This window comes from Leptospira langatensis (assembly GCF_004770615.1).
Lineage (GTDB): Bacteria > Spirochaetota > Leptospiria > Leptospirales > Leptospiraceae > Leptospira_B > Leptospira_B langatensis.
Window position 1 is genome coordinate 57,672 of sequence record NZ_RQER01000011.1, and the last position, 57,110, is coordinate 114,781.

Annotated in this window: 57 protein-coding genes and 1 pseudogene (2 of these 58 cut by a window edge); 31 read left to right on the top strand and 27 right to left on the bottom strand. The window is 45.3% G+C overall.

Going from position 1 to position 57,110, the window contains the following annotated elements; all coding sequences use genetic code 11:
* The 3 genes in view from EHO57_RS16360 to EHO57_RS16370 are tightly spaced (at most 56 nt apart) and all read right to left on the bottom strand, a layout consistent with a single transcriptional unit that may run on beyond the window.
* A protein-coding gene (locus EHO57_RS16360) for a SpoIID/LytB domain-containing protein (protein WP_135641864.1) crosses the window boundary here: on the bottom strand, positions 1-712 show its 5' portion. The gene continues 410 nt to the left of window position 1, outside the view; the window shows 712 of its 1,122 coding nt (coding positions 1-712); it begins with the start codon at positions 710-712; its stop codon lies beyond the left edge, outside the window.
* A 56-nt stretch (positions 713-768) separates the two neighbouring features.
* On the bottom strand, positions 769-2,112 hold the full coding sequence (gene rlmD / locus EHO57_RS16365; protein WP_135641865.1) for a 23S rRNA (uracil(1939)-C(5))-methyltransferase RlmD: 1,344 nt from the start codon (positions 2,110-2,112) through the stop codon (positions 769-771).
* Between the two features lie 9 nt (positions 2,113-2,121).
* The gene (locus EHO57_RS16370; protein ID WP_135641867.1) at positions 2,122-2,565 is read right to left on the bottom strand and encodes a hypothetical protein; all 444 of its coding nucleotides are present in this window, start codon (positions 2,563-2,565) and stop codon (positions 2,122-2,124) included.
* Positions 2,566-2,698: 133 nt separating this feature from the next.
* On the opposite strand from EHO57_RS16370, the gene EHO57_RS16375 reads away from it, so the two are divergent.
* On the top strand, positions 2,699-3,097 hold the full coding sequence (locus EHO57_RS16375; protein WP_246050758.1) for a hypothetical protein: 399 nt from the start codon (positions 2,699-2,701) through the stop codon (positions 3,095-3,097).
* Here EHO57_RS16375 and EHO57_RS16380 read toward each other — a convergent pair.
* The 4 genes from EHO57_RS16380 to EHO57_RS16395 form a co-directional block, all read right to left on the bottom strand.
* Complete coding sequence (locus EHO57_RS16380; protein WP_135641870.1) at positions 3,069-3,944, bottom strand: alpha/beta hydrolase; 876 nt, start codon at positions 3,942-3,944, stop codon at positions 3,069-3,071. The genes EHO57_RS16375 and EHO57_RS16380 overlap by 29 nt on opposite strands.
* The gene (locus tag EHO57_RS16385; protein WP_135641871.1) at positions 3,910-5,934 is read right to left on the bottom strand and encodes an Lnb N-terminal periplasmic domain-containing protein; all 2,025 of its coding nucleotides are present in this window, start codon (positions 5,932-5,934) and stop codon (positions 3,910-3,912) included. The genes EHO57_RS16380 and EHO57_RS16385 overlap by 35 nt, the downstream gene beginning before the upstream one ends.
* A 78-nt stretch (positions 5,935-6,012) precedes the next feature.
* Positions 6,013-6,495 (bottom strand): DUF3015 family protein, encoded by a 483-nt coding sequence (locus EHO57_RS16390; protein WP_135641872.1) that lies wholly within the window; start codon positions 6,493-6,495, stop codon positions 6,013-6,015.
* Between the two features lie 11 nt (positions 6,496-6,506).
* The gene (locus EHO57_RS16395; protein WP_135641874.1) at positions 6,507-6,995 is read right to left on the bottom strand and encodes a DUF3015 domain-containing protein; all 489 of its coding nucleotides are present in this window, start codon (positions 6,993-6,995) and stop codon (positions 6,507-6,509) included.
* 359 nt (positions 6,996-7,354) lie between these two features.
* Here EHO57_RS16395 and EHO57_RS16400 point away from each other — a divergent pair, with 359 nt between their 5' ends.
* Positions 7,355-7,681, top strand: a complete 327-nt coding sequence (locus EHO57_RS16400) for a TRL domain-containing protein (protein ID WP_135641875.1) — start codon at positions 7,355-7,357, stop codon at positions 7,679-7,681.
* A 157-nt stretch (positions 7,682-7,838) separates the two neighbouring features.
* Positions 7,839-8,966 carry a hypothetical protein gene (locus EHO57_RS16405; RefSeq protein ID WP_135641877.1) on the top strand — a complete coding sequence of 376 codons (1,128 nt, stop codon included), beginning with the start codon at positions 7,839-7,841 and terminating at the stop codon, positions 8,964-8,966.
* Positions 8,967-8,968: 2 nt separating this feature from the next.
* Here EHO57_RS16405 and EHO57_RS16410 read toward each other — a convergent pair whose 3' ends face one another.
* The 4 genes from EHO57_RS16410 to lsa14 all read right to left on the bottom strand — a co-directional run bounded on the left by EHO57_RS16410 (position 8,969) and on the right by lsa14 (position 10,877).
* Positions 8,969-9,517 (bottom strand): LIC12231 family lipoprotein, encoded by a 549-nt coding sequence (locus EHO57_RS16410; RefSeq protein ID WP_135641879.1) that lies wholly within the window; start codon positions 9,515-9,517, stop codon positions 8,969-8,971.
* A gap of 194 nt (positions 9,518-9,711) precedes the next feature.
* On the bottom strand, positions 9,712-10,050 hold the full coding sequence (locus EHO57_RS16415; protein WP_135641880.1) for a TRL domain-containing protein: 339 nt from the start codon (positions 10,048-10,050) through the stop codon (positions 9,712-9,714).
* Positions 10,051-10,055: 5 nt separating this feature from the next.
* Positions 10,056-10,367, bottom strand: coding sequence for a TRL-like family protein (locus tag EHO57_RS16420; RefSeq protein WP_425460800.1), 312 nt, complete (start codon positions 10,365-10,367; stop codon positions 10,056-10,058).
* Positions 10,368-10,400: 33 nt separating this feature from the next.
* Positions 10,401-10,877, bottom strand: coding sequence for an adhesin Lsa14 (lsa14, locus tag EHO57_RS16425; RefSeq protein WP_135641883.1), 477 nt, complete (start codon positions 10,875-10,877; stop codon positions 10,401-10,403).
* A gap of 258 nt (positions 10,878-11,135) precedes the next feature.
* Between lsa14 and EHO57_RS16430 the strand changes: the two genes are divergently transcribed.
* The gene (locus EHO57_RS16430; RefSeq protein ID WP_167882223.1) at positions 11,136-11,729 is read left to right on the top strand and encodes a Tll0287-like domain-containing protein; all 594 of its coding nucleotides are present in this window, start codon (positions 11,136-11,138) and stop codon (positions 11,727-11,729) included.
* 76 nt (positions 11,730-11,805) lie between these two features.
* Here the strand turns inward: EHO57_RS16430 and EHO57_RS16435 are convergent, their stop codons facing one another.
* Complete coding sequence (locus tag EHO57_RS16435; RefSeq protein ID WP_135643217.1) at positions 11,806-12,975, bottom strand: hypothetical protein; 1,170 nt, start codon at positions 12,973-12,975, stop codon at positions 11,806-11,808.
* 71 nt (positions 12,976-13,046) lie between these two features.
* Between EHO57_RS16435 and EHO57_RS16440 the strand changes: the two genes are divergently transcribed.
* The gene (locus EHO57_RS16440; RefSeq protein ID WP_135641886.1) at positions 13,047-15,161 is read left to right on the top strand and encodes a sodium-translocating pyrophosphatase; all 2,115 of its coding nucleotides are present in this window, start codon (positions 13,047-13,049) and stop codon (positions 15,159-15,161) included.
* Between the two features lie 312 nt (positions 15,162-15,473).
* On the opposite strand, the gene EHO57_RS16445 is transcribed toward EHO57_RS16440, so the two are convergent.
* Positions 15,474-15,956: a GNAT family N-acetyltransferase gene (locus EHO57_RS16445; RefSeq protein ID WP_135641888.1), complete on the bottom strand. Its 483-nt coding sequence runs from the start codon at positions 15,954-15,956 to the stop codon at positions 15,474-15,476.
* Positions 15,957-16,086: 130 nt separating this feature from the next.
* Here EHO57_RS16445 and EHO57_RS16450 point away from each other — a divergent pair, with 130 nt between their 5' ends.
* Positions 16,087-16,911 carry a zinc metalloprotease gene (locus tag EHO57_RS16450; RefSeq protein WP_135641890.1) on the top strand — a complete coding sequence of 275 codons (825 nt, stop codon included), beginning with the start codon at positions 16,087-16,089 and terminating at the stop codon, positions 16,909-16,911.
* Between the two features lie 9 nt (positions 16,912-16,920).
* Here EHO57_RS16450 and EHO57_RS16455 read toward each other — a convergent pair whose 3' ends face one another.
* Entirely contained in the window at positions 16,921-18,318 is a 1,398-nt protein-coding gene (locus tag EHO57_RS16455) for a glycine--tRNA ligase (RefSeq protein WP_135641892.1), read from the bottom strand.
* A 105-nt stretch (positions 18,319-18,423) separates the two neighbouring features.
* On the opposite strand from EHO57_RS16455, the gene EHO57_RS16460 reads away from it, so the two are divergent.
* From EHO57_RS16460 to EHO57_RS16475, 4 genes are read left to right on the top strand one after another with little or no spacing between them, the layout of a single operon-like run.
* Entirely contained in the window at positions 18,424-20,109 is a 1,686-nt protein-coding gene (locus EHO57_RS16460) for an energy transducer TonB family protein (protein WP_135643219.1), read from the top strand.
* Positions 20,106-20,867 (top strand): PrsW family glutamic-type intramembrane protease, encoded by a 762-nt coding sequence (locus tag EHO57_RS16465; protein WP_135641894.1) that lies wholly within the window; start codon positions 20,106-20,108, stop codon positions 20,865-20,867. The genes EHO57_RS16460 and EHO57_RS16465 overlap by 4 nt, the downstream gene beginning before the upstream one ends.
* Positions 20,864-21,769, top strand: a complete 906-nt coding sequence (locus EHO57_RS16470) for a 50S ribosomal protein L11 methyltransferase (RefSeq protein ID WP_135641896.1) — start codon at positions 20,864-20,866, stop codon at positions 21,767-21,769. Before EHO57_RS16465 ends, EHO57_RS16470 begins: the two co-directional genes overlap by 4 nt.
* A gap of 45 nt (positions 21,770-21,814) precedes the next feature.
* Complete coding sequence (locus EHO57_RS16475) at positions 21,815-22,807, top strand: adenosine kinase (protein WP_135641898.1); 993 nt, start codon at positions 21,815-21,817, stop codon at positions 22,805-22,807.
* Positions 22,808-22,887: 80 nt separating this feature from the next.
* Here EHO57_RS16475 and EHO57_RS16480 read toward each other — a convergent pair whose 3' ends face one another.
* The 4 genes and pseudogenes from EHO57_RS16480 to EHO57_RS16495 form a co-directional block, all read right to left on the bottom strand.
* Positions 22,888-24,153: an LIC11270 family surface protein gene (locus tag EHO57_RS16480; protein WP_135641900.1), complete on the bottom strand. Its 1,266-nt coding sequence runs from the start codon at positions 24,151-24,153 to the stop codon at positions 22,888-22,890.
* Positions 24,150-24,701, bottom strand: a pseudogene (locus EHO57_RS16485) (hypothetical protein); the annotation flags it as partial. The pseudogene EHO57_RS16485 and the gene EHO57_RS16480, both read right to left, overlap by 4 nt.
* A 272-nt stretch (positions 24,702-24,973) precedes the next feature.
* Positions 24,974-25,801 carry a tRNA pseudouridine(38-40) synthase TruA gene (gene truA, locus EHO57_RS16490; RefSeq protein WP_135641904.1) on the bottom strand — a complete coding sequence of 276 codons (828 nt, stop codon included), beginning with the start codon at positions 25,799-25,801 and terminating at the stop codon, positions 24,974-24,976.
* Between the two features lie 77 nt (positions 25,802-25,878).
* On the bottom strand, positions 25,879-26,760 hold the full coding sequence (locus tag EHO57_RS16495; protein ID WP_135641906.1) for a DUF2225 domain-containing protein: 882 nt from the start codon (positions 26,758-26,760) through the stop codon (positions 25,879-25,881).
* A gap of 134 nt (positions 26,761-26,894) precedes the next feature.
* On the opposite strand from EHO57_RS16495, the gene EHO57_RS16500 reads away from it, so the two are divergent.
* The 8 genes from EHO57_RS16500 to lsa25 (EHO57_RS16535) all read left to right on the top strand — a co-directional run bounded on the left by EHO57_RS16500 (position 26,895) and on the right by lsa25 (EHO57_RS16535) (position 36,083).
* Positions 26,895-28,016 carry an LIC11274 family protein gene (locus EHO57_RS16500; RefSeq protein WP_135641908.1) on the top strand — a complete coding sequence of 374 codons (1,122 nt, stop codon included), beginning with the start codon at positions 26,895-26,897 and terminating at the stop codon, positions 28,014-28,016.
* Positions 28,017-28,166: 150 nt separating this feature from the next.
* Positions 28,167-28,964, top strand: a complete 798-nt coding sequence (locus EHO57_RS16505) for a lysophospholipid acyltransferase family protein (RefSeq protein WP_135641910.1) — start codon at positions 28,167-28,169, stop codon at positions 28,962-28,964.
* A complete protein-coding gene (locus EHO57_RS16510) occupies positions 28,961-30,436 on the top strand; it encodes an acetyl-CoA carboxylase biotin carboxylase subunit (RefSeq protein WP_135641912.1) in 1,476 nt (491 codons plus the stop codon). Before EHO57_RS16505 ends, EHO57_RS16510 begins: the two co-directional genes overlap by 4 nt.
* Entirely contained in the window at positions 30,433-30,909 is a 477-nt protein-coding gene (locus tag EHO57_RS16515; RefSeq protein WP_135641914.1) for an acyl-CoA carboxylase biotin carboxyl carrier protein subunit, read from the top strand. The genes EHO57_RS16510 and EHO57_RS16515 overlap by 4 nt, the downstream gene beginning before the upstream one ends.
* Positions 30,910-31,144: 235 nt before the next feature.
* Positions 31,145-32,671 carry an Omp85 family outer membrane protein gene (gene omp85, locus EHO57_RS16520; RefSeq protein WP_135641916.1) on the top strand — a complete coding sequence of 509 codons (1,527 nt, stop codon included), beginning with the start codon at positions 31,145-31,147 and terminating at the stop codon, positions 32,669-32,671.
* Positions 32,672-32,681: 10 nt separating this feature from the next.
* Positions 32,682-33,350 carry a surface adhesin Lsa25 gene (lsa25, locus tag EHO57_RS16525; RefSeq protein WP_135641918.1) on the top strand — a complete coding sequence of 223 codons (669 nt, stop codon included), beginning with the start codon at positions 32,682-32,684 and terminating at the stop codon, positions 33,348-33,350.
* A 530-nt stretch (positions 33,351-33,880) separates the two neighbouring features.
* Entirely contained in the window at positions 33,881-35,404 is a 1,524-nt protein-coding gene (gene omp85, locus EHO57_RS16530; protein WP_135641920.1) for an Omp85 family outer membrane protein, read from the top strand.
* Positions 35,405-35,414: 10 nt separating this feature from the next.
* Positions 35,415-36,083 (top strand): surface adhesin Lsa25, encoded by a 669-nt coding sequence (gene lsa25, locus EHO57_RS16535; RefSeq protein WP_135641922.1) that lies wholly within the window; start codon positions 35,415-35,417, stop codon positions 36,081-36,083.
* A gap of 110 nt (positions 36,084-36,193) precedes the next feature.
* Here the strand turns inward: lsa25 (EHO57_RS16535) and nadB are convergent, their stop codons facing one another.
* Positions 36,194-37,810, bottom strand: coding sequence for an L-aspartate oxidase (gene nadB, locus EHO57_RS16540; protein WP_135641924.1), 1,617 nt, complete (start codon positions 37,808-37,810; stop codon positions 36,194-36,196).
* A 42-nt stretch (positions 37,811-37,852) separates the two neighbouring features.
* On the bottom strand, positions 37,853-39,658 hold the full coding sequence (locus EHO57_RS16545) for a S41 family peptidase (RefSeq protein ID WP_210409992.1): 1,806 nt from the start codon (positions 39,656-39,658) through the stop codon (positions 37,853-37,855).
* A 100-nt stretch (positions 39,659-39,758) separates the two neighbouring features.
* Between EHO57_RS16545 and EHO57_RS16550 the strand changes: the two genes are divergently transcribed.
* Positions 39,759-40,715, top strand: a complete 957-nt coding sequence (locus EHO57_RS16550; RefSeq protein ID WP_246050759.1) for a hypothetical protein — start codon at positions 39,759-39,761, stop codon at positions 40,713-40,715.
* A gap of 51 nt (positions 40,716-40,766) precedes the next feature.
* Here the strand turns inward: EHO57_RS16550 and EHO57_RS16555 are convergent, their stop codons facing one another.
* Positions 40,767-41,522 (bottom strand): pyridoxine 5'-phosphate synthase, encoded by a 756-nt coding sequence (locus EHO57_RS16555; protein ID WP_135641928.1) that lies wholly within the window; start codon positions 41,520-41,522, stop codon positions 40,767-40,769.
* Between the two features lie 135 nt (positions 41,523-41,657).
* Between EHO57_RS16555 and EHO57_RS16560 the strand changes: the two genes are divergently transcribed.
* From EHO57_RS16560 to EHO57_RS16595, 8 genes are all read left to right on the top strand, one after another.
* Complete coding sequence (locus EHO57_RS16560; RefSeq protein WP_135641930.1) at positions 41,658-42,092, top strand: TIGR02300 family protein; 435 nt, start codon at positions 41,658-41,660, stop codon at positions 42,090-42,092.
* A complete protein-coding gene (gene miaA, locus EHO57_RS16565; RefSeq protein WP_167882240.1) occupies positions 42,092-42,988 on the top strand; it encodes a tRNA (adenosine(37)-N6)-dimethylallyltransferase MiaA in 897 nt (298 codons plus the stop codon). The genes EHO57_RS16560 and miaA overlap by 1 nt, the downstream gene beginning before the upstream one ends.
* 14 nt (positions 42,989-43,002) lie before the next feature.
* Positions 43,003-43,254 carry an RNA chaperone Hfq gene (hfq, locus tag EHO57_RS16570; protein WP_008592014.1) on the top strand — a complete coding sequence of 84 codons (252 nt, stop codon included), beginning with the start codon at positions 43,003-43,005 and terminating at the stop codon, positions 43,252-43,254.
* Positions 43,255-44,133, top strand: a complete 879-nt coding sequence (locus EHO57_RS16575) for a hypothetical protein (protein WP_135641934.1) — start codon at positions 43,255-43,257, stop codon at positions 44,131-44,133.
* A gap of 3 nt (positions 44,134-44,136) precedes the next feature.
* On the top strand, positions 44,137-45,198 hold the full coding sequence (locus EHO57_RS16580; RefSeq protein WP_135641936.1) for a mannose-1-phosphate guanylyltransferase: 1,062 nt from the start codon (positions 44,137-44,139) through the stop codon (positions 45,196-45,198).
* Between the two features lie 279 nt (positions 45,199-45,477).
* On the top strand, positions 45,478-46,209 hold the full coding sequence (locus EHO57_RS16585; protein ID WP_135641938.1) for a hypothetical protein: 732 nt from the start codon (positions 45,478-45,480) through the stop codon (positions 46,207-46,209).
* A gap of 9 nt (positions 46,210-46,218) precedes the next feature.
* Positions 46,219-46,683, top strand: a complete 465-nt coding sequence (locus EHO57_RS16590; protein ID WP_135641940.1) for a chemotaxis protein CheW — start codon at positions 46,219-46,221, stop codon at positions 46,681-46,683.
* A complete protein-coding gene (locus EHO57_RS16595; RefSeq protein WP_135641942.1) occupies positions 46,680-48,611 on the top strand; it encodes a tetratricopeptide repeat protein in 1,932 nt (643 codons plus the stop codon). Before EHO57_RS16590 ends, EHO57_RS16595 begins: the two co-directional genes overlap by 4 nt.
* A gap of 3 nt (positions 48,612-48,614) precedes the next feature.
* Here the strand turns inward: EHO57_RS16595 and EHO57_RS16600 are convergent, their stop codons facing one another.
* The 3 genes from EHO57_RS16600 to EHO57_RS16610 form a co-directional block, all read right to left on the bottom strand.
* Entirely contained in the window at positions 48,615-49,112 is a 498-nt protein-coding gene (locus EHO57_RS16600; protein ID WP_135641944.1) for an LIC_12238 family plasminogen-binding lipoprotein, read from the bottom strand.
* Positions 49,109-49,294, bottom strand: a complete 186-nt coding sequence (locus EHO57_RS16605; protein WP_135641946.1) for a hypothetical protein — start codon at positions 49,292-49,294, stop codon at positions 49,109-49,111. Before EHO57_RS16605 ends, EHO57_RS16600 begins: the two co-directional genes overlap by 4 nt.
* A gap of 293 nt (positions 49,295-49,587) precedes the next feature.
* On the bottom strand, positions 49,588-50,028 hold the full coding sequence (locus EHO57_RS16610; protein WP_135643223.1) for a CBS domain-containing protein: 441 nt from the start codon (positions 50,026-50,028) through the stop codon (positions 49,588-49,590).
* A gap of 340 nt (positions 50,029-50,368) precedes the next feature.
* Between EHO57_RS16610 and EHO57_RS16615 the strand changes: the two genes are divergently transcribed.
* The 3 genes from EHO57_RS16615 (at position 50,369) to EHO57_RS16625 (ending at position 54,151) form a co-directional block, all read left to right on the top strand.
* Positions 50,369-51,865, top strand: a complete 1,497-nt coding sequence (locus EHO57_RS16615; protein WP_135641948.1) for an ATP-binding response regulator — start codon at positions 50,369-50,371, stop codon at positions 51,863-51,865.
* A 102-nt stretch (positions 51,866-51,967) separates the two neighbouring features.
* The gene (locus EHO57_RS16620) at positions 51,968-53,023 is read left to right on the top strand and encodes a class I fructose-bisphosphate aldolase (protein WP_135641950.1); all 1,056 of its coding nucleotides are present in this window, start codon (positions 51,968-51,970) and stop codon (positions 53,021-53,023) included.
* A 147-nt stretch (positions 53,024-53,170) separates the two neighbouring features.
* Positions 53,171-54,151 carry a cysteine synthase A gene (locus EHO57_RS16625; RefSeq protein WP_135641952.1) on the top strand — a complete coding sequence of 327 codons (981 nt, stop codon included), beginning with the start codon at positions 53,171-53,173 and terminating at the stop codon, positions 54,149-54,151.
* Here the strand turns inward: EHO57_RS16625 and EHO57_RS16630 are convergent.
* Positions 54,148-55,143, bottom strand: coding sequence for an LA_0442/LA_0875 N-terminal domain-containing protein (locus EHO57_RS16630; protein WP_167882224.1), 996 nt, complete (start codon positions 55,141-55,143; stop codon positions 54,148-54,150). The genes EHO57_RS16625 and EHO57_RS16630 overlap by 4 nt on opposite strands.
* A gap of 152 nt (positions 55,144-55,295) precedes the next feature.
* Here EHO57_RS16630 and EHO57_RS16635 point away from each other — a divergent pair, with 152 nt between their 5' ends.
* On the top strand, positions 55,296-55,577 hold the full coding sequence (locus tag EHO57_RS16635) for an LIC_11321 family protein (protein ID WP_135641956.1): 282 nt from the start codon (positions 55,296-55,298) through the stop codon (positions 55,575-55,577).
* A gap of 139 nt (positions 55,578-55,716) precedes the next feature.
* Here the strand turns inward: EHO57_RS16635 and EHO57_RS16640 are convergent, their stop codons facing one another.
* Positions 55,717-56,721, bottom strand: coding sequence for an LIC11086 family outer membrane transporter (locus tag EHO57_RS16640; protein ID WP_135641958.1), 1,005 nt, complete (start codon positions 56,719-56,721; stop codon positions 55,717-55,719).
* On the bottom strand, positions 56,712-57,110 hold the 3' portion of the coding sequence (locus EHO57_RS16645; protein WP_246050760.1) for a hypothetical protein. The gene runs 459 nt beyond the window's last position; only the last 399 of its 858 coding nucleotides appear in the window; the start codon falls outside the window, past its right edge — the gene reads right to left on this strand; the stop codon is at positions 56,712-56,714. Before EHO57_RS16645 ends, EHO57_RS16640 begins: the two co-directional genes overlap by 10 nt.

Here is a 57,110-nt window from a genome sequence, read left to right on the forward strand (position 1 = left end):
CAGATTCCAAATAAGGCAAACGCTTTCCTCCCCAGACTTGGTCAGGAGTTTCGGTTTTTCCTCCGCTGTTGGAATGGAAGAACATATGGATCGGATCTTCATCATAAATTGCTAATACACCTTCTGTGTCACGGACTGCCTGTGTGGTTTTAGGATTTTCCTTGTCCATTCCGGCATAGGCTTGCGAATTCACAGTGGCTTCCACATCGTAGTCGGCGTTTCTTTTGTTCAGGATCTCGCGAACTGCATAGGTGCGGGAGCAGATCGCCTGAGCCTTTAACGCTTCCAAAGGCCAGCCTGCGGGGACTTCTGAAGGAACGACTGCGAACAGATACTCTTCTAGAGGAATGCGATTGATGACTAAGAAGGATCCGCTCTTGTCCGGTTGCAGTAGGATCTCTCCTCTGACTTTTCTTCCTTTGTATTCTAGGCCGGGGTTATCCGCTACGAATCGGATCGGAGCCTTGAGTTTTCGAATGTCCAAGGAGACATGGTCGTATGCTCTTTTAATGAGAAGATCATTCACATCGTAAACGAAAATGACCCCGTCGGATTTTACCATTAGATCAGACTCAGCTTTTCCTAAGAAGACTCGGATCTTATCGCTGGACTTGATCGCGTGAGGTCCGTTCCAGGGCTTGATAATGATCGTATTACATCCCCAAGCTGCCAGGACTAAGAATGAGAATAAAATAGATTTGAGTCGGTTCATGTGTACCTTCGGAAAATGCCTTTGGGTACTTATATCGAGAGAAAACCGAGATCCCTTCAGCGATTTTTCGGCAAGAAGAGTGCCACCGCTTCCATATGAGGGGTTTGGGGGAAGGGATCGCAAAGTAGGAATTGACTCATCTCGTAACCTTCTTCCAAAAGTTTACTGTCTCTTAATAGATTTTCCGGATTACAGGAAACGTAGAAGAGTTGTTTGACCGGATTCTCATTCAAGAAGGAGCAAAGTTCCGGACTCAGACCGCTACGAGGAGGATCCGCGATAACCACAGAATCCTGCCAGGGAAGATCGGCAGAACTCATCTTGGCCATTCCCTTCTTATGAAAAAGATCGAAGGCCAAGAATTCTATCTTCTTCTCCGGAAATTCCTTCTGCAGACTTTCTTCTCCAGCGGAAACAGAAGAAGGAACTATATCGATCCCTAAAATATGAGAGAAGGACTCCCCAAAGAGCAGGGAAAAGAATCCGCTCCCACAAAATAGATCCACGAGAGTTCCGGAGCCGATTAAGTTCGCTCGGATGAATTCAAGGATCTGTAGGAACTCCTTTGGGTTGGGTTGGAAGAATCCGTCGAAAGGAACCTTGAATTTCCTTCCCCAGATCTCTTCTTCCAAAAAGGAATTTCCGCGGATGGCAAGAGCTTCTCCGGAGGCGGAGACCTCTCCTTTTCTGCGATTGAAGCAGAATACGATATTCTTTGCGAGAGAGATCTCTTTTACTTTTTCGGAGACTTCTTCTAAGAGGGGACTTGTGCGAAAATCTTCGGTAAAAGTGAAGATGCTAAGAGAATCTTCCGTGAAGACAGACTTGCGAAGAGTGATATATTTTAGGAATCCTGTCTCCTTCTTTCGATCGTATTCCAGATCCGGAAAGGCCTCGAGGATCTTTGGAAGTACTCTCATTTCCTCATTGGCCCAATCGGATTGGATCGGACAGGTTTCCAGGGGAATGATCCTTCTGAAGTTGCCCGCCATTCTAAGGCCGATGACTCGGTTAGGAAAGACTGCGAAGTCCATCCGATTCCTATAGGAATATTGGGAAGAGGCCGGAGACGTTTGCGTCTTTTCTAATTTAACATTTTGTAATTCTTTGAGAACAGGCGCTGACTTCAGAGCGAATTGACTGGAATACGCGAGATGTTGTCCTGCGCAGCCTCCGCATTCCCCAAACTTAGAACATAAAGGAGAAGCCGATCTTTTTTCCAAATGCTCTGCTTGCCATTTGAAGAATATCTTTCTCTTTCCGAATTTATAGACTGTGTATTTGTCGCCGGGAATAGAGTAGGGGATCTCTATCTTCTTCTTATTTATGAAACCTTCTCCTCTTAGATTGGGGAGAAGGCGCTCTATTTCTAAACTACCGAAGGGCTCCTGATCGAACATGAGAATCGTTTAAGAACGAATCTCCACATTCTCCAAGCCTTGGTTCGTAAATATTTCTTCGTACTTGCTGATATAGGGGGCTTCTTTTTCGATCCTTTCTTCGATGGCCATTCCTGCGATCCCGGACTCTCCGTGCTCTTCTAGAAAATCACGGCGAGCCATTCTATGGATCAGCTCGTCCCAGAAGAGTTCATTATCATAATCGGAAATGATATCGAATATATCCGTCTGGTCCTCGAACTTGCGGGTAGGATAATAGATATCGTCAGCGGCATCGTAATCTACGAATTCCTGCTTTCCAAAATCTTTTGCAAAGGAAAGTATGTATTGCTCGAGTTCGGCGTAGGAGTTGGATTCTTCTTCCCCTTCGTTGAATGCGTTGATCATCCAACTTGAAATCGCGATGGATTTAAGCAAGGTCTCGTATTGCTCGGGTGTGAACTCAATTTTCATGAATAATCCTCGAATTAGGGTCAATTTTAACCGGAGATCTCAAGGGGCTACCAGATTTTTGATCAGACATTCCTTTGTTCTTCTAGTTCTACTCACCTTTTGGAGCTGCTCTAGTACGCAAAGATTCGACAAGTTGTCAAAGGAAAAGCCGGAAGTTTCCGCTGTTTATATACTTCGTCCATCCCGAGTGGCCCAATCCCTTTTCTCTTTCGAGGTAGAATTGTTTCGATACGAGGGGAACTTTAAGTCCGGCAAGAGAGAATCCGTTGGAAAGTGGAGCTTGGACTCCGGAGAATACAAACTCTCAGAATTGGAACCGGGATTTTATGCGTTAAAGTGCAGGGACGCGGAGAAGATCTTTTTCGCAAAGCAAGGAGAGAGACAATTCCTCTCCCTCGAATTATTTAATACGGGCACCTTCACTCTTCCGGAACTGGTTATCCAAGAATTAGATGTGGAGAAGGCGCTACGCCTCCTCCTCGAAGGGAACAGGATGTATTCCCTCACTGAAACTTCGGGTTCTGAGAAGTAAGCTGGTCCACATATTTTAAGAAGTTCCCGGCTCCCTTGGACCTTCCCATCTGCATCCAATCTAAATGCTTGGCTCCCTTGATCTCCCAGAATAGTTTTGGATCCTTTGCCTTCTCGAAAAGTTCCATCCCATTCGGAAAGGAAACCACATCGTCTTCCGTTCCATGCACAAGAAGAAGTCTTGTAGGGGAAATTTGGTCGATGGTATCTCCCGGACTCAAGTGATCCGAAAAGAATAAGCTCACAATAGAACCTACAGGGGCAAAGAATACACGATCCGCGATCGTCTTTGCCACATGGGAATAATATGCAAAACTCCCGTCCGCAACCACAAGTAAGAGTCCGTCTTTGTTCTTCATTTCACCTACTCCTCGTAAGGCGATTGCTCCTCCTAGACTTTGTCCGTAGACGATCCAAGGGATACCCACCTTACGAGCTCTCTCTTGTGCAAAATCCAGGATCTCCTTTGAATCTTGGTGGATCTCTTCTTTGTCTGCTTCTCCTTCGGATTCGCCATAACCTCTATAGTCCCAGGTGATGAGCTCGTATCCTCTTTCCACCATCCAGACGAGAGTGATATAATGACTGCTCATATTCTCACCGTTCCCATGGAACTGCAGAATACTGGCCTTTGCCTGGCCTTTAGGTTTAAAGATCCAAACTCGGACGAGCGTTCCATCCTTCATTTTTAAGAAGAATCTTTCGGGTTGGAACCCTAACTTCTCCGGTTCAATATACGTCTCCCTTGTGGGATGATAGAGCATCCCTCCGCAATAAACGGAAAAGAGAAGAAGAAGGGATAGCAATACCGAATTAAAATTGATACACATAGGAAAAACTAGCTTCATTATAATTTCTCTGGGCCTTGGCCTCTAACCTAAGCTCATGGTTTGGATGGATCGCATATCGCAAGCCCAACTGAGCCTTGTAATCGTTCGGCACATTGTATATTCCAAAAGCATAATAGTGCAGGGAAAGCACCGCCTTAAAAGAGTCGAAATTTGCGACAAAATAAGCGGCACCTTGCGGAGCTATAACCGCATTCGTATCGTAGCGTCCGTTGTACCTTCCTTTGAAGCCGGCTTGCACGGAGAATAGAAAACGTTTCGCACCCGGAGAGAATTCGTCCTGGAAACTGTATCCTGCGGTGGCTTCTAAATTCGCATTCGTTACCCTTTCGAATCTGTCCTTTCCCGCATCCCTTTCGAATTGGGCCAAAGAATAAGAGCCGTACACAGGATTCACGTAGGCCTCGTAACGAAGAGCGTTTCTTTGTCGGTCCTTATTCTTTTCATACACCGAAGAATCTGCCCCCGAATCCACAAAATAGGAAACGGATTTTCCCAAAGAATTATAAGGGGTCAAAGAAAGAAGGCGCACAAAATGGAAATCCTCCAGATGGAGTTTCTTTGTATTCTCGTAATATCTTGCCTTGAACGAAAAATAATCCACAGAAGAATTCGGAACGTATCCGGTATCCGTATTCAGAAGATCGTGGATAGCGGCCCTATAGCCGAACCCGTAAAAAGTTCCTAGATTGGATGTTCCTACTTCGTTGTATAAAGCGGAACTTCCATGGGAAACGTGAGGGCTCTGGGTGATCGGATCATTCTTAGAATCGTCGTAATCCGTATTGATCTTGCTTCGGAACAAAAGAAGTTGTTTATAATTCTCGTTTTGGTTTGGAAAAGGATCTCTTTCCATTCTCCTGAATTGAAAAGAGTCCATAAGAGAATCCGTAAGTAAAGAAATTCGAATATTCTTATTTTCCTGGTTCGCAAACAGAGGGGCTATATCCCCATTCCCGATGATCTTTTCGTAGAGTCCTCTTTCCTCCTCGTTCATGCTGCGCACTTTCTGCAATATCTTGCTGTGTAAGGATGGTCTGTATTTGATCTCTTTGACCAGATTTGCCTGTTCTATATACTTCTTTACGGTGTCGCCGGGGATCACGAAAGGAGCCCTGTCTCTCAGATGAAGGGTAGGCCTCGCTACTTCCAATAAAGAAAGAAGGTGATACGAACAGTTCTCATCCAAGAAGTAATAATCGAAGGAAGCAGAGCCCAATTCCCAAATATGCCGTGTCATTCGCAGGACCTCGTTTTGGTTTAGGCTCAATTCATATTCCCAAAGGTCCCGACTTTCCGTATCATTATATTCGCCGATCTTTATATAGTACGGAAACAAGGAAAATACCCCGGGATATCCTCCCATCAAACCTCCCACCGCATATACGATCGCATTCGTTGAATTCGGATCCGCATTCGCAGCATAGTTCACCGCATATTCCAGGATATCCTTTCTGTCCTCGTTCGCAGAATCGATCTTTAAGAGAGTATGACCGAAGATGGAGGCAGGAGCATTCATATAATACGAAGCGAATATGATCTTAGCTGCCTTAGGATTTAGGGTACTTATCCATTTCTCATAGCGGGAACAATCCGCAGGCGCCAGATCGGAAGTCTGAATCCCTAGTTCTTCCTGGAGCCACCTAGTTCTTTCCGGGAATTTACAGCGAGGATGCATCCAGTTCTTATCTTCCGGATTGGGAGAAGAAGCTGGGGATAAAATAGCGTTTAACGTAGATAGAAGTTCTTCCTTGGGATTTTTCTTTCCCTTAGGAGCAAGGAAGAAAGAAGTAGAATCCGCCTCACTCTCCCAGCCGAGAGTAGACTTGGTATAGTGGAGAAGAAGGATCCAATACCGATCTTCCCAAAGTTTCTTAGATTCCGCGATTTGTTTGTACTTTGAGAAGGGCTCCGGCTCCGTCGCAAAAATAGAATGAATGGGGAAAAAGAGAAAAATTAGAAATACAAGGTATTTCGATTTGAGAGGCAAACTTGGATTCTTTACGTTTTTATGATTAAGAAAGCTCTTCTTCCTTTCGGAAGAAGAGCGATATCGCTTTTAAAAAGCTTAGATCTTGCAGCTGGAAGCCAGAACTGCGTTAGAAGCTACTTCAGCTCTCATTCTTTCCAAGAAAGAATCAGGAGAGTTTTGGTTGAATAGGTCGGAGAATTTCTCTCTTCCTACTTTTCCGAAAGTGGCTTTGTCAGAGCAGCCCATCAAAGAAGCGAAAGCTTCCATCTTCTCACCGGATCCTTTTGCAAATTCTTGCTCCAGGGATTGGTAGTTCAAGTGAACGAAGATCTGTTGCTCCATTTCCTTTTGGCTGAAACCGCTAGTTTCACAGTTCAAAGTTCCTGTGGAGATCCCGAAGGTTTGGTTTCCTAAGGTAGCGTTTACGGTCGCTCCGATCACTTGGTGAACTTTTTTGTTCTCGGTGATCACGATGGAACCCAAGCCGCAACCCGATGCTCCGTATCCTTTAGCGGAAACGAAATAAAGAGGAGCTGCGAACAATGCTAAAAATAGAGATAATGCTAATATTCTTTTCATCTGCTATTTCCTTATAGTTTGCAATTTTTAGAAAGGACTGCGTCTTTTTTGATCCCTTCTTTCACCGCGCTGAGTAAGGAAGAAGGAGTGGTCTCTTCTTGGAAGAATTGGCCGAAATTAGTTTTAGTGTAAGCTCCAAGCGCGCTATCGGAAGAACATCCGAGTAGGCTAGAAAGAGCTTGCAGTTTCTCTCCTTTTCCTTGTGCCATTTCCATTTCCAAAGAGTTGAAGTTCACAGAAACGAAAACTTCTTGTACTTTTTCATTGCGGACCAATCCGTCGGTGGCGCAGTTGGAAGTTCCGGTGGTGATCCCGAAAGTTTGGTTTCCAGATGTGCCGTTTGTGGTAGCTGCAAGAATTTGCAAGATCGCCTTATTCTCTTTGAAAACTATAGAGCCTAAGCCACAGCCGGCAGCACCATAATCCGCAGCGGATACAGAAATTCCCGAAGATAGGCCGAGCAATCCCGCGAGCCCTATCGCTAGAAGTTGTTTTTTCATAAACAAACCTCTCCTTCCTTTTGATTGGAAAATATAAAATTCCTCGAAAAAGGGTATGTCAACTAGAAATAAATTGCTGAGAGGCCTGTGTTCGTTATTGATTTTTGCTAGAAACTTACTTGCGTTTATCGGACAAAAATCAAGTTCCCCTTTTTTTGGGAAAAATCCGTTTTTAACTCTTGACGCAAGATTTTAAGACCAAAAGATCCCTTTTTGTGTTTAAGCGAAACAAAGAAGTATAACGCTTTTATCGCAAAATTATTTTCTTATAGATTATAAAATATGCATAGAGCTTGCGATCTACTTTGTGATGCAAATAAGCGAAAATAAAACATAGAAACTTGTTTGGAGTAAGAAACATGAAAAAGAGTTTAATGGCGATCGCTTTGATCGGAATGCTCACCTTGACCAATTGTATCCCTTTCGTCTACGGGTCGATCTACACTGATGTCACTGAAAATGCGACTATCTTTAACAGAGACAATTCCCAAAAAGACGGAGTCGGAGAAAAAAGTGGAGAGGCATGTGCATCTTCTATCCTGAACCTGATCGCTACCGGTGATGCAGGTATCAAAGCGGCTGCAAAAAAAGGTGGAATGAAAGTCGTTAAGGCGATCGACCACAACAGATCGAACGTACTCGGTTCAGTTTACGTTTCTTCTTGCACAATCGCTTACGGAGATTGATCTCTCCAAAGGTTTTGTTGGATGGGCTAAACCGATCCTGCTTGCTTTGCGAGTGGGTTGAATCTACATGGTTTTGAGATTCAATTGATAAAACCCTGTGTTAAAAATGAAAGGTCGCGGCGGTTCAAATAGTCGCGGCCTTTTTCTTTATTTGCCCATGAGATCTATATTATTTACTTCGAATATTCCGACCGTATTCCTTTTTTCTTTGTTGTTGTCTGCTTTGGTCGCTTGTCGGGCAGATGGAAAGCTTACGGCTCCCGAAATTCCTCCAGGCTACAAGAAGGTTTCCTGCAATATTTCTGCCTATAGGGTCTCCAATCTATGCGAGGATGAAAAAGCGTATTTGGATTGGGCGACAAGTGCGTATCCTGAGATGAATGCGTTGAGTAGTCTAACGGAAGCCAACCTTCTGAAAATCTCAGAAGAAACGGAGGATATAGACAAGGGTGCCGCTTTATTTTACCAAAGGGTAATTACCGATCCGAAGAACAAAAGATTCCTAGAATACTTGGATAAGAAAGAAGCGGATTTCAAACAGCAGCGACCCGATTTCAGTGGCAAAAAGACGGTACTTGCCATGGTACCGGGAATGTTCTATGCGGATAATCCGGAAGTGGGGGCCGATGGAGCCGCCTTACGTAAATTGGCTTCGAATGTCGGAATTCGATCGGATCTGATCCCGGTAGGGCAAGCATCTCCGGCCTCAGAAAACGCAAAGACCATTTGCGAATATTTGGAATTTCTAAGTCCTGATGAAACAGTGATCATCGCTTCTCCTAGCAAGGGTTCGGCAGATTTTAGGACTGCGATCGAGACTTGCGGGAAAGAACCTTATTTTAAGAAGGTAAGAGGTTGGTACAGCATTGGTGGCATTCTAAAAGGATCTAGAATGATAGAAGGAGTTCTGGACGATTTTTGGACCAGATTGGAAGTCCGCACATATTTCTTCTTTAAAGGGTATGATTGGAGTGGGTTTCTCTCCATTCGCAAGGGAAAAGACGCTCCATTGGATAAGGATTGGGAACTTCCTTCCGGGATACAAATGATCAATGTGGTGGGAGTCCCTCTGTTTAGGCATGTAAGTCTGCGCGCCAGACCATATTATAATTTTTTAATGAATTACGGGCCGAACGACGGAATTATCCTTTTATCGGATGCATTGCATCATGGAAGTCTTGTGTATCCCTCTTTTAGGAACGATCACTACTTTCTCAGAGGAATGCCAGAAGCGAAAATACTCGCAATGATCGCTTATCTTCTGGAAGCCGATCCGGTAAAATGACTTTATAATTTTGTTATCTTAAGGTCGGAAGAGAATTTATCCAAGATCCCTTTGTAAGCGTCGAAGTCGCTATTGGTCATAAAATTTAGCCAGACAAAGGGAAGGGCAGCCAACCAGATAAAGGTCTTTCGAGTAAATTCATATTCGAAGCCGGTTACTCTCTTGGAATCCTTGTAAACGATCATACTGATTTGCGCTCCATCTTTTCCGCTAAAAGAAGGAAGGATCCCGAATGTAGCGTACGAAATGTAGATCAAGAAAGCGGCTAGGGTAGAAGGACTCTTCTTTACGGATTGGATCTCGATATAGATCCCTTTTTCCGGTGGGTAACCCGTGACTTCTTTCCAGCCTTTTCCTTCCAAATAAAGAACGACCTTACTTTCACTCCATCCTGTAAATCGGGTGATCTTAAAGTGGATCGGGTTTTTCTGGTCCGCTACTACGGTTTCCGATGGGGGAGAAGGTTCCGGAAAATCCCTGTATGTCATGATGCATTGGTTTTGGATCAGTAAGAATATGGATAGGAAGGCGGTTCTAAGTATTTTTTGCATAAGTACGGTATTTGATCCGTTATTCTGATTTCCCTTCAGAAAGATAGAGAGTTATTCGGACAGATTTCCATTATTCGCAAACTGAATCGAAATTAAAACCCGAAAGGAAAAATCCTTTTCGGGTTTTAATGGATCTCTTTCATGCGATCCCGTGTCGGGTTAAATGAAAGAATGATTTTGTTAGAGTATTCTCTTTATTCTCCGTAAACTACTACACACTCTCTTGAAAAAAGAGGTGCGAAGATCGAAAATACACTTTTGTCCACTACTGCAATTTTCTTGATCCCAGCTTTTTGAGCCGCTTCCACAATGCTTCCTTCTCCACCTGAGTAAAAGAGAACATTTAGTAGTGAGTAATTGTTACAAGACTTACCACTTTTTAGGATTCTTGCATCAGTCGGGCCGCCGGTCGGAGTCCCAGAAACATGATATTCTGCCGAACCAAAAATAGCCGCAGGAAGAATGCTCGTTGCACAATTGAAAGACGCAGATGCGCTTAAGGAAATTAATATGAATAATATTGTCTTTTTCATTGTTGTTATTCTCCAGCGACGATAGTGCAATAATCTCTGTAAACCAAAGTTAAAACAGACATTGTGGAATGATCTATCGTTGCTATTTTGGTTATTCCGTTCTCTAAAGCAATTTGCCCAGCTCCAGAATCACCCCAGGTGATAAGGCCGAGCACACTTCTTGTGCAACCTTCCGCTTTTTTTGTCGGAGAGACGTTGTTTAATGTATTAAACTCTCCTGGAAATGTAGTTCCCGTAAATAGGAAACCGCCGACAGGCCCATTTGCACAGTTGGTGAAAGAGCCTAGTATGATCCCCGCAGCAATTATGAATTTGATCGTTAAATGTTTCATTGTCTTGGTCATTTTGGATTATCTCTTTTTCGGAGTTAGGTTTGGATCAGCGTTCAGAATAGGAGTGGTGGGGACTGCATTCGTAGTAGCATTTCCTCCCGCACTACCGGAAACCACTGTGCAAAAGCTATGATAAACTCCCTCTAAAATAGCGAATTGTTCGTAATTGACTGCGGCGATCTTATTGATCCTTCCATCTGCCTTAGCTGCTGCGAGTGAGGAATCCCCGAAAGCAATTAGATTCAAAATGCTTCTGCTGCAAGCAGTGCCTGTTGAAACTGCTTCTGCATTAAAACCGATCTGCCCCGGAATATCCCCACTGTGAATTAAATATGCACCTTTTGTGACGAGGGGGCTTAAGCCTAATGGCAACCCATAATTTTTAGTTGGATTTGTGTTTGGAGTAGCACCAATAACGTTGCCCATATTTGCACCAGTGCAATTGGCAAGTCCTAGTAATAAAAAACAGCTGAAAATAAGTGATTTAATCTTCATTCAACCTTATCCTATTAGAAACTCGTAATTCATGAAACAAAAGTCACAGAAATTACGGCTAACGGGCAGTGAAAACAGAGGATCATACTTTTCAACATGAAAATTTTCTAGCGCCCTTGAAAAGCCCAGAAGATCTTACCCAAATGGGGTATGAATTGAAAAATCACTTGGAGCTTTTGTGTGGAAGGTTCGTGGACCAAAGCAACATAAGGGAATTATACTGGTTGGCAGAAAAAGATCGGATCGGATGATTGTTTCGTGAAATTTTCCAGACCATTCGATTGGAAGAGGATCTTTCTTCGGAATCTCTTGATTTGTTCTTTTTTTATTATATTCGTATTCTGTAATAGAGAACAGGATACGGAGAAGAAAGCCATTCTGACAAGGCTCTTCTTTGCTTCCGAGGAGAATTTGCGAAAGGATCTGAATGAATCGATCCGTAAAAAAGGAAGTCTTTCTTCTGTTGGTGCCTGCCGCACTTTTTCGGAAGAAAACGAAAGGGAGGTCTTAGCATCTTACCCAGGGTTGGTCATTCGAAGGATCTCCGAAAAAAGCAGGAATCCGGATCATTTGCCCAATGATTGGGAGAAGGAAGTATTTGCAGAGTGGAAAGAATTTGCATCTAAAGATATCCCTGCTTTTGTGTTTTCAGAAAGCGCGCCAAAATCTTTGCACTTTATGCGACCGATCTACGTGAACGATCCGGTCTGCCTAAAATGTCATGGGCAGGCCGAGCAAATTCCTACGGAGTTGAGAGCGGGGCTGAGAAGATTATATCCGAACGATCGATCCTTCGGATACCAATTGGGAGATCTTATTGGGGCTTACTCCGCTTCTTGGCAACGTTTATAATATCTCTGCTTTAAGAAAGAAGTCTAAATCAAGGTCCGTCAGTGATCTGCAGACTCTTTAATCTCTTTGTGCGAGATCATTCTGCAGCCGCGTTTTCTAAATAGAATTGAAAACTCTTGTCCAAATGGTATGGACCGGCAAAACGGGAGAGGTCTTTCTCTAGTTCCTGAAATTTCAGGTTTTTATAAGATTCTCTCCATTCCCTGGAAATGATCCGTACTTTTTCTTCCGGTTCCAATTCGGGAAGAGCCTTCAATGCGAACGCTAAAACTTCCCAATTGTACGAAGAATGATTGAGTAGAACGTTCCACTCCTCGGTACTAAGGCTTTTCTTGTTCCGGATCACTTCTTCCAAGAGTTCTGTGGCTTGGACGCCGGAATCGGAGCCGATCTGTATATAATATCTTCTTAATGGAAGAAGATAGTCCTTATCCGGGAAAGGAGCCTTTCTCAGTGCTAATAGGAGTGCTCTTCTCCCCAAGGCTGCGGATTCCACAAATCTTCTCTGATCCAGATATTCCATACTCAGTATATGATGAAAGATGGGTTCGTCCCTAAAGATAAGGGATCTTTGGATCAGACCTTCTTCGTAAAGACCTGAGTCCTTGGATTTATAAGAGAGTAAACAAAGCCTATGTAGGTTCTTGTTTCTCGGAAAGTAGGGCAGGAATCGTTTGCATCTTGCTAGGGACTCGTCCAGTTTTCCAGTTTTTTGGAATGTAACGATCTCATCTAACAATGCCTGTTCTTCCGCGAGATACGGATTATTGGATTCTAATTCGTGCAGAGCCGCCTTGAAATATTCCAGATTTCCTACGCGAGATGACCAAAGCATGGCCCTGTATCTGAGTTCTCTATTCTCCGGATCCTTTGCAAGGATCACTCTGGCAGTATCCAAAGCCCTGTCCGGAAAGCGAAGAGAATCGTAGAGATCGGTCATCTCCTGCAATACCTTGGGTTGGTCCGGATTCATTCTAAGACTCGTCTCAAAACTCTTGAGAGCTTCTAATTCGTCTCCCTTTCCATGCAGGGTCTTTCCCAAGATCCAATAGTACCGGAAGTCTCTGGGCTCTCCGGTTTCGTCCGCGATTTGTAATTTTTCTAAGGCTTGTTGGTATCTTCCTCGCAAGGCCTCCTCGGCAGCCTGCTGGATCAGCTCTTCCCAAGAAAAGGTTGAACTCAAGGCCAGGACCGATTTTATAGTGCAAATAACTAGAAAGAACCAAACGGAAAGTGTAAGTCGCACTATTTTAGACAAGCTCGATCCCATCTTTTTAAATCATCGGAAATTTTAAAAAAAACAAGAGGTTTCCCAGAATGAATTCTGTTACGATTATTCTGTCCTTTGCCGTCCTGGCTATTTTGACCGCCGTAGTTTATACATTGAAGGTCACCAGGATTACCATTGGAACCGAGGGCGGAAAAGACCCAGAATCCAAGAAATTAATCGAAATTTCTTCAGCGATCTCCGAAGGCGCAATGGCCTTCCTCGTGAGAGAATACAAAACTATCTCTCTTTTCATCGCCTTTATGGCAGTTTTGATCTTCTTCCTTTTGGACAATCCGGAAACCCCGGATTTTAACGATGGTCTCTTTACTGCGATCGCGTTCGTTTCGGGAGCGCTAATCTCCTGCCTTTCCGGCTTTATCGGAATGAAGATCGCTACCGCAGGGAACGTAAGAACGGCTCAGGCTGCAAAGAGTTCTATGAGCAAGGCGTTCCGGGTCGCTTTCGATTCCGGCGCAGTTATGGGATTCGGTCTCGTTGGTCTTGCAGTTCTCGGGATGATCGGACTCTTCTTACTTTATACCAACCTGTTCCCGAATGTAAGTAAGCTTTTCTTAATGGAAGCTCTTGCAGGTTTCGGCTTAGGCGGTTCCGCTGTCGCTCTTTTCGGAAGAGTGGGTGGAGGTATTTATACTAAGGCTGCGGACGTAGGCGCCGACTTGGTCGGTAAAGTAGAGAAGGGAATTCCAGAGGATGATCCTCGTAACCCTGCTACGATTGCAGATAACGTAGGTGACAACGTCGGTGACGTTGCTGGAATGGGAGCTGACCTATTCGGTTCTTGCGCTGAGGCGACTTGCGCTGCTCTTGTGATCGGTGCTACTGCTTCCGCTCTTTCCGGAAATACGGACGCCCTTTTATACCCTCTCTTGATCTCTGCTTTCGGGATCCCAGCTTCTCTCTTAACTTCCTTCATAGCATCTGTGAAAGAAGGAGGAAATGTGGAGAAGGTCCTGAAGATCCAACTTTGGGTCTCTACACTTTTGGTTGGTGCGGCAATGTATTTCGTTACCGACAAATACATGGTGGATACTTTCGAGATCGCTGGAAAAACCATTACTAAGTGGAATGTTTTTATTTCCCTAGTGGTCGGTCTCTTCTCCGGAATGTTTATCGGTCTGATCACAGAGTATTATACTTCTCATTCATATAAACCTGTAAGAGAAGTGGTAGACGCCTCCAAAACGGGAGCAGCTACGAACATCATCTACGGTCTTGCTTTAGGTTACCAAAGTTCTGTGGTTCCTGTTCTTCTTCTTGTGATCACTATCGTGACTGCGAATCTTCTCGCAGGAATGTATGGGATCGCCATCGCCGCTCTTGGGATGATCTCTACCATCGCGATCGGTCTTACTATCGACGCGTATGGTCCCGTTTCGGATAACGCAGGCGGGATCGCCGAGATGGCTGAATTAGGAAAAGAAGTCCGTAATAGAACGGATACCTTGGACGCGGCAGGAAATACTACTGCTGCTATCGGAAAAGGTTTCGCGATCGGTTCTGCGGCTCTTACTTCTCTCGCTTTGTTTGCAGCATTCATCACAAGGACTGGAACTCATGGTCTGGACATTCTGAACGCGGAAGTGTTCGGAGGACTTCTCTTCGGAGCAATGCTTCCTTTCGTATTTACCGCAATGACTATGAAATCCGTAGGTAAAGCTGCAGTAGACATGGTAGAAGAAGTGAGAAAACAATTCCGAGAGATCCCAGGGATCATGGAAGGAAAGGCGAAGCCTGACTACAAGCGCTGCGTTGATATTTCTACTACCGCTGCACTTCGCGAGATGATCGCTCCGGGACTCCTTGTCCTTCTTACTCCGATCGTTGTAGGTTATCTATTCGGGATCAAGTCTCTTGCGGGAGTTCTCGCAGGAGCATTGGTTGCTGGAGTGGTTCTTGCAATCTCTTCTGCGAACTCAGGTGGCGGCTGGGATAATGCCAAGAAATATATCGAGAAATCAGCAGGTGGAAAAGGTTCCGACCAACACAAGGCTGCTGTTGTGGGAGATACCGTAGGCGATCCTTTAAAAGATACTTCCGGTCCATCTATCAATATCTTGATCAAATTGATGGCGATCACAAGCCTAGTGTTTGCGGAGTTCTTCGTTCACCAAGGTGGATTGCTTCTTCGTTTATTCCAATAATTGAATATTCGAATTTTAGATAAGAAGAAGGGGCTGAAAAAGGCCCCTTTTTTATTTAGAATGGTCGGTGCGCATTATTTTCGATATCAGAGGTAAGGCGCCCAGTTCGAAATTGCGGATTTTTGATTGCGCGTAAAGCGGATCTGTGATAGGGAATTTTCGCAAACCCACGAGCCGCTCCCCCCACCCAACACAGGGCGGGGGCCGCACCGTACTCGAATCCCACTTGATTTTGCTTCGCTTTGCTCAGACAACCCTAACGGGAATCTCACTCCCTAGGGTCGTTCGATTGGGCGGGGGCCGCTCTCGTTTTTATACCAACTTCCTGAATCTCACATAGAATGGGTCGAATCCCATTTTCTTCCAGAATTCTACCGCGCCTTCGTTTTCGGAGATTGCTCTGAGCTCTATTGCCAAGATCCCTTTCTCTTTTGCCCAACGGAAAGTCTCTTCCACCAGTGGTTTCATATAGCCCGATTTTCTTTTTCCTTGTTTGGTGATCGCTAGATCTATGAATAGATTCTGTTCTTCCTCTAAATATGGTTTCTCTTCTACTCTTGCGATCAGAATGGAGACGAGTTCTTCTTCTACGAAGCCTCCTATGAAAACGATCTTATCCGTGCCTCTAAGCTTCAGATAGATGTCCACCATTTTGGCAGCTGCTCTCGGGCGAATGCGAAAGACCCCGTCCAATTGAAAACGGTTCACCATTCGGAAGAATTGATTTACTAACTCGATCACAGCTTCTCTGTTTTCGGGAAGGATCGGCCGGATCGTCAATATCGGTTCTTGCATTTTTATAATTCTCTTAAAAACTCGTTTGGACTGTGGAGTATTTTTTCCTTCTTGGTTGGAAACTTTGCACTTACTCAGTCCAAATACTTGCAAATCTTCTCCTTAGATTTGTTATGTATAGAAAGTACTTATGTTTTTTCGCGCAATTTTACTTCTTCTTATATTGTTCTGTTCTAATTGCGAAAACCAGAAAGGGGAATCTTCTCCTTTGATACAGGGCTTTCTGGCCCTGGATTATTTGATCTTAACCGACCCGGATCGTTCTTCCGTTTACTTTTCCAGTGTTCGTTCCGCGAGCGTGGAGATTGCTTATGAGAATGGGGCGGAGCCTTTTACCGGAAATTTTGCCACGGCACCGACTACCTCCATTTGGAGTGTGACGGAAAGCAATTTGGTAAATGCGTTTGCAGACCGTGGTTACACCGTGGACGTGAATGTTCCCCAAGATCTAAGTTCTATGGAAGAATTTCCGGACCAAGGAAGATCTACCTGGTCCATCAATCAGCTTTTGGCCTTGGCCTCGAAATACAAGGAGCAATCTTCCAATTTTCAGTCTACGAAATTCCAAGTGGTCTTTGTAAAGGGATCCTTGGCTGAGAATTCGGGAGTGATCGCAGTAACAGTTTCCGGAGCCTTCGGGATTGGAGCCCCTGTTGTTTTCGTATTTAAGGAAATTATAAATCATTTTCAGGACAGCATCTCTCCCGATCATGTGAAGAAGGCGGAGCAAATGACAGTGACCCATGAGCTGGGTCATGCATTAGGCCTGGTAAACGCAGGAATTCCTCTTTCTTCCGACCACCAAGATACGGCGCACGGGAGTCATTGTTCGAACACTACTTGCGGGATGTATTGGGCTCTCGGGGACGACCGAGTGAATAGCTTTAGTCCGGGGACAAATCCGTTGATCTTCGGATCGGAGTGCATTGCGGATATACGCAACTACACTCCTTGAGTGGATCTCTTAAAGGATCTTATCCGCAAAATACGATTTGAGAGAAGAAATTGCGATCCTTTCCTGGGACATGCTATCTCTTTCCCGAACGGTAACCGTTTGATCCTTTAAGGAATCATAATCTACTGTAATGCAATACGGGGTTCCGATCTCGTCCTGTCTTCTGTATCTCTTTCCGATCGCTCCACCTTCGTCGTATTCCATATTCCCCAGATTAGAAAGATCCGCGAAAATAGACTTAGCGAGTTCAGGCAGCCCGTCTTTCTTCATAAGAGGGAAGATCCCAACTTTTACAGGAGCGATCTTAGGAGAGAACCGAAGCACTGTTCTTGTTTCTCCGTCAGGCAGTTTCTCTTCTGCATATGCGTCTGTTACGGTTGCTAAGAAGAGTCTGTTCAATCCGAGGGCCGGTTCTACAACATAAGGCACGTATTTCTTGCCAGCTGCCTGGTCTTGGTATTTCAGATCTTCGCCGGAGAATTTCTCATGTTGGCCTAGATCGTAATCCGTTCTGGAAGCGATGCCCCAAAGCTCTCCCCAACCGAATCCGTACTTGTATTCGATATCGGAAGTTGCTTCACTATAGAAGGAAAGCTCTTCCTTCTCATGCTCTCTGATCTTCAGATTCTCTTTTTTTAATCCTACTTGATCAACTAAGAAGCGAAGGCAATAATCCACCCAATGAGTAAACCATTCTTTTTGTGTTCCGGGCTCACAGAAGAATTCCATCTCCATCTGCTCGAACTCTCTGGTCCTAAAAACGAATTGTCTTGCCATGATCTCGTTCCGGAAGGACTTTCCGATCTGAGCGATCCCGAATGGGATCTTGTTACGAGTCGTTGAGATCACATTCTTAAAATTGATAAAGATACCTTGAGCGGTTTCCGGACGAAGGTAGATGTCCTGTGAATCTTCTGCGGAAGCTCCGTGAGAAGTCTTGAACATCAGGTTGAAGTCTCTGGCTTCTGTAAAAGTGCCTCGATTCCCGCAACTTGGACAGGCGAAATTTCCTGCCTTAATGACCTCATTCATCTTTTCCAAGGTGAGTCCGGTTGCGGCGCCTTCTCCTTTTTGGTCTTCTAAGAATTTGTCCGCGCGGATCCTAGTCTTACAATTCTTGCAATCGATAAGAGGATCGTTAAAATTAGAAACATGTCCGGAAGCTTCCCAAACTTTCGGATTGAGTAGGATAGAAGAATCTAAACCGACCACGTCTTCTCTCAGGTGAACGAAATGTTTCCACCAGAGCCTTTTTAAATTATGGAGAAGCTCGGCTCCGTACGGACCGTAATCGAACGTGTTGGAAAGACCTCCGTAGATCTCGGATCCTGGGTATACAAAACCTCTTCGTTTGCAAACGGACACAATGTCCTTGAGAGAGGCGTCTAGGGTTTCTTTTTTCTCCATGAGTCCAATGATTCTCGCATAGGATTCGCGATAAAGTATTAAATTCCCGGGGAGTTTGCCAATTCTTGTTTGCTTCCGGAACGTGATGGGGTCCAATGGACAAGGATGCTCGCGACTCTCACAGCCGATGCCCGAAAAAGAAAAGTGGTCGCCTGGGGGATTAATTTTCTCTCATGGATTTCCCCTTTTATAGGCTTTGGTATTTTCTTCCCACTCGGTGTCTTGTTCGCATTTCCGTATCATAAGGAAATCCGCAGAACAGCCTTCTCCTCTATCGTATTACAAATTGCGATCGCATCTATTCTCTATCCGTTGGAGTTCCTTCTTCTTTTCTCCCCGGAAGCAGAGCAGATCTTTAACGCGCTCGTCTTACTCACTCCGGAAGAACCCAAATTTTACGGGGTAGGGGTACTTACCTTTCTATTCATATCGGGACTCATCATTCTTCTTTTGCAGGCGAGGTTCGTTCGGAACAGGTTGAGACCCGGAGAAGGGAATCCTCCGATCACGAATTCCATTCTTGTATTCATCGCACTTATCTGTTTGATCCTGTTCACCGGATATTTTACGTACGACGATATCTTTCGCACCAAGATGGCGACCTTTCTGGTATTCTCCGAAAGCCTTTGGATCTTCTTTCCTTGGACGATTGCGCTCGCCGGAATGATGTCTGCCAGGAGGCCTGTCTTTATCTTCAGAAGACCCTGGGCCTGGTTCGTCCGACAAAGCAAGGATGCTCGCGCGATCGAGACCGAAGATTCTCCTTCTTCTAAAAGAAAGAGAAGGAACTCAAAAGTCAGGGATGCTATCCTCCCTGGTTGGGGTCATATCTATAACGGAAATCTGTGGAGAGGATTCCCGATCCTATTCGTATTCCTTCTTCTTTTATTATTATTCTCTACTTTCTTTTTTTCCTTTTTGGAACCTGCATTCGGGATCCGGTTTTTGGCTGCTCTGGGCTTAAAGCCTGGGATCTCGGACAAACAATTCTTTGCCTGGGCGTCCACTCCTTGGCCCTGGCTCGTCGCCTTAGTATTATTCGTTTCCGTCGGATTCTTCTCCGGATGGTTGCTACGAAGATCCTTTCACGCTAAGCTTCCCGCAACAGGTTTGCGCCCCGGTTTTGCGAACAATCTAGCGTTAAGTGTGCTTGTGCATCTCGTCATTCTCTGCTTGATCCTGATCATTCCCACAATGATGAGTCGACAAAAGCAAGAGGAGAAGGGAAGGCCGAACAGCCATTATACTCCCGAGAACCAAGTAGAATATTGGTTCATAGATCCGAACCTTCCCGAAGAAACAGAAGGATTGAATGGCGGGGTGATCACAGGAACCGACACTCCGAATTCGGAAATGGGCGAAAGACTCCCGAACGAAAAGCCTGCCGAAGAAGGAAGGGTCAAGGGAGAAGTCAAACGGATCAAGGGAAAGAAACTCCCTCCTACGTATTCCAATTATATCTCCGCCAAGATGAGAACTTACGAATCCTTCATGGATTATTGGAGAAGCGCTCCTCAGAATTATTCCTGCGTGGTGGCCTATACAATCACTCCCGAAGGAGAAGTCGTGGATGTGCAACTCGTGGAGCATTCCGTGTATCCGGAGCAGGACCGAAGGACTTTGGAGTTGATCGAGAATCTCTCCCCCATGATGCCCCCTCCGAATATGAAAGGTTATATTCGAGTAACCGAATTGTTCTGGAACGGCGCGATCAATCCGGATGCGATGCCCACAGAATTGCAAAAGGAATTAGTGAACATGTATGATGGGCGCTATATGGAGGAACTATGAATATAGGTCTTCTTGCGGTCTTAAGCATTCTTCCTTGGGCGTTCTATCTGGTGTATACTCATCCGAAGACGAACCAAACACGTCTATTCACCGCTATCGTTTTTTCCTTAGTGCTCGGTTGGATCTCCACTGAGTTAGTTTTAAAATTAAGCGCATTTCTTTGGCCGGAAACTTCTATCAGTGCAAAGGTAAGTAAGTCCATACTCTCCCAAACAGTCTTTCTTGCATTCATCAAGGCGGGAATGATGGAAGAACTCTGCAAGTCAATGCTCATCCTTATACTCGCCCTTCTCATCTCCTTCGACAGACATACTATGACATTCCTACCGGAGACATTCATCATCGGAGGATTTGTAGGTCTCGGATTCGCAGGGATAGAGAATTACCAATATATCATGTCCGCGAACGAACAGGATCGGGTTCCGACCTTCATCGTAAGAACATTAAAATCTTCGAATGCACATTTACTTGTGAATCTTTGCTTCGCACTTTTTCTGATCAAAAGCAATTACAAACCTTATGGCGAAAAGGTCCTGTATATACTGAAAGGATTCCTACTCGCAGTGGCCCAGCACGGACTATTCGATTTTTTTGTCTTTCCGAGCGGAAGGTTCGGCGTCTGGATCGCTATGGCGCTTTTCGTAGGGATCTGGGTTTGGATCGTAAAGGACAGACGCAAATATATTTTAGAAGTCGCCAAAACTTCTTACACAAAGGAAGAAATATTGAAACCCAGCCTGTCTGAGACAATCCGTTGAAATACAGAGAGATCAAGGTATCCATACCCAAAGACTTTGCAGAAGATTTTTCCGCCTTACTAGACGAATGGCAGGTCGCAGGATATTACGAAATCTTGTTCGATAGAGAAGAACCTCGCAAACCAGGAGAAGAGATCATCTCCGACAACACTCCGATCCGAGTCTATTTAGCAGAAGAGGATACGGTCTCCGAAGCAAAGATCTGGATCTATTTGCAAACTGTCGCTCCTGAGAATTCCTTTGCGGAAGCACGTTGGATCGAGACTAAGGAATACGAAGAGGCCTATAAGGAATTCTATAAACCCTTCTCCGTCGGCGTCTTTTGGGTGGTTCCTACTTGGGAGAAGGAAGACTGGGAAAAGAACCAAGTCCCGGAAAAGAAAGACTCTGTCCCAGTATATATCAATCCAGGTCTGGCTTTCGGGACTGGACATCATGAAACCACAAGGCTCGTTCTGTCTCGCTTAGGCTCTCTGGGATTGGAAGGGAAGAGGGTCGCAGACATAGGGGCAGGTTCCGGGATCCTTTCGGTAGCGGCAGCAAGATTGAAGGCCTCTAAGATCGTCGCAGTGGATATAGATCCGAATGCGGTCCGATCTTCCGTATTCAATCGGGATGAGAATAAGATCACCGAAGATCTCTTACAGGTAGAGGAAGGCGGATTCGACCATCCTTTGATCAGGGAAGAAGAATACGATCTATGCGTTGCTAATATTACCTTCGCTGTGTTGAAGGCAAATATGGACAAGATCGCAGCTCTCAAGACCAAGCATTATTTATTTAGCGGAGTCATCACAGAAAGAAAGGAAGAATTCCTGGAACTATTGAAGACAGACGTGGGAGGAAGACTCGTTTACGAGGATTCCAGAAACGGCTGGGAACTCATAGAGTGGACCCGCTAAAGATTTAAATATTAAAAAATCCTTATAGAAAATCACGGAGAAAAAATGAAACATTACGATGTATTCGGGATCGGGAATGCTCTCGTGGACATACTTGTTCCCACAGAAGATCTTTTCATAACGAAATTGGGTTGGACCAAGGGAGTCATGACCCTGGTCGATGCGGAAACGCAAGGGAAAGTGCTTACCTCATTGGACGAGCATAAGAAAGAACTCAGATCCGGGGGAAGCGCTGCGAATACTATGATCGCACTCGCGAATTCCGGAGGAACCGGGACATATACCGGAAAGGTGACAGAGGATACCTATGGGGAATTCTATAAGCAGGACATGGAGAAAGCCGGGATCCTATTCGAGGTAAAACCTTCCAACGATGGACATACGGGTACCTGCGTGGTCCTTACCACTCCGGATGCAGAACGGACAATGCTCACTCACCTAGGGATCTCAACGACTCTTACGAAGCACGATGTAGATCTGGAAAAACTGAGGGCATCGGCGTATAGTTATGTGGAAGGATATCTTTGGGATGGACCTTCTACAAAAGAAGCTTGTATACTGACCATGGAAGAATCCAGGAAAGCGGGAGTAAAGGTTGCCTTTACTTACAGCGACCCATTCTGTGTGAATCGTTCCAGAGAGGATTTTATCCGACTCACCAAGGAATACTGTGATTTAGTTTTTTGTAATGTAGAAGAGGCCAAAGCACTCTCCGGAAATCCATCCAAGGAAGAGTCCCTGAAATATGTGGCTTCTCTTTGCGATCATGTGATGATGACCGACGGATCGAATGGCGCCTTCTTCTCGGAAAAGGGAGTGATCCGACATGTGAGCGGGTTCTCCGTAGAAGAATTGATTGATACGACCGGGGCAGGGGACTGTTTTGCTGCGGGAGTACTATATGGTCTTACCCATGGATTCACTCCTGAAAAGTCGGTGAAATGGGGAAATTACGTGGCTTCTAGGATCGTGCAAGAGATCGGACCTAGGCTCACTGTCCGACTTATGGGCCGCCAGGAAGAGATCCTAGGAAAATAAGACAATATTCCAAAACGAGAATATACAAAAGGCCGGACTTGATGTTCGGCCTTTTCTTTGAGAATCGATCCGGATCTAGATTACGGACAAGAATAGGTGAGAGAAACAGTTCCCATGTTCCCATTCTCCGGAACGGAGAAGGTCATCGGAGTTCCTACGACCGTATCCGGGAAACCGTCCACATAGGCAGTATCCGCCAAGCAATACAGCTTATGCAGTCCCGGGTTGATATACTTGAATTTCACTGTTCCGGTTCTCGCAGGAGAAGCAATTAACGGAAGCTTCTTTAGAATGTCTGTTTCTCCCGCTCTAAACACTGCAAGATAATGCGTAAGACTTCCGGTTCCATTCGAAACTTCTAAAGAAGAAGCGGTGCTCGGATAAATGGTCCTGGATCTGGACAAGATCCCTCCTCCAATATCGGATTGGCCTGCGTGGTTCGTTTTCCAATCGCTAATGGAAATGAGAGTTGCCGCGGCCGATCCGTCGGTCCCGGCGATCGAATGGACCATTAAGTTTTCCTTAAGGTTCATTCTCACTTCAAAGATATACGACTCGTACCCCGGTTTGAAATCCATATCCGCTTCTCCGGTCTGTACAGAATACAGAAGAGGAAAGATCAGAGGGTAGGTGGACTTGTCCACGGTTCCAGCAGGATAGGCAAGCCTTGGAACAATATTGAATCCGTTGATCCCGTAGTTATCGAAAAAGGTGACGGTGCTCAGGTTGACACCCGGAGAATTTCCCCAGGCAGTAACCAGGTTTCGGATATAAGTTCCGGTATAATAATACTGGCTCGGTTGTCCATCGGAGGTCCCCGCAGTGGGATCGTTAGATGGATACTCGGCGCCTTCTCCGTTTAGGAATTGGACCATCTTAAAGATCCCGTTCTGTTGGCTGCATGTATTCGAGTTCAGAGTATAAGGTTGAGTGCAATATACCTCGCGATTCGGAGCGATATAGTTCCAGAAGGCCTTTGCTTGGGCCGCGGTTCGGATCTGAGAGAGGCCGCCTATTCCTTCCTGTAATTTAGAAGAAATACGGACCTCACCGATATCGATGTAAATCGGAAGATTGTATGCTTTAGGAAGACCACCCAAATTGAAACTAGGATCTCCCGAAGGATCTTTATAGAAAGTTCCTGTACCGTTATTGTACTCACTGAAGTCCAAAGGGTTGTCCGTAGCATAAGTCCCCTTCATGAGTAAGAGCATTCTAGTATTAAATAGAGTACTCACTACCGGATCGCTCGTAGCATTCCCTTGCCAATGACCAACCTTACAATTCGGCCCAAAGGCAAGAGCGAAGGAATATACGAATAGAAGTTTCAGGCCCTTTTGTATCATAAGAACACGCTCACCATCAAACCGAAATGAAAGAACTCAGTATTCACCGTTTTATAATAATAAGGATCGTTTAATCTAGATTCCACTGTCGGACCTACATAAGGATACTTAGTGGCTGTAGGCGCATTCAAATCAGATTCGTAAATTTTATTATAGTCTACTCGGATACCGATCCGAAGTTTTTTTCCCGCAATAAAACTAGCTTCAAAACCTGCATACATGGTATGGTCCCAACGAGACGTATTGGCAGGTCTTGCGACTACATACGTTTCTCCCATTCCCGCCTTGAGCATAAACGCAATAGGAAGTTCAATCGGGATCTTGTAGCAGAGTGCGCCATACACAGGGATGGTGGTCAGCGCCCTTTCCGATCTGGAAAGATAATTGGAATAAGAAGAACCGAACTCTAAATAGAAGAGCCAAGGCCAAGGAACTCGAAAGAACAACCCTCCACCCAATGTAGTGTCCAAGACCTGTTGCGCGGCCGATCCAGGAAACGGGTTGGAAGCACCGATCCAAAAGCCTAACTCCGGTTTTCGGTTATCGTAGAATGCGGGAGCGGATTCTTCCTCTAAGGCTTCTTCGTCTTCGTCCTGTTTTTCTTTTTTCTCAGTACGGCTTAGTCCGGAAGAAGGAAGATTCCCCGCTTGGGCCAGGATCAGTTCTCCGTTCCGAAAACTATTGCCCATATTCAGGTAGTTCATGGGGGAATCTATCTTATTCCCACCCAAGTACTTTACGGTTTTCTGATCCAGTTCCGTGGGAATGGAAAAGATGCCCGTCCAAGGCAGAAATAAAAAGGTAAGCGGAAGGAATCGTCTCATCGAGGCACTCCTTCGAATTCGTTCCTTTCCTTATAAAGACGATCGATCTGTGGATAAGAGTCGTAGTAAGCTCTTAAGAAATACAGTCCATAGGGAGGCAGAGTGATACCGGCGATTGTTCTGTCTTTGGAGGAAAGTATTTTCAATATATTCGTCTCTTTGCGCTTCTCTATCGCGATCTCAAAAAGGGTTCCGGTCAAGATACGGACCATATTATGGAGAAACCCGTTTGCCTTGATCCTCAGTCGAAGAAGGCCAGGCTCCTCCTGGCTTTCGATCACGCTTGCATCGTAAATGACCCTGACAGTGGTCCTACGGTTCCGCATAGAAGTCGCTTTTGCGAGACTTCTGAAGTCGTGTTCTCCCTTTAGAAGTTCTAGTTCTTCTCTTAAGCGGGAGACGTCAATCCGATGTTGGTACCAAAACGCTCGGTTTTTCCAGATAGGGCGGGGGAATCTGGCATTGATCAGAAGATATTCATATTCTCTGGCAGTACAAGAGAACTGAGAATTGAATTCTAAGGGAACCTCTGTAATCCCCAGAATGGACAGACCCCGGTCGGTGAGAGCATTCATTCCCAACAAGAACTTGGAGAGATTCTCGATCGGGAAATCTGTCTTAAAGTTCACGATCATTCCCCGAGCATGAACTCCCGTGTCCGTCCTACCTGCTCCCCAGATCCGGACCGATTTTTTGAGAAGTACGAGTAGTGCCTTTTCAATTTCCTCCTGAACGGTGGGAGATTGTTTTTGGCTTTGGTAACCGAAGAAGGAACCGCCATCGAACTCGATGAGAAGGGCGTAATTTCTAGGATCTTCCGTCATAGGTTAAGGACAGCTTATTAGTAGAATTTGCAAATGGAAGAAGGCGCAAATGGAAGAATATTCAAAAAAGCGAATGCTTATTTTTCTCCGCCCATCTCTTCGATGATCTTATTGTATTCGTCGTAGAGTTCTTTGGCCATATCGATGATGACGGAAGGTTTGGACTTAGAAGCTTTTCCGGATCCATACAATCTGGAAAGGGTCCGTTTGGCTCGGATCAGAAGGTTCAATTTAGAAGCCTGGTCTGAGGACAATTCTTCCTTGAACTTCATGGTAAGATACGCAGAAAGATAAATGACTCCGTCGAATCCCCAGTTCTTGTCCGTATCCGGGCCCAAGAGATAGGAGGCCGCATCCACCGGTTCAGAACCGGACTGCATGATCTCCATTGTGTCCGTGTACCAACCTGCCGATTTTTGGTAGAGAAGGTCTCGGACCTTATCGTAGCCCATTCCTGGGAATTCGGTATTTACATCATCGAAATACCAGGCTCCGCGGACGGCGCAGACCGCCTTTTTAGGAGTCGGTGCGACTGTGACCTTGCGGCTTTGGTAGCATTCGATAGCTAAGAGATAGGAGGCGGCTCCCAGGATCAGGTTTCTTTCCTGGTAAAAATCCACAGGACCCATGATCAGCTCTATATTCTTGCGGCGGATCTCCGCGGATTCACGGAGTTTCGCGAGTTCGTCCGCATCCATAGTGCTCCAGTCCTTGGGAAAACTGGTATAAAGACAGCGAGGGCAAACATTCAGAACGTAATCATTGGGAGAAACACGTCCAAATTTCTTGTTTTTCTCGTAAAGGCGACGTAATTCCTGGGTGAGCTTGCCTGCGATCAGCCTCCCTCCACCCTGGAACATGCTCTCCCTTTGGTGGACTTCGTTGCAGATCGGACAAACCGTATCTTCCTTGTTTCGGAAGGAGATTTTTTTGCCTTGGGCTAATGCAGTTGCTGTCATAGGAAGAAATTCCGGAAAAATGCATCCGGAAGCGTCAATTCTCACCGTATTCTAACCGATAGACTAAGAAGAAAAGCACGATTTTCGGGTTGAACCCGATCTCCGCACGGAGAAGCTAAGGAAAAGGTCCGCCAATGAAGAAACTTCTCGTTTTCATGACTGCGATGTTAGTCGCACCCGCTCTATTGCACGGAGAAGCCGTGTCTATGAAATCGTATAAGAAGCGGATAGAGTTATTAACCTATTTAAGAGTGATTGAGCCTATCGTTAAAAATTATCCCGGCGAGGTAAAGCAGGCGGGAGGTGCCAATGCGCAAAACCAACAAGCGCAAGGTGACGGGGAGAGACTGCTTAAATACAAAGAGTTGAAGAGGCTGTACCAAGAAGGGCTTCTGTACTTCTTCGAAGGAAATCATGTGAATTCCTATCGCAGATTCTTGGAGGCTCAGCTTGGAATGGAACTTCTTCTGGAAGAAGTATCCCAAGCCTATGTCGAGCGCACGGAAGAGATCTTAAAGACGGCTATCGAGAAGAAGAACCCGAACAGTCCCTTGGACAAGGCTCTCGTGGACATCTCTGTAGAATACGGAAAGACCAGTTATATTCGTGCGGACATCAAGGAGAATCGTGAGGCTCCCTTCACTCGTAGGATGTACAATCCTAGAGAATTCCATTACGTGGTGAACAAATACACCATCGAAAAGAATATGGAGTTAGGATACCAATTCTTGGGAGAAGCCAAGGATGCTAGAAATAACGCACTCAAAATAGAAAAGCATTTGGAGAGACACCAGAAGCTCCAACCGGAACATAGAAAGCACCGTATCGAAATGTATATCGGAGCGATCAATCTTTGCCGGGATGCAAGAGCTAATGCGATGAATATCTTCAAGCTTAAGTATCCATACGATAATTATTTCCTGCAAAGATCTGACGCTAAGACGGAAGACGTTCGCAATGAACTGGGAGAGATGACCCCGGGCGAAGTGGTTTCCATAGAAGGGGTGACTTACGACTTCTCTACGAATCCATTAGTAAGAGCGGACGCTAAAATGAGTCCTGTATTTGATAAGAGAATTCCGGACGACTATCGTAGAGATGCAGTGGATATTCTCGGAAGGGTTTATGACGACGAGATCGACAATAAGCTCTATCTTCGTTGGGATGCGGACACTCGTAAAAAACTTCTGGGAGATAAGATCCCTCCGGGCAGTAAGAAAGCGAAACAAAACGCGCAGCAACCTAGTAACAAATAAAACGGACTTAGCAAACGCCGGCATTCTGCCGGCGTTCTTATTTCTTCTTATCTTTCTTAAACGAACATCGTAAGTTAAAACCTTTTTCTTCTCATTGAGTGTTCAAGAATTTGCTTTCCTTGCCCACGGGACTCGTAAAGCATAGCTTGCATGAATCCACTCAAGTTTATGGAAAGCCGATTGGGCAGGTTTTCCAAGAAGTACCGTAACTTAGTATTACGCACCTATATTGTAACATTGAGATTGGTCTTTACAGTGGCCTTTCCTAGTATGGTTGCCGGGATTTTTTATGCGATCATAGGAAAGAAGGAAAGACAATACAAAGCCTTCTTAAGGGGTTCCAAGACTTGGGGAAATGCAGTGATCAAAATGACAAAGACGGAGCTCATCGTAAAGAATGAGATCCAGATCCCGGAAAAGGGACATTTGATCTTCTTGAATCATGTGAACGAGATCGATTTTCCTTACGACTGTCTGATCGTGAATAGACCTTATCTTGCAAACCAAGTCATTAAGAAGACCCTTGTAGCGTATTGGTGGATGAAAGCAATGGGATCCCAAGTATTCGAGACTTCCAAGGCGACTACTATTGCTGTTTCCGTTCGGAATGTGATCAAGGGTCTCTCCACCAATTCTTATATCGTATATCCGGAAGGTCATAATTCCTATTCTGAGATCATTCAGCCCATGCAAAAGGGAATGATCAAGCTCGCATTCGAGAACAAGATCCCAGTCGTTGTAGTCTTGAAATCAGGGATCACTCGCTACCAAACGGAGCCTATGCATACTAAAGTGGGTTATAAATTCATCGGAAGATACGAGCCTTGGACCCACGAGACTTGGGAAGCATTCCGGGATTTCCTCTATCAAACCATGAGCCAGGCAAAGATCGATCTGGACTCAGAGATAGGGACAGTTAGAGAAACAACCACAGTCGGTCCAAAGTGATCCAGAAATTACTCATAGCAAATCGCGGAGAGATCTCTCTGCGCATCCAGAAAACTTGCAAAAGACTCGGGATCAAAACGGTTGCGGTGTATTCGGATGCCGACAAGGATTCTCCCTTCGTAAAGAATGCGGACGAGTCCTTTTATTTAGGAGGATCCGAGCCTTCTAAATCTTATTTAGTAATTCCTAATATACTCAAGGCGGTCCAGGCAACGGGTGCGGACGCGGTCCATCCTGGATACGGATTTCTCTCGGAGAAGACCGAATTCGCAAAGGCACTGTACCAGGCAAAGGTCTCATTTTTAGGACCGAGACCCGAGACTGTTGATCTAATGGGAGACAAGATACGTTCTCGTGCCGCCATGGAGAAGGCAGGAGTTCCTGTGGTTCCGGGTTATGAAGGAGATTCTCAGGAACCTTCTGTATTGTTAAAAGAAGCGGAGAGGATCGGATTTCCGGTCATGATCAAGGCCAGCGCCGGGGGCGGTGGAAAAGGAATGAAACGGGTATTCTCGAAAGAGGAGTTCCTTCCTTCCTTAGAATCCGCACAAAGAGAGGCGGGGAATGCATTCGGAGACGCAAGAGTCTTCTTAGAAAAGTATATTATAAATCCTAGACATATAGAAGTGCAGGTATTCGGGGATTCTTCCGGGAATGTGATCCATCTTTTCGAGAGAGAATGCTCTATCCAGAGAAGGCACCAAAAGGTAGTAGAGGAATCTCCTGCTCCGAATCTGGATCCAAAGATCAAACAGAAGATCTGCGAGGTTGCAGTACAAGCGGCGAGTTCCATCGGATATCTAGGTGCAGGAACAGTGGAATTCATTTTGGGAGAAGACGGAAACTTCTACTTCCTGGAAATGAATACCAGACTGCAGGTAGAACATCCTGTTACGGAAGCTGTCACCGGATTCGATCTAGTAGAATGGCAGATCCGAATTGCAGAAGGAAACACTCTTGCAAGTCTTTTGCAAGGAAAGGAACCGGGACAAACTGGGCATGCGATCGAAGTGCGTTTGTATGCGGAAGATCCGGAGAATGAGTTTCTACCTTCTATCGGACGCATCGAGCTCGCTAAATTCCCGGACCAGCAAAACCTAAGAGTGGATTCGGGAGTGGTCACCGGTTCCGAGGTCTCTCTATATTACGATCCGATGCTTGCAAAGATCATAGGTTACGGAAAAACTAGAGAAGAAGCCAGAAAGAACCTGATCGCAGGATTAGAACATACTGTGATCTTCGGGCCCGTCACAAACGTAAATTACTTAAGAGGAATATTAGAACATTCTGAATTTGTATCGGGACATACAAATACTCATTTCCTGGAAAAGCATAAGATAGAATGGGAAGAAGTAGGAGAGGAGAAAGAGGCATTGGCGAAGACGGCCTCTTTCTTGGTTTCCAGAACGGTTCAATCTTCTTCTGTTTGGGAAGCAGTCGGTCCGAAGGGACTCTGGGGAGAAATTCTTTGAATCGAACATTCAGACTTCGTTGGAAGGAAAAAGAATACGTCTTGGATCTAGGAGAATCTTCTTCTAGATTGCTGGACCCGGAGAATGGTTGGGAATCCCTACTTACTCATTATTCTTGGACAAAGGAAGAAGACGGATCTTACTCTTTGCCGGATGGCTCCGTAGCTCTATTAAAAAGTGGTAAATTATATATTCATACCAAAGGTAAGACCTTTCAATTCTCTATTAAGGGAAAGGAATCTTCCAATTCGGAAGCGGCTCAGTTCGAGATCAAGAGCCCAATGCCCGGCAAGATCATCAAGATGGAGGTGAAGCCTGGGGACAAGGTAAAGAAGGGCCAAACCCTCGCCGTAGTCGAAGCGATGAAGATGGAACATGCCCTAAGGGCCGGACTGGATGCGGATGTAAAAGAAGTGCATTCTCAACCTGGGGATATAGTTTCCCAAGACCAACTCTTGGTTTTGCTTTCTTAATATTCATCCATCAAACAAATCTTTTATTCCGTAAGAAGACGGAGTATGCCTAAAAGATTTCATTCCGATGAAAAGTATCATTTTTATTTCGAACATTTGATCGGCGAATTTTAGAATATTGCTTCAAGATCCAAGATAGAGCATACTCGATAAAGAACGGTTGTAGGAATAAATTTGACAACGGTTCTCACACTATTATAACTTGCGAATTCCATAAAAAAATTCAGGTTTTTGCATGAAGCATATCCTCCGTAGCGTAGGGGTCATCGCTATATTGGCCATAATTTCTTTACAAGAGGTGTCAGCACAAGATGTGCTCTCCGGTTGTGAGAAACCTCCAGAAAGAAAAGATCTTCCGTTTTACGTAAGCCCGAAAAGACAACTATGTAAGAAAGATTTAGAAAAGAAGAAAGAAGGTTGGTTCCCAACAGGACTTCCTCTCTTGAACTCGGATCCGAATACTGGTGTCGGTTACGGCGTTCGCGTATTCGCGTACAATAACGGAACGAAGGACGATCCTTTCTTCGAATATACTCCGTATAAATTCCGGATCTATGCTCAGTATTTCAATACTACTAAGCATCGTCAGTACCAAGATATCGCATTCGACGCTCCCTATGTATTCGGCACCCAGTGGCGTTTACGCGGGGAAGGTGTGTATGACGCGAACCCGAACACCTTATTCTTCGGGATAGGGGAGTCTTCTCTTCATACATTGAGCTACCAAGATAGAGACCAGAACGGTGGACAGGTATATACGAACGCTACTTTTGCGGATCAGCAAAAGAACTTAGCTTATACCAGACCGGGTGGTCCTGGAGATCCGGTGGCCTTGGGGAATAATGGAGGAGTCTATAGTGGATTCCAATCCCAGCCGGGTTTCAATACCACAAACGCATTATACAATCGTTATAATATCATTTCTCCGACCGCAAATTTGAGCGGGGAAAGAGCGTATGTAGGTGGAACTGTTCGTCTAGTTGCCGGTATGAGATTGTCTCAAAACATTATCCGTACCTTCGACGGAACACAAGTGCCAGGAACAGATCCGTTACTCGGCGGACTTCCGGTAAATTCCAGCGGAATGGCGTTTAACGGTACTACCAAACTTACGGAAGACCAAAACGCAGGAAAGATCCTGGGGTATCACGGTGGAACTGTGAACACTCTCCGTTTGGGACTCGTGTATGATACTCGAGATCTGGAGCCGGATCCGAACCAAGGGGTCTTCTTAGAGGCCACTTACGAAAAATCCGCTAAGACATTCGGATCGAATTACGATTATTCCAAGTATTTCGCCCAGGGAAAATTCTTCTGGAGTCCGTTCCCGAAAGTGTTTGATAAGTTAGTCGTTGCGGGCCGTGGCGGTTTCTCATTGACCGATGGGGACGCTCCCTTCTTCGAATACAGGAATATGTGGGGAACGGAAGGGGTGATCTCCGGTTTAGGAGGAAGAACCACATTAAGAGGTTATAAACAAGACAGATTCGTGGGTCGCGCCATGGGCTGGGGTAATATCGAACTTCGTTGGAGGTTCGCTCAGTTCTCGGTACTCGGCCAGCACTTTGCCTTGAACTTGGTTCCTTTCTTCGACTTTGGTAGGGTTTGGGATGATGAGCATAGAGTAGGACTGAAAGGCTATAAGTACTCTAAGGGTGCCGGTTTGCGTATCGCATGGAACCAGACCACAATCATCATCTTGGACTACGCTGTTTCTCGAGAAGATAAACAGTTATTCATCAACTTTAACCACGCGTTCTAAGGATAGGGAAATGAGAATATTCAATTTTATTAAATTAATCGTCTTTTTGTCCTTTGCGCTGCTTAGTTTCGTAGGTTGCGAAGAGAAAATAGATCATAGTCGTTATGGATTAGCGTCAGAAGATACAAGCCAACTGATCGCAGGAGCGGCCTTCTTCGAGAATTTCACTGTGAACGGGGATGGTACAACTACAGATAGCATCAGTGGTTTGACCTGGAAGACTTGCACACAAGGCCAAACGTTCAGCGGAACAGCGAGCCATTATGACTGCCAAGGTTCAGCGGGAAGTGTAACGAACCCCGGAACATACGGAGCGAAACAACTCCAATACTGCAGTGTGAATTTGGAGTCCTGCAATACGTTAGGAATTCCGCAGACATTAACTGCCGGCAGTGGTGCAAGCTCGGAAGCATACGATTCTTGTGCGAGTGATGGGACGGCTGGAGGCGGCTGGAGAGTAGCTAATTTCTTAGAGCTAAAGTATCTGAGCTCGAATAGCCGGAACTTCATGATCTTGAAATTCCCGAATACGATAGACGACTATTATTGGTCATCTACAGCGAACGAGCAGGATGCAAGCGGGAAGACAGCGAGAGCCGTGTCCTTCTCCCTTAGTAATTTTGGGGATGACGAGAGTTTTACTAAGATCACCCGTTACTTCGTTCGTTGCGTAAGATAGAAAATATCGAATCGAAAGTGGGCCACTGCGATCTGCGTTGGCCTGCTTTTCTGTATTGCGATCTATCGAAAGAACGGAACAATTACAGATTTATTGTGATCATTCCGTTCAGAGAAGCGTTTTAAAAACTCCACAAATCAGATCACTGATCAGGATCGTTGCAGTAGAAACTCGATCCTGATCTTTCTCTCCTTTACTGGATCATAAGATCCAAAACATTTTCGGCGAAATTCCTATATCGATTTTAGAATTACTTGATGCATTTTGAAGAATCCTTCTCTTCTTCTATAAGCGTATCTCACGAATTGCGTTAGATACTTCTTTATTTTACTTATAACTCACTTATATTTTGGGTTCTCGGCTGATTTACGGATCCGTAATCATTAAGAAAAACTAAATTTCGATGCTTTGTGATGGAACTAAGGCACTATCTACAAGGTCTCATCAACTTTTTAATTCGGAATTTTCAATTGACATAAGCGGAAGCTAAACTAATAACGAAGAACTTAAAATCTTATGTCGGAGGACGCATGAGGATTAGAGGATTTCATTCGTTGGTATTGGCTACTTGCTTTGCCATAACCATAGCGGGAATCGAACTGAAAGCCCAAGAAGGACCTCCTACGCCAGGCTGTGCCAAGCCGGCTCCTAGAACGAATTTACCGTTCCCAATGGACGTTACAAAACAACTTTGTGCCAAAGATCTTGCCATAAAGAAAGAAGGTTGGTATCCAACTGGTTTACCTCTATTAAACTCCGACCCGAACGAAGGGATCGGTTATGGCGTGAGGGTTTACGCATACAATAACGGAAAGAAAGTAGATCCTCTTTTCGATTACACTCCGTATAGAACCCGTTTCTTCGCTCAATATTTTAATACGAATAAGAACGCTCAGTACCATCAGTTGAGTTTGGACATGCCCTTTATTGGGGATACTCAATGGCGCTTGAGAGGGGATGCTTTCCTGACCATTACCCCTACCACCCTTTATTTTGGGATCGGTCAGGATTCCATGAAGACACTGAATTATACGGATCGGAACCAACCGGGTGGCCAACAATATACGAACGCTACTTATAACAATCAGGCTAATAATCTAAGTTACTATAGACCGGGAGGTCCCCAAGATCCGGTCAATTTTGGTGGGAACACTTACTACGGAATTCCTAGCCAACCTGGTTTCGTGGTCACCGATAAGATGTACAATCGTTACCAGATAGCAACTCCAATGATCAACCTCAGTACGGAGAGATCCTTTTTCGGCGGAACGGTGCGTTTGGTGACAGGGTTGAAAGTTTCCGACAATATCATCAATACATTCGATGGCAAAAAGGCGATGGGTTACGATCCTCTCTTTGGAGTAGGATATGGAGCAGAAGTCCCGAACGGAAAAACCCGTTTGACCCAAGACGAAGAAGCGGGTAAGATCAAAGGATATCACGGAGGATACGTAAACTCTCTCCGCTTGGGCCTTGTGTATGATACTCGAGACTTCGAGCCGGATCCGAATAGCGGGGTCTTCTTAGAGGCCACGTATGAAAAGAACAGTAAAGCATTCGGCTCCGACTTTAATTTTCAGAAATACTTCGCTCAGGGAAAATTCTTCTGGAGTCCGTTCCCGAAGACATTCGACAAACTGGTGTTAGCTTCTCGATTCGGAGCGGGATTATCCGACGGAGACGTTCCCTTCTTCGAATATAGGAATATGTGGGGAACGGAAGGATTGATCGGAGGACTCGGAGGTCTTCGTACGATTCGAGGCTATAAGCAAGACCGATTCGTAGGTAGAATGATGGGTTGGGGTAACTTAGAGATCCGCTGGAAATTTGCTCAGACTTCTATTGGAGGAGAGCATTTTGCCTTCAACTTGGTTCCTTTCTTCGATTTTGGTAGGGTTTGGGATGATGAGCATAAGGTCGGACTGCAAGGATATAAATACTCCAGAGGGATAGGACTTCGTATCGCATGGAACCAGGCAACGATCATCATGATCGATTATGCTAAGTCGCGAGAGGACGAACAGCTATTCGTTAACTTCAGCCACGCGTTCTAAGGATAGGGAAATGAGAATATTCAATTTTATTAAATTAATCGTCTTTTTGTCCCTTGCGTTCCTTGGATTCGTAGGTTGCGAAGAGAAAATAGATCATAGTCGTTATGGATTAGCATCAGAAGATACAAGCCAACTGATCGCAGGAGCGGCCTTCTTCGAGAATTTCACTGTGAACGGGGATGGTACAACTACAGATAGCATCAGTGGTTTGACCTGGAAGACTTGCACACAAGGCCAAACGTTCAGCGGAACAGCGAGCCATTATGACTGCCAAGGTTCAGCGGGAAGTGTAACGAACCCCGGAACATACGGAGCGAAACAACTCCAATACTGCAGTGTGAATTTGGAGTCCTGCAATACGTTAGGAATTCCGCAGACATTAACTGCCGGCAGTGGTGCAAGCTCGGAAGCATACGATTCTTGTGCGAGTGATGGGACGGCTGGAGGCGGCTGGAGAGTAGCTAATTTCTTAGAGCTAAAGTATCTGAGCTCGAATAGCCGGAACTTCATGATCTTGAAATTCCCGAATACGATAGACGACTATTATTGGTCATCTACAGCGAACGAGCAGGATGCAAGCGGGAAGACAGCGAGAGCCGTGTCCTTCTCCCTTAGTAATTTTGGGGATGACGAGAGTTTTACTAAGATCACCCGTTACTTCGTTCGTTGCGTAAGATAAGAAGATCATCAATACGAGATCGATTGCTTTTAGTGGAATCGATCTCGTAGCTTGAATTGAGACTCCGTAGCCATCAATGATGGAATAAAAGCAGTGCCGAAATAGTCTATCTAGAGAGGTGCCTGCAAATCTCCGTGGACTAGATCATTGATCAAAACAGTATCATGGCGAGAAGGAGTGCGATTCTCCGGATAATCCGTAGAATAATGGAGTCCTCTGCTTTCCTGTCTTGCTAACGCAGAGCGGATGATGAGTTCTGCCACCAAAACTAAATTACGAAGTTCTAATAGAGGATTTGTGACTATAGTGCGATTATAATAGTCCCGCACTTCCGCATAGATCAGATCCATTCTGCGTTTTGCCCTTTCCAAACGAAGATTGGAGCGGACGATCCCCACATAATTCGACATTGCATTCTTGATCTCGGAAAGATCGTGGGAGATAAGCACCCATTCCTCCGTATTGACCAGGCCCTCTTTGTCCCAGGCGGGGATCTTTTCGTGTTCCGGTAAAAAAGAAGGAGGATGTGCCTTGATCTCTTCCGCAATGCGATTGGAAAATACCAAACATTCCAAAAGACTGTTAGAGGCGAGACGGTTCCCTCCGTGCACTCCAGTGCAAGCAGCTTCTCCCGCTGCGAACAAGTTCTCTATTCTAGTTTTTCCGAATAGATCCGTTGCTATTCCTCCGCACATGAAGTGGGCCGCGGGAACAACGGGGATGGGATCCGTTGTGATATCTATCCCTAGTTCCAAACATTTTGCATAGATAGAAGGAAAGGCGTGCTTGATCTCAGAAGCAGGCTTGTGGGAAATATCCAGCCAAACATGAGGATTGCCCGACTTTTTCATTTCTGCGTCGATCGCGCGTGCCACTATATCCCGGGTTGCCAGATCTCCCATAGGATGGTACTTCTTCATAAAAGGTTCTCCATCCATGGTAAGAAGTATCGCTCCGTTCCCTCTTACTGCCTCTGAGATCAGAAAGGAATCTCCCTTCTCATGATAAAGAGAAGTAGGGTGGAATTGATAGAATTCCATATTACGGATCTCTGCTCCGGCTCTATAGGCGCAGGCAACCCCGTCTCCTGTCGCGATCTTAGGATTCGTGGTATGGGAATATACCTGTCCGGAACCGCCGCTGGCAATGATCGTCTTTTTTGCCAGAACGGGAATGATCTCTCCCGTATGATTGGAAAGAACATATGCCCCAAAGCAGATCAATCCTTTCCTTTTCAGATGGTGCGGAGTGATCAGATCTACTACAGTATGATATTCTAATATACGAATATTCGGATTTTGCTTTACGACTTGCAGAAGGGTTTTTTCTATCTCGTGGCCGGTGCGATCGTGAGCATGCACGATCCTGTTTGTTCCGTGACCGCCCTCTCTATGAAGGTCGAATCCTCCCTGAGGGTCCATATTGAAGGGAACTCCGAATTCCAAGAGTTCCTTTACGAGGGCGGGGCCTTCTTCTACCAGGATCTGGACTGCTTCCGGATCACAGAGTCCTGCTCCTGATTCCAGGGTGTCCTTGATATGATCCTCGAATTTATCTCCTTGGGCGAAGACGGACGCGATCCCGCCCTGGGCATAATTCGTATTGGATTCGTAGTCGGACTTTTTGGTGACGATTACCGTCTCTCCGACGCTGGAAAGTTTTAAGGCCTGGAAAAGACCGGTAATACCGCTTCCTATGACTAAAAAATCGGTTTTGATTCTTGGCATTTTGAATAAAAGGAGCGCCCCGGTAAGACCGCTCCGGGGATCTTACTTACGTTTCGAGTTTAAAAGTGCCTCTACGTAATCGATGGAACGAATGAGCTGGTAATCCGGTTTGATCGGATCGTTCTTATGCTCATGGATGAACTTCTCTCCCTTGCCGTTCGTCTTGACCCAAGCTTCCAATTTCTTTACGTCGAAATGGCTTTTTTCTTCGGAAGCAGAAGGAAGTTCAGGCAAGTGATTCCACATATTTTCCTCTCTATAGTGGAAAGGGAAGGAGCCGTCTTCTTCTGCAGAGACGTCCACGTCCGGTTTTACTCCAACTACTTGGATCGTATTTCCGGAAGGTGAATAGTATCTGGATTGAGTTAACTTAATATAGTACGCGTTATTCCCTCTTAGCTCCTGTAACTTTTGCACAGTGGCCTTACCGAAGGATCTTTCCCCTAAGATCAATCCTCTGCCATGATGTTTGAGAGCCGATGCTACGATCTCGGAAGCGGAAGCGGACTTAGCATTGATGAGTACCGCAACAGGAAGATCGGTTAGATCTTTTTTGCCAGCATTCGAATCTTCCGGACTTCTGTTCGGGCTTTTTACCGAAACGATGAGTCCATTGGTCACGAACATATCCGCAAGATCGATGGCTAGATCCAAATAACCTCCCGGGTTATTTCTGAGATCCAATACGAGAGCTCTCAGTTTGCTTCCTTTCGCCGCAGACTGTTTTTCCAATTCCTTGAAATGTTGTACGAATTCACGATCCACAGGAGGATCCGATTTCACGAATCCGGTCAGCTTGATATATCCGATGTACGGATAATTATCGATCAGCTTGCTTGTGATATTCTTGATCTCGATGGTATCTCGAATGACTTCGATGACCAGTGTCCCGGAGACTCCTTTTCTGCGAATGGTAAGTGCTACCTTGGAGCCTTTCTTTCCTTTGATCCTTTCTACAACCTTGTCCAGGATCATTCCTTTTACGGATTTTCCATCCACTGCGAGAATCGTATCTCCCGCTCGGACCCCGGCGTTGACTGCAGGTCTTCCTTCTAAAGGATTTTCTACGATGACTTCTTTATTTCCACCGCCGCTTAGGATAGCGCCAATCCCTTCGAAACTTCCGTCTTCGATCTTAGCCATGGATTCTTCCCAGGCTGCCTTTAAGAAGACTTGGCTATGAGGATCCAAGGAGGAAAGATACCCGTTCGCTGCGGCGAGATACACGTCTTTCAACGAGAACGGTTCTTTTTCCTTATTGTCCTCTTCTCCAAACGGATCCTTGAGAGGAGGAGTGCTATAGTTCTGGATGTTTTTTTCTATATACGCAAGAATACGATCGAAGTCTTTCTTAGAGAAATTGGTCTGTTCCCATTTCGCGGTGAGAACCTTCTTTCTTACCCTTTCTCTATCGACTAGTTTCAATACTTCCTCGTTAGAGAGCTTGGGCTTATTGGATTCTTCCTTCAGCTTTCTGTCTCGGATCTTTTCGACTTCCTTATAATCCGGATCGAATAGAACGAATTTGTCCTCAGGAGAGAGCTTGAAGGTTTTACCTGGGAAGATATCGTCCGACTCTTCGTACTTTTCCCGATCGTTAAAATAACTTTCCGGGTACAGATAGAGCCCGTGAGGAAGAGAGAGTAGGGCAAAGACTGCGGCGTCCTTATAGGCGCGGTTTTTATCTATGTTTTTATCTATGTAATTTCCCTCAACGGTCTTGACTACACTGTCAAAATCTTTGAGATTGAAATCTGCCGTAGTCTTGGAGTTTCCGGAAGAAGGTTGGCAGAAGAAGATGCTCGTACATAAAACAACGGAGATAAAGGATAAAGAGAGAGATCTCATGCGTTTCAAATCGGTTCCTCTTTGTGCACGGCTGATTTTCGATCATTTTCCACTTGGAACGAGCATTGTCAATCTATTCCCCCGAAAACTAGGATGCTACATGAGTTTGGGGACAAAACCCGGTTCGTTTTTAAATTATTCTATCCTTCTATTTTTTTGCTTCTTGGGAACCTCAGGTTGCACCTCCGTCTCCGTTCCGGGTGGAGGAAGATTCGGTTCCGAACTCATCCAAGAACAAGCCATCTTGGATTTTTACGGATCGGAAGAGGAAAGAAATTCTTCCCTGCAACTTTTACGATCTACATGTAGATCTCTGAGAAAAGACAGGGGTCTCGCTTGTTATAATCTATCCGTTTTGTACGATTCTCTGGGAGACTCTGCCGCCGCTTGGGATTACGCAGTGAGGGCCAAGAACTCGGATCCGAAGGATCCTTTGTATGGAGAGCTTGCCTTCTCCGCTTCCTTAAAGATGGAAGGGCAGAATGGTACTCTGCCGGACTCCGAAGAAGCGCTGTATAAAGAAGCCTTGGACTCCTGCAAGAAAGGAAAGAAGGAAGAAGCGAACGCCTCCGTTTCCAAATTGGTAGAGTTAGGAAGTGTTTCCAAGGAATCTCTGAGCAAGGGGATCTTTGCGGAATGCGGATTGGACCCTTCCTTACTCGCCAGGGCAAAATCGAATTCGATCAAGCCTTCTTTGGAATATTATAAATCTTTGGAAAAGGATCATCCTTACAAAAAGGTATGGGATCTTTCCGGAGAATTCGGACGTACTCCGAAAGAGCCGATCTCGGCCAACAAAGCCACTCAATCCTGGAGGGAATTGAAAAAGGCTCTAGGGTCTAAGGACCAAGCGTCCGCCAAAAGACATCTGATCTCTTTTAAGGAGGGCTTGGATCTTTTAGCCAAGGAGAATGCGCAAAGCTCAGCTCTTGCTTCCAACCTGAAAAAGGCCGCCTTTTTGCTCTTGTCGGAGGATTCGAATTATTCCGCCTTTAAGGAACTCGCAAAAGAATTGGATGCAGGAAACTCCCGCTCCGCTCAAGTCGCAAAACCTTAAACTCATTCGTAGTCCAAACCTCTTCAGAAAGAAGAATTGGACATGTTGCTTTTATCCGGCTTTCGAGATCGCCTGCAAATAGACTTCTACCGCTTTTTGGATCCCGACTTCTAAAGCGTAGGACATGAGTCTGTGTCCGATCGAGACTTCTTGCAAGCCGGGCAAACTAGCAAACAGGGGCAGATTGTATTGGTCCAGATCATGACCGGCGTTAATCCCGATCTTTTCTTTTTCCAGGAATTCCGCAGCGAGACGAAAGGTCTCGAAGATCTTCTTTCCTTTTTCGGGAGACTCGTCGAAGGCATGGGCATAGGGTCCAGTATAGAATTCTACCCGATCCGCTCCTGTGGATCTCACAAGTTGCAGGTTTTCCGGATCCGTTTCCATAAAGATAGAAACTCGTATACCCGCGGCTTGGATCTTTTTGATATATTCCGTTAAGCTAGTCTTTTCCTTTTTCAGATCGAAACCGTGATCTGAAGTGATCTCTCCCGGAGTAACGGGGACTAACGTTGCTTGGTCCGGTTTTGCCTCTAAAACCAGGTCCAAAAATCTTGCAGAAGGTTCCCCTTCTATATTGTATTCTATCCGAGTTTTGTTCTTTTCATTGTACTTTTGCAGGAATACTTTTAGATCAAACACATCCTGCTTCTTGATATGCCTTTCATCTTCTCTGGGATGGACCGTGATCCCATGAGCACCGGCCTTCAGGATCAGTTCCGAAATGGCCAAAAGGTCAGGATGATTCCCTCCCCTGGAATTTCTTAAAGTAGCAACCTTGTTTACGTTCACACTCAGATGGATCATATAGAATCGCCAAATACTCGTTGTTTATTGTTCTAATGACAAAATTTGCAAAATAAGAAAATTTACCTTGGATTTTCGCATTTTGCAAATTCCTGCTTGAATCGGAATAACTGTCTTCCAGCATGGTCAATTCCGATGGCAACAGCTAAGAAAACAGCCAAAAAAAAAGCTGCACCGAAGTCTTCTGCTTCGGCCAAAAAATCGACTCCTAAGAAAAAAGTTGCACCTAAGAAGAAAGAGGTCGCTACTTCGAGCAAGTCGGCTAGCACCAAGAAGACTTCCTCAGGCTCTAAATCTTCTTCCTTAAATCCGTTAGGCAAGAAGTTCACCTGCCATACCTGCGGAACGAAATTCTACGACCTGAATAAGGAAGAAAAGATCTGTCCTAAATGCGGAGCGGATCAGAATAAACGTCCTGTAGCCAAGACCAGGACCCGTCCAAGAGTGGAAGAAGAGGAATTTCCGGAAGAAACAAACGATTTCGATGCGGAAGCAGGCTTTGAAGATGAGGATGGCATTGTAGAAGAACCTCTCGAAGAAGAGGAAGAAGAGGAAGAGGAGGAGGAATAATTCCTTCTCCAAATCCCATACTCATTCTTGCGGCTCCGACCGGAGCCGGAAAAACAGCCCTTGTTCGGGAGCTGGATCCTTCTCGTTTTGAAATCCTCTCTTTTGATTCCCGCCAGATCTATAAAGAACTCAGCATAGGAACGGCTGCTCCGACCCCGGAAGACGTCCAAAGAATTCCCCACCATCTCGTATCCTTGCTCTCTCCTGCCGAATCCGTGCATGCAGGAATGTACACTCGTCTAGCAGAAGAGGCGATAGACGGGGTCATTTCCAGAGGAAGGATCCCCGTTTTAACTGCGGGGACCGGTTTCTATCTGAACGCTTTCCTATTCGGAATGTTCCCTGTGCCAACGATCAGTGAACAGATCAAACAGAAGGTAGAGTCCCTTTCTATGGAAGAAAGGATCGAGGAACTGAAACGGCTGGATCCGAAGGCCTTGGAAAAGATCTTTCCTAACGACAATTATAGGTATGGACGGGCCTTGGAAGTGAATCTAATGGGAACCGTTTGGTCCGAATTGAAATTGGAAGAAGGGGGAGGAGCCGTCTCTTCCCGGAACCTGAAAATCCTGGGAGCGTACTTTTTGGACCTGGATCGAAAGGAATTGTACTCTCGGATCGATGCAAGAGCTAAGCAAATGATAGAGGCCGGGATGGCCGAAGAAGCTAGAAGGGTGGCGAAAGAATACGGGGAAGATTGTCCCGGCCTTCAGTCACTAGGTTATAATTTCGCGCTTGAAAATATTAAAGGAACGTCCAATCTTGAGACATTCTTTGGGAATCTAAGCCAATCCCATCGGAATTACGCCAAACGTCAGATCACTTGGTTCCGAAAGCAGAAGTTTTTGGAACCGATCCATCCGAAAGAGGCGTACGATAAGATTAAAAAAATATAAAACGGATAAAGTCTATGTCTGCTAAAAATAATATACAGGACCAACTACTCAATACGGCTAGAAAAGAAAAATTGGAATTGACCATCTATCTTTTAAACGGAGTCCCTTTAAAAGGTAAAGTAGTCAGCTTTGATAATTTCACAATCGTCTTAGAGCAAGAAAACAAACAGAGTCTTGTCTATAAGCACGCGATCTCTACGATCATTCCTTCCAAAGTAATCAAACTTTATACAGAAGAAGCGGCTAAAGAAGCTCCTTCCGCCTAAATGTTTCGAAAGGTAGGCCGGGCTCTTTTCATTCTATGTTTGTTAGCCGGGATCGGCATCGTATCGTATCCCGTTTTTCTAATACATGAAAAAGAGGCCCTGGTCGTCTGGGGAAAAGACGATCGACTGATCTCCTTTATTCGGGGACCAGGTTTTGTCTATCAGCCGGAAGCCTTACAATTCTGGGAGAAGAAGGTCACAAAGGAACCCTTAAGTTCCCTGGCCTTGGATCTGGACCTGAACTACGATCTTTCTTCCGGTTTGTTTCCGGATAAGTCGGACGAAGGCCGAATACGTGCCAAAATAGATCTTTCCTTTCATCTAGAAGGAGAGGAAGCCAAGAAATTCTTTCTATTGGGGGGAAGGTCCACTTCCGGCCAGTCAAAGTATGTCTCGGCGCTATTTCTTTCTAAGCTTAGATCGGCAATCGAAGACGATAAGAACTTAAACCTGAACAAGGATGCGATCTCTCTCTTTTTGAGAAGGGACCTTGGACCCGCTTTAAGTAAGGAGCTCGGTTGGCTGCAAGTGGAGTCTGTTCGTATCCTAAGCCTGGACGTTCCGGATCCTATACTGATCGCAAACATATTTCGTAATCCTAATTTTATACTAGCTAAAAAGCTAGAGAAAATAGAAGCCCTAAAGAGGGCGGAATTGCATTTGATACAAGAAGAAGCGAAACTCTCCGTTTCCAAAAAGAAATGGGAACAATATAAGGAATTTTTAAAGAAAAATCCGGATATGAAAGAGTTTCTTCTCTACGACAATATCGGAGAAAAGACGGAGGTGATCCTTCTTCCTTCCGATTCTATCTTTGGAGATCCCAAGACTTTGAGTAAAAAGAAACAATCCGCCCCGAAAGCCAAAGAGGTGGAATAATACATGAGCCAAGAGAAACCAGTAGTACTGATCATGGCGGGAGGAAAGGGAGAAAGATTCTGGCCTAGATCCAGGGTCTCCACTCCCAAACAACTCCAGAAAGTGTATTCTAAGAATACGCTTTTAAAAGAGACTTTGAATCGTGCATATACGATCACGAGTCCGGACAGAGTGTTCATCGGAACGAATGCTACTCTGAAAAAAGCGATCCTCGCGCAAGAGAGGAATTTTCCGGAGAACAACTTCATCATAGAACCGGAAGGAAAGAATACGGCTCCGATCATCGCGTTAGCTTCTCTTTATTTTCAAGAGAAGTTTGGGGATCCAGTGCAAGTGGTCCTTTCTGCAGATGCATGGGTGAATTCGGAGAAGGAATTCGCAAAGACCATCCAGAAGGCACTTACCGAAACCAAGGAACATCTCGTACTTTTAGGGATCAAACCCAATCGTCCGGAAGTAGGTTACGGCTATATCGCGGCAGGCAAACCGACTCAAAAAGGTTTCGAAGTGAAGTCCTTCTTCGAGAAGCCGGACGTGAAGACCGCGATGAAGTATATTAAGAAATCCAATATCTATTGGAACCCGGGGATATTTCTCTGGAGAACCAGTTTGATCCTGGAAGAGTTCTCGGCTTATTCCCCTAAGATACTCAAACCGTTAAAGGACAGATTCCCATTCAAGAAGATGGGGGATCTGGGAGAAGCGTTCAAACTTCTTCCTTCCGAACCGGTAGATATCGCCATCATGGAAAAGAGCGCACGCATCCGAATGGTAGAGGCTAGCTTCTCTTGGGATGATGTAGGCTCTTGGTTGTCCTTGGAGAGAGTCCTTCCTGGGGATTCCCAAGGGAACCGCCATATAGGTAAGGAAATTCTATTTTATAAATCCGGAAACAACGTCACTCAGACTCGAAAGGAATTCACCGCTCTGTTAGGAGTCAACGATATCGTCGTAGTCGAAGAAGAAGACGTGCTCTTTATCGCTTCTAAAGAAGGAGTAGGTGATATCAAGAGTATGGTTGCCGAGATACGTAAAAATAAAGGTTTACAAAAGTACACCGAATAATTTGCTGGCAAGTTAGGAACAGACTCAGGAGAACCGAATGCCTTCCGGTAAAAAAAGAAAGCGAAGAAAGATCGCGACTCATAAGAGGAAGAAAAAAAGAAGACAGAATCGTCATAAGAAGAAAGGCAAATAGATCCCAATTACTTGGATTCTGTTAGACCGGGAAATCGAAAGATAACCCGGTCTTTTCGCCTCAGGTTCGAGGGTCCCCTCGAAATTCCTAAAACCCCCTTCACAAGATCTAAAGCAAATTTTAAAAATGTCCGATAGGTTGGCTGTATGGCCTCCTTCCAGGATTATTCCGTTTTGAGACGATGGTGGAAACCCGAGTTTCCTCCCGCGAAAGGATATACGAAATCGTATCAATCCAAGACTCCAGACGGAGACGTCTTACAGGCGGATTTTCATTTCCACGATCGTAAGATCAGACTTACCTTAGAGGTTGCAGGCGAGAACGGTAGGATCTACGTCGCCACGATTCGGGACGGAGCCATCCTAAAGGAAACCGATCTCAGTACCGGAAGATCGTATCCTCTCTATTCCAGATTTTCCCCTTTTAGGGATCTACTTTCTTCTCTTCCGGACAAGGATGCTCTTCAGATCTTGGGCGGAGCTTATGGGGTTTCTCCGGAACCTTTGGGCGGACCAGAGAGAAGAGCTCCCAAACCCTGGGAAGTTTCCACCAAGTACGATCATATTTTTGGGATCGATAGAGGACCTTCTTACTGGGAAAGAATTTTCAGAAGAGAAAGAAAAGAGCCCTTATGGACCAGGATCCGCAGAAGATTCTGGGGAGATTTCCAAGACTATGCTTTAGGGATTATCTCCGCCTTAGGAGTCTGGTACGCGTACATGGATTTTTATTTACTCGGTTTTGCCTTGGCGGTTTTCGGTTTGCTTTTTGGCGGATTGGACTGGATACTGAGGAAACGCGATCCGCTGTTCTCTAAGGTACTATTATTCCTGGGTTCCGGATCGTATTTTTATTATTACGGATTCACCCGTTTCTAAGGAGGGGGAATGTCCGCCGAAATAGAACACCAATACATTCTCTTCAGTTTGGGGGATGAGGAATACGCTCTTCCCATCGTGCTGGTGGACGAGATCATTAAGATCAGCAACCTGGTCAAGGTCCCTCGTTCCAAAAACTTCTTCGCAGGGATCATGGATATCCGTGGCAAGGTTGTGAAGATGGTGGACCTAGGCGTGAAGCTGAATATTCCTCATACCCATGACCAAGGTTACGATAGAGCGATCGTGGTCAAGATAGGCGGAGAATCCGTTGGCATCATAGTAGACAAGGTGGCTAACGTGGCTCTCTTTCCTCCGGAAAGTGTGAATCCTCCTCCTCCTTCTATCAAAGGGATTTCTTCCCGCTATATAACGGGTGTGGGAAAGAAAGACGATCGATTCATCATACTCATCGATATAGAGAAGATTCTAGGTTCGGAAGAACTTGCGGAGTTGGGTAGCGCGGCAAAATGAATCCTTCCCGTTTGAGCCAGGGAGTCTCGGTCCTTCTTCTTTCTTTGGTAGGATGGACCGGCACTCCTCTCCAAGCGGACGAACAAGACCAAAGGCTGGACCCTGCGGGTATCTATAGACTTCCTCACGAAGTCATTTCTCCGGCCAATCTGCAAAAACTCAGAGAATCCTTACTCAACGAAGAATCAGTAGCGGACCCGATCTCTTCCATTCGTGCGGTACTCGATCCATACTATGCTCAATTCGTAGATCCTAAACGAACAGAAGAAGAAAGAAGATTAGGTCGTATCTTTACAGAGAAAACGGACAGGAATTCTCTTAGGCTTTTGATCCTGAAAATGATGGGAAAGATCACTCAGGCAAATGTGCTGAGAGATTCTCCCATTCTCTACGAACTGCATTGGTTACTCAGTAAAGAGTATTCTAAAAAAAAACAGAACTTTAAGGCCATGGAAGAAGCGGTCACCGCTTTGAGATACAGGGACTTCGCTCATACGGAAGATTATTTTATTGAAGAAGATCGGCTCAAAGAGCTTTACGATACGAACGAAATAGATAGATCTAAGGCTCACGCTCAGGCCAAAAAGGATCTGGATCGTGCGATCGATGATCACAAAAAAGCTAAGGACAAGGTCCATCTATTAGAAGCGGCGATTGTAAGAGAAAAAGAGCTTTTATTCGACACTACTGTTCCAGCAAGAAAGGTTTCTCCGAGCGATATCTCCCAGGCCAAGCAGGATTCTAAATCCGCAGAGGATCGCTTGCGCGCGGCCGAGAACGCATACAAGGATTCGTTCGAAAAGAATTACTATCCTTATTTTAAACGCAAATCCAGAGAGGATGCGGATGCGATCTTTACATTAGCAAAATATGTTAAAGATTCGGAAAACGAGAATAAGGAAAGATTGAAGGTAGTGAACAAAGCCTCGGTAAGCGGGCAGGGGATCTTCGTTCTATTCGATTATAAGAGGAACACGGACTATTTTGCGTATGCTGCTCTCTTGGAATTGGCATTTCGTCTGGATCCGGAATATTCTCCTGTAGTTTTAGCTCTCGCAGAAGAACTTAAGGCTTCGGGCAAGAAGGGAAAGTCTTTGGACTTTTATCTGAAATACCTGGCTCTCGCTCTCAAAGAGAACAAGACTCCCGCAGAGATCGCATATGTATATAGATCCATCGCTTCTCTGCATACCGAGCTTAAGCAATATGTTCTCGCGGGAGAATATTACGAAAAATATTATCAGTCCGAACCGGATGAGAAGAAGAAGGGACTGTATGCATTTGAACTAGGTTCCTTCTTCGATACTAAGGTGGGAAATCTAGAACTCGGAAAGAAATATTATGGTGATTGGCTGAATGCAAGAGAGCAGGAAAAGGCGACTGCGGATCTTTCCTTTCCGGATTCCCAAGAAAGGATCAGAATGGAGACCTTGGCCTATCTAGGGATCTCCAGGCTGTATAGATACGAGAAGAAGCCGGCATTAGAAAGAGATGAACTCCTGAAATCTGTCCAAGCATACAATCGATTGAGAGAGAATCTGCGAGCGGAAGAAGAGAAATATTCCCAAGGGAAGAAGGAACTGCTTACGATCAAGAAGGGACTCTTGGACCGAACGAACGACCAGGACATGGCTCAGTACAGGTTGAAGAGCCTGGAGTTAGAAGAGTCCAAGGAAAAGATGGATATCATCCGAACTAAGCTAGATTCTTCTCCGGGGGCGAGGGCCATGCAGAGACTCTCTATCTTGTACGAATTTGAAAAGAATTACTCCGAGTCTAAGAAGGTGAACGAAGAGATCTTGAAGGTGGGCAACCAAACCGAGATCAATCTTGCTCTAAAGAACATAGAAAGGATCAATAAGATCCTGGAAGATGGGATCCAAAGAGATCCGTATCCTAGGGATCCTCTTGCGGGAGATACGTACTAGCTCCTAATTCTTCTTTGCCTTGGTATATTTTTCTATATCGTCGGCGGTCTGCTCTTTTTCTTCTTCCTGTGGCTCCGGCTCTATCACCTTGAATTCCACATTGTCTATCACATCTCCTTCGTAGGAGATCTTCATTAGATACTTGCCGGGAACTAATTCCTGGAAGCTACCTGTGATACTAGAAGTGGACGTGTCCGGGCGTTTGCGTTTTACCTCTATTTCATTGAATCCCACTTGGAACCTACTAAGACTTACGTAGATCTCCGCTTCCGGATTCGGCATCTTAGAGAATTTGTATAAGTACACCAGGGTCTTGTCGGAAGGGAATACCAACTTCTCTCTGGTGAGTGTGAATTCTTGCACATTCCCGAACTTCTTCTCCAAAGAACCTAACTTGGATTCGTCTAACACCGCCCAGCCGAATTCTCCTGTCATTCCTAGACAGGAACTTAAAAATAAAATGCAGTAGAAAATGATGAAATAGAAAAACCGGATCTTCAATTGGGCTCTTCTCCCTTGCCGACTACTTTTGCTCTATCCGAGATATCCTTTTCTTTGGGAGAGGATCCTCTTTCGGGGAATATCACTCTGAATCTAGCGTTATCCGCTTGTCTGGGATAAAGAGCGTTCTGTATCAAACGATAGGTTAAGTATGCCAATATTATAAAAAGGAGTAATTTCATGAAAAGTCTGAATTACCGTTCCACTCGAGAGAGAAGAAAGGAGTCCGTATAAGTCGATGCTTGCCGGAAAAGTGATTCCGGCAACCCGATTTCCAAAAAACCGGCTTGCGAAACAGAGTAATGGTATTACCAATTGAGCAATTGCGGGAATACCCGAATGTGAGCCACTCAAGTCCCACCTGGATCTTGGATCCGAGTGGGATTTTTTTTTATCCTTTTCCGGCTTTATGTTTTTACCAAGGATAGAAATAGGAATGATCCGGGATTGTTGCAGGGAATAAAAAGTCCGGATCTCAAATGAGTCCGGATTCGCTGTATATATAATTCTTTAAGTTTTTATTCTCTTCTTCCGTTTTTGCAATCTTCGCTTTTACTGCATCTCCGATAGAAATAATGCCTACCAATCTGTTCCCATCCAAGATCGGCATATGCCGAATTCTTTTTTTGAGCATAACTTCCAGAACATCATCCACTTGGTCGGTAGGCTGCATGGTAGTCAATTGAGTGGACATCACATCTCCCACGGTCTTATCGAATACACCATCCCTATCGGTCGAAGCAAAATGCAGCAAATCCCTCTCCGTAAAGATGCCCGCGAGTTTCCCCCCATTCAGCACGATTACGGAACCTATATCATACTTGGTCATAAATCGGATCGCTTCCCAAACGGTGGTCTGAGGCTCCACCGAAAGGATTTTACGGTCCTTCTTATCCAAGACGTCTTTTACGAGCATGGTCACCTCTAGGCCAATGAGTTTAGTGATTTGGGACCTCTGATTCAAGGACTTTTTCTAAAAAGAAAACCGTACTTATATATGCTTTTAGGCTAATTTAAGGTAAATTCAGGACGAAAATCTTGCAAATTTACATGAAAATTCATGCAGAATCCGATTTGGACCATTTCCATGATTTCTTTATCACGACCTAATTGATAAAATATAATGGTACGGTTTGAAAATGATCCGGATTTGTTCTAATTCTCAAAAAAGGATTTCCCAATTCTCTCCTAACGTGGGAGCATTACGGCGTAGGGATTTTTTTCATTACTTCAGGAATATCTTAAACAAGTAATCTATGAGTCTTTCTTCTTCCGAACAGCCGAATATCTTAATCGTAGAAGACGAATGGTTGCTTTCTTTTAACCTGCAAAAGACCTTGCAGAACCTGGGTTATAAGATTGCAGGTGTGGCGGCTAACGGACTGGATGCCCAGTCCATTTTCAAGGAAACCAATCCGGATCTGGTGCTAATGGATATCTCCATCGAAGGGGATATGGACGGGATCCAGACTGCGCAAAGCATCCAAAGGATCAAGGATGTTCCTATCGTTTTCATGACCGCGTATACGGACGATTCCACGTTCATGAGAGCCATGGATGCGGCTTCCACATATGCGTATATCACCAAGCCTTTCCAGAATCACCAGCTCAAGTCTTCGATCGAGATCGCTCTTCGCCAGCAAAAGCGTTTAGGAAGAGTAAAAGAGAGCGGCAAGGAATTCAAGAACGTAATCCAAAGTATCTCGGAAGGCGCGGTTTCCTTGGATGCGGACGGGAATATCATCTTCCTGAATCATGCTGCCGAAGATCTGACCGGATGGTCCTTGAGCGAGGCGATCGGTAAACCGGGAGATCTGGTCCTTTCCTTCATCCAGACCCAGATCGGTTCTTCCGAGCATCCGGACCATTTAGGTCATAATCTAAGGTATATTCCCGCAGTACTTGTCCGCAAGGACGAACGAAAAGTGAGAGTCGGATTCCGCGTTTCTCCCATCCGGGACGAAGAGAATCGGATCGTAGGAAGCATTGTCACCTTCTCCGAATTGGATCTTCTTTCCGTTTCCGAAAAAAGGATCTCCGAAATGGAGAAGGTGATCCAATCCGAAATGCGTTTGGAATCCATTCAGAAATTGGCTGCGGGGATCGCTCATGAGATTAATAACCCTCTCATGGGAGTGATCAATTACGGTAACATTATCCGAAATAGAAAAGAACTCAGTCCGGATATCCGGAATTACGCGAGAGTCATCATAGAGCAGGGAGAAAGGATCTCCGGTATTATTCGCAACCTCATTCTATTCTCCAGATCCGATAACGAGGAACCGAGCTGGGGAAGGCTAGACGATATTCTCTTCGGTGTAGAAGGAATGATCTCCGAACTTCTTAAGACCAAGAACCTTGAGCTCTCTAAGAATATTGCGGAAGATCTACCGGATATTTTCCTGAAGCAAAATCAGATTAAAGAAGTCTTATATTACTTGCTCTATTTCTATGCGGACGGCGTGGGATCGGATCTGAAAGGAAGCACCATCCATCTGAACGCATTCTTAAGCAAAGGCGAGACGGAAGAAGAATCCATTTTAGAGATCCGTCTCTCCGGTTCTATGAAAGAAGAGCTGGATCCTGAGAATGCGTTCCAACCATTCGAGAGGATCCAATCGGATGATTCTAGGATAGGAATGGGACTTTCTGTTTGTTACGGGATCATTCAGTCCAACCGAGGCAAGCTCACGGTGCAAAAGACCAGCGCAGGCACTGATTTCTGCGTTCGTTTACCTGTTCAGACTAAATAGTCGCTTCACTTTCGGCCTCTGCATTCCTTCGAAAAGCGATGGAAATTTTAGGCTTTTCCCCAAAACTAGTCACCAGATCGATAAAACCATAAGGTATTAGGAATGTTAGATAAAATCAAGAGCGCGCTCGGCGCGGAAGCGGATTCCCTGTTAAATCACGTTTCCAAAACGATCCCTAAGGAGCATCTCACCATCCCGGGACCGAATTATATAGACGAAATCTTCTCCAAATCGGATAGAAACAATTCCGTTCTTAGAAATTTCCAATCCATTTACAATACAGGTCGTTTGGCTGGAACAGGTTATCTTTCCATTCTTCCTGTGGACCAAGGGATTGAGCATAGCGCAGGAGCTTCTTTCGCAAAGAACCCAGCTTATTTCGACCCGGAAAATATCGTGAAGCTTGCGATCGAAGGCGGTTGCAATGCGGTTGCTTCTACTTTAGGAGTGCTTGGTCTTGTTTCCCGTAAATACGCCCACAAGATCCCATTCGTAGTGAAGATCAATCATAACGAACTCTTAAGCTATCCGAACAAATTCGATCAGATCATGTTCGCTAATGTAGAGCAGGCTTTCGATATGGGAGCTGCCGCTGTGGGAGCCACCATCTATTTCGGTTCTGACGAAAGCTCTCGACAGATCCAAGAGATCTCCGAAGCGTTCCATAGAGCTCACGAACTCGGACTAGTCACTATTCTTTGGGCATATCTTAGAAACGATGCTTTCAAGACCGACAAGACCGATTATCATATCGCAACCGACCTAACCGGACAAGCAAACCATTTGGCTGCTACTATCGAAGCAGATATCGTGAAGCAAAAATTGCCTGAGACCAACTTAGGTGGGTTCAAGGATCTGAAATTCGGTAAGAAAGACGATAAGATGTATACCGATCTTTCTTCCGAGCATCCGATCGATATGGCAAGATACCAAGTAGCGAACTGCTATATGGGTAAAGTGGGACTGATCAATTCCGGTGGACCTTCCGGTTCCAACGACTTGGGTGACGCGGTTAAGGCTGCTGTTATCAACAAGAGAGCCGGTGGAATGGGACTCATCTCCGGAAGAAAGGCGTTCCAAAAGCCGATGAAGGACGGGGTCGCTCTTCTGAACGCTATCCAAGATGTGTATCTTTCTAAGGATGTAACCTTAGCTTAATTAGATATTTCTAATAAAGAAAATTCCGACCCGTAAAATATACAAACGGAAAGGATCGAGGGGAAGGCTGGCTGCGAATAGCGGTTTGCTTTCCCTTTTTTATTGTGCAAATTCATCAATATATCATAGAATACGAAAGGAAACATCATGGAGATCCAAAAAGGATTCGTAGACAGCATAGGGAATACTCCTCTCATCCGTTTGAATCACTACTCAGATCTTACCGGTTGCGAGATCTTAGGAAAGGCAGAGTTCCTGAATCCTGGCGGTTCGGTCAAGGATAGGGCTGCCTTATTCATTATACAAGAAGCGGAGAAGAAAGGGCTCTTGAAACCGGGAGGCACTGTCGTAGAAGGCACTGCCGGAAATACAGGGATCGGTCTCGTTCATATTTGCAATGCAAAGGGTTACAAATGTCTGATCGTGATCCCGGACACCCAATCCAAGGAGAAGATCGATCTGTTGCGGACTTTGGGTGCTGAGGTCAGAACTGTTCCTGCGGTTCCATACAAGGATCCAGGCAATTATGTGAAGGTATCCGCAAGGATCGCCGAAGAGATCCCGAATGCGATCTGGGCGAATCAATTCGATAATGTCGCGAATAGGCTCGCTCATTTTCAAACCACCGGTCCTGAGATCTGGGAGCAGACAGGCGGAAAAGTAGATGCATGGTTGGCTTCCTTGGGAACGGGAGGAACCTTTACCGGGACAGCAATGTTCTTAAAGACAAAGGATCCGAAGATCAAAACGATCGTTGCAGAACCTTTTGGATCAGCAATTTATAATTTTGTAAAGAAGGGAGAGCTTTCTGCGGAAGGAAATTCTTTCACGGAAGGAATAGGGAATGGTAGGATCACTGAGAATATGAAGGACGCACCCTTTGACGATGCGATCCGGATCTCCGACCAGGAATGTTTGGAGACCATCTATACACTTTTGAGAAAGGATGGGCTATTCGTAGGCGGATCCACAGGGATTAACGTAGCCGCGGCGGTGAGACTTGCTAAGGAACTTGGGCCAGGCCGCACACTTGTGACTGTTCTTTGTGATAGCGGTGCCAGATACCAGTCCAGGCTGTATGACAAGGACTGGTTGGCTACTAAAGGATATTCGATTCCGGAAATCTAAAAGGCGCTTACATAGCGAACTTCGCTTCTGTATTCGCGTAAGACGCTTCCGCCTCCTGCCGCCAAAGGAGTGAGATTGCTTTTGAAATTGAAGCCTTCTTGGACGGATTCTCCTGTAGGAGTTTGGATGATATTGTGAGTGGCCCATTGCTTTCCTAAAAAATAACTTTGGGCTAACTGGGCAAAATACAATCCTACCGCAAGTCCAAGACCGGTATGGCTATAGGTCTCGTATTGGTGTTGGTTATGCTTGTCTTTATTGTATTCGGAGAATGCGTCCGATTGGAGCTTTGTGATATAAAGAGAAGAGTTCGGGATACCGGCCGCCTGGATCTGCGCGTAGGTAACAGGATCTTCGAAAAGGATGCGGCTCATCCTATTCTCCGCTTTGTTCTTTTGGACTGTGGCGGCTTGGCTTCCTCCGATCGCTACGATGATAGAAAGCCCGATCACTACTTGGTAGGCTCTGGCATACGTATCTTTCTTCATGAGAGAAAGTCCCCAGCCAGGTAGGATCGCCGATTTCCAAACGGGCTCCCAAGGATTACGGTTCTTAGAGATATATTCTTCCCAACTGCTGTCCTGCTCGTCTATATACTTCTCGATCAAGGCCAATCTCTTTTGAACAGTCTTATAGCTGTTCTCCTTGATCATCTGTTCGAGCATTAAGGTATCTAGCTGCTCTTCTTTCTCGGTCTTCTTTCCTTCCTTGTTCAGCTTTTTCTTTTCGGCCTCGAAGATCTTTCCGAGTTCGGCCTCGTCCTTGATATCCTTGAAGATGATCTTCAGGATCTGAGTTTTAGGAATGGTTTGCCTTTTCGTATCTTTTAATATGGTGACTGCGTCCGTAGATTGATCGATGACCGTTCCGTAGGTTTTTTCTCCGTTCTTAAGCAGAACTGTTTCCGAAAAGATCTGTCCGGATGAAAGAACAAGGAGTGTTGCACTGAGGATAGCGGTCCTGAAACTGAGAATGGAACTGCGAAGATTCATTATTTATTTCCTGTTTGTGTATAATATTAGCTTTCGTTTTTCTTTTTCACCCCCCGAAGCAGGGAGAGTCAACGTAAAAATAAGAATGGATTTTTGGAATTCGTGGATTTTTCCCTTGCCTAGGCAAGCGAGAGAGAAATAAATTCATTCGTATGAGACGAGCCTCGGCATTCTATCCGATCTTACTCTGTTGCTTGCTCCCGATCTGGCTTTTTGCGCAAGGGGCCTCTCCTAAAAAACAAGCTGGGCCGAGTCCTTCCGAGAATCCTAAACCAAAGGAATCGAAAAGCCAAAAGCAAGGTTGTTGTAGGATCAAATACGAGGGTGGAGGGATCGATTATTTTCCCGCCACCGAAGAAGAGTGCGTGGCCAAGCCCGGCTTTCAAAGTTTTCAACAGGATTCCGCTCTTTGCTTTCAATCTCTTTGGGATTGATCCTCTCTCCGTTTGTTCGGTAGTTTCCGACATCTTAATATAAGTTTTCTTAAATATTCTATATAAGCTCTTTGCGATCTAAGTGTTTTCCATAATAGATCGCCTTTTTGTCCGTAGATCTACGGATTGGATCAGGACTTCATGGATCCTTTTTCTCTTCTTCCGGAACGGAAGAAGTTCTAAAATCCGGAAGTTCAAAAGAAACGGAAGCGGTGATCGCGTAATCGTAGAGTCGTATCTCAGGATCTCGCATTAAAGGGAGTCTCCCTACTAGGGTCCCATAGACTCCTTTTGTGATCCCCAAATTGAAGCCTAGGCTTGCTTCTTGGAAGGATTTCGGAAATGCCTTTTTACCGTTTGGAGTTTCCTCTAATAAGCTTCCTCCTCCTATCACATTTACATACGGAGTTCTATACAAATAACCAGCTAGAAGACTAAAGTCCTTATTTACAAAATATGTAATATAGGCGAACCATTGGGTTACCTTTTGAGTGTTCGGATTCGTTTCCGTTTGGGTTCCCGGAGGACTTTGGGCCCAATAAGGAAGTCCCGATTGAGGATCCAAGGCAGCATGATCCTTGGACAAAGGAAAGATCCCGGAAGCACGTACCAAGAATAGCCATTGCTTCCAAGTGGTTCCGAGGGTAAGGTTTGCTATTCCCGAATAGTAATCTCCCCCTGCAAATCGATCGGTATCCGCTCCCGAAGGGAACCCGAGTCTTCCCTCTAAAAGAAAGAAAAAGGGCCAACCCGTATCTATCAGAGGATTCCATTTCGCGCCCAAGTATGCCTTTCCATATCGCCCCGCATCGGGTCTATCTTTCTGCTCGTAATAAGTCCAAGGTACACTGAAGTTCATTGCGAACTTTCCTTCCGCAAAATTCAGTTCCGCAAAGGCAGTAGTCGTATACAGATTGGAATTGTCTATGGTTCCCTTTTGGAAGTCCTCTGTGATCGTTACATAGTCAGACGGCTTCTTCTTGCCTGCAAAGGGATCGATAAATCTTGTGGAGGAAGTGATATTCTGTCCTTCTCCTGCATGGTGAGAGAGGAGGGGAGAAGATCCCCAAAGAATAAATAAGGCAACAAAGAACGGACGAGTAGAAAGAATCCGTTCGGATGAACATTTCGTTTTTAAATGCATGAATAGAATACCAAGGTTTGGCCGGGCTCTGCCAGGTTATTTAGAATTTCAGAATATAGGTCCGTATTTTGAGAGTCGCTGATCGTTAGATCGGAGGGCCCCAGTGAATACGCGGAGTCCAGGATCGAAAAAGAAGATCCGGATCTGGACTTGAAAAGCCCGTCCACTCTGAACCCAAGCGCCAAAGGGACGGACTGTGTATAAGGAATCTTTAAACTACAAGAAGGTTCTATCTGGAAATTCGCTTCCCTTATTTCCAAATGGATGTTCTTTGTCGCCGAATCCAAGGTCCTGGTGATCGTAAGGTCCAGGAAAATCTTGGAATATTCTCCGTAGATATGGGAGATGCTTCCGTAAGGAACCGGAGGAAAATGGGAAAGGCTCTGTGT

Excerpts from the sequence above, each read along its gene's own strand:
- EHO57_RS16580 (WP_135641936.1), top strand. The coding sequence starts at position 44,137 with ATGAGCCAAGAGAAACCAGTAGTACTGATCATGGCGGGAGGAAAGGGA.
- lsa25 (WP_135641918.1), top strand. The coding sequence starts at position 32,682 with ATGAGAATATTCAATTTTATTAAATTAATCGTCTTTTTGTCCTTTGCG.
- EHO57_RS16545 (WP_210409992.1), bottom strand. The coding sequence starts at position 39,658 with ATGAGATCTCTCTCTTTATCCTTTATCTCCGTTGTTTTATGTACGAGC.
- EHO57_RS16465 (WP_135641894.1), top strand. The coding sequence starts at position 20,106 with ATGAATATAGGTCTTCTTGCGGTCTTAAGCATTCTTCCTTGGGCGTTC.
- EHO57_RS16455 (WP_135641892.1), bottom strand. The coding sequence starts at position 18,318 with ATGGAGAAAAAAGAAACCCTAGACGCCTCTCTCAAGGACATTGTGTCC.
- EHO57_RS16415 (WP_135641880.1), bottom strand. The coding sequence starts at position 10,050 with ATGAAAAAGACAATATTATTCATATTAATTTCCTTAAGCGCATCTGCG.
- EHO57_RS16450 (WP_135641890.1), top strand. The coding sequence starts at position 16,087 with ATGTTTTTTCGCGCAATTTTACTTCTTCTTATATTGTTCTGTTCTAAT.
- EHO57_RS16555 (WP_135641928.1), bottom strand. The coding sequence starts at position 41,522 with ATGATCCATCTGAGTGTGAACGTAAACAAGGTTGCTACTTTAAGAAAT.
- lsa14 (WP_135641883.1), bottom strand. The coding sequence starts at position 10,877 with ATGAAGATTAAATCACTTATTTTCAGCTGTTTTTTATTACTAGGACTT.
- EHO57_RS16635 (WP_135641956.1), top strand. The coding sequence starts at position 55,296 with ATGAGACGAGCCTCGGCATTCTATCCGATCTTACTCTGTTGCTTGCTC.
- EHO57_RS16595 (WP_135641942.1), top strand. The coding sequence starts at position 46,680 with ATGAATCCTTCCCGTTTGAGCCAGGGAGTCTCGGTCCTTCTTCTTTCT.
- EHO57_RS16640 (WP_135641958.1), bottom strand. The coding sequence starts at position 56,721 with ATGCATTTAAAAACGAAATGTTCATCCGAACGGATTCTTTCTACTCGT.
- EHO57_RS16620 (WP_135641950.1), top strand. The coding sequence starts at position 51,968 with ATGTTAGATAAAATCAAGAGCGCGCTCGGCGCGGAAGCGGATTCCCTG.
- truA (WP_135641904.1), bottom strand. The coding sequence starts at position 25,801 with ATGACGGAAGATCCTAGAAATTACGCCCTTCTCATCGAGTTCGATGGC.
- EHO57_RS16625 (WP_135641952.1), top strand. The coding sequence starts at position 53,171 with ATGGAGATCCAAAAAGGATTCGTAGACAGCATAGGGAATACTCCTCTC.
- rlmD (WP_135641865.1), bottom strand. The coding sequence starts at position 2,112 with ATGTTCGATCAGGAGCCCTTCGGTAGTTTAGAAATAGAGCGCCTTCTC.
- EHO57_RS16615 (WP_135641948.1), top strand. The coding sequence starts at position 50,369 with ATGAGTCTTTCTTCTTCCGAACAGCCGAATATCTTAATCGTAGAAGAC.
- nadB (WP_135641924.1), bottom strand. The coding sequence starts at position 37,810 with ATGCCAAGAATCAAAACCGATTTTTTAGTCATAGGAAGCGGTATTACC.
- EHO57_RS16400 (WP_135641875.1), top strand. The coding sequence starts at position 7,355 with ATGAAAAAGAGTTTAATGGCGATCGCTTTGATCGGAATGCTCACCTTG.
- EHO57_RS16440 (WP_135641886.1), top strand. The coding sequence starts at position 13,047 with ATGAATTCTGTTACGATTATTCTGTCCTTTGCCGTCCTGGCTATTTTG.
- EHO57_RS16445 (WP_135641888.1), bottom strand. The coding sequence starts at position 15,956 with ATGCAAGAACCGATATTGACGATCCGGCCGATCCTTCCCGAAAACAGA.
- EHO57_RS16550 (WP_246050759.1), top strand. The coding sequence starts at position 39,759 with ATGAGTTTGGGGACAAAACCCGGTTCGTTTTTAAATTATTCTATCCTT.
- EHO57_RS16500 (WP_135641908.1), top strand. The coding sequence starts at position 26,895 with ATGAAGAAACTTCTCGTTTTCATGACTGCGATGTTAGTCGCACCCGCT.
- hfq (WP_008592014.1), top strand. The coding sequence starts at position 43,003 with ATGTCTGCTAAAAATAATATACAGGACCAACTACTCAATACGGCTAGA.
- EHO57_RS16480 (WP_135641900.1), bottom strand. The coding sequence starts at position 24,153 with ATGATACAAAAGGGCCTGAAACTTCTATTCGTATATTCCTTCGCTCTT.
- omp85 (WP_135641920.1), top strand. The coding sequence starts at position 33,881 with ATGAGGATTAGAGGATTTCATTCGTTGGTATTGGCTACTTGCTTTGCC.
- omp85 (WP_135641916.1), top strand. The coding sequence starts at position 31,145 with ATGAAGCATATCCTCCGTAGCGTAGGGGTCATCGCTATATTGGCCATA.
- EHO57_RS16505 (WP_135641910.1), top strand. The coding sequence starts at position 28,167 with ATGAATCCACTCAAGTTTATGGAAAGCCGATTGGGCAGGTTTTCCAAG.
- EHO57_RS16495 (WP_135641906.1), bottom strand. The coding sequence starts at position 26,760 with ATGACAGCAACTGCATTAGCCCAAGGCAAAAAAATCTCCTTCCGAAAC.
- EHO57_RS16390 (WP_135641872.1), bottom strand. The coding sequence starts at position 6,495 with ATGAAAAGAATATTAGCATTATCTCTATTTTTAGCATTGTTCGCAGCT.
- EHO57_RS16395 (WP_135641874.1), bottom strand. The coding sequence starts at position 6,995 with ATGAAAAAACAACTTCTAGCGATAGGGCTCGCGGGATTGCTCGGCCTA.
- EHO57_RS16460 (WP_135643219.1), top strand. The coding sequence starts at position 18,424 with ATGCTCGCGACTCTCACAGCCGATGCCCGAAAAAGAAAAGTGGTCGCC.
- lsa25 (WP_135641922.1), top strand. The coding sequence starts at position 35,415 with ATGAGAATATTCAATTTTATTAAATTAATCGTCTTTTTGTCCCTTGCG.
- EHO57_RS16370 (WP_135641867.1), bottom strand. The coding sequence starts at position 2,565 with ATGAAAATTGAGTTCACACCCGAGCAATACGAGACCTTGCTTAAATCC.
- EHO57_RS16575 (WP_135641934.1), top strand. The coding sequence starts at position 43,255 with ATGTTTCGAAAGGTAGGCCGGGCTCTTTTCATTCTATGTTTGTTAGCC.
- EHO57_RS16475 (WP_135641898.1), top strand. The coding sequence starts at position 21,815 with ATGAAACATTACGATGTATTCGGGATCGGGAATGCTCTCGTGGACATA.
- EHO57_RS16405 (WP_135641877.1), top strand. The coding sequence starts at position 7,839 with ATGAGATCTATATTATTTACTTCGAATATTCCGACCGTATTCCTTTTT.
- EHO57_RS16410 (WP_135641879.1), bottom strand. The coding sequence starts at position 9,517 with ATGCAAAAAATACTTAGAACCGCCTTCCTATCCATATTCTTACTGATC.
- EHO57_RS16605 (WP_135641946.1), bottom strand. The coding sequence starts at position 49,294 with ATGAAATTACTCCTTTTTATAATATTGGCATACTTAACCTATCGTTTG.
- EHO57_RS16590 (WP_135641940.1), top strand. The coding sequence starts at position 46,219 with ATGTCCGCCGAAATAGAACACCAATACATTCTCTTCAGTTTGGGGGAT.
- EHO57_RS16380 (WP_135641870.1), bottom strand. The coding sequence starts at position 3,944 with ATGAAGCTAGTTTTTCCTATGTGTATCAATTTTAATTCGGTATTGCTA.
- EHO57_RS16610 (WP_135643223.1), bottom strand. The coding sequence starts at position 50,028 with ATGCTCGTAAAAGACGTCTTGGATAAGAAGGACCGTAAAATCCTTTCG.
- EHO57_RS16560 (WP_135641930.1), top strand. The coding sequence starts at position 41,658 with ATGGCAACAGCTAAGAAAACAGCCAAAAAAAAAGCTGCACCGAAGTCT.
- EHO57_RS16585 (WP_135641938.1), top strand. The coding sequence starts at position 45,478 with ATGGCCTCCTTCCAGGATTATTCCGTTTTGAGACGATGGTGGAAACCC.
- EHO57_RS16630 (WP_167882224.1), bottom strand. The coding sequence starts at position 55,143 with ATGAATCTTCGCAGTTCCATTCTCAGTTTCAGGACCGCTATCCTCAGT.